48 protein-coding genes, 1 tRNA gene and 1 pseudogene (2 of these 50 only partly in view) are annotated in these 57,671 nt (G+C 30.8%); 27 read left to right on the plus strand and 23 right to left on the minus strand.

Annotation, left to right across the window (positions count from 1 at the left end; translation table 11 throughout):
* Together FHR24_RS10100 and priA are read left to right on the plus strand one after the other, a co-directional pair.
* On the plus strand, positions 1-642 hold the 3' portion of the coding sequence (locus FHR24_RS10100) for a cytochrome-c peroxidase (RefSeq protein ID WP_167187857.1). The gene continues 384 nt to the left of window position 1, outside the view; only the last 642 of its 1,026 coding nucleotides appear in the window; the start codon falls outside the window, past its left edge; the stop codon is at positions 640-642.
* 131 nt (positions 643-773) lie between these two features.
* Entirely contained in the window at positions 774-3,230 is a 2,457-nt protein-coding gene (gene priA / locus FHR24_RS10105) for a replication restart helicase PriA (protein ID WP_208412329.1), read from the plus strand.
* Between the two features lie 33 nt (positions 3,231-3,263).
* On the opposite strand, the gene FHR24_RS10110 is transcribed toward priA, so the two are convergent.
* The gene (locus FHR24_RS10110; protein ID WP_167187861.1) at positions 3,264-3,740 is read right to left on the minus strand and encodes a hypothetical protein; all 477 of its coding nucleotides are present in this window, start codon (positions 3,738-3,740) and stop codon (positions 3,264-3,266) included.
* Between the two features lie 237 nt (positions 3,741-3,977).
* Between FHR24_RS10110 and FHR24_RS10115 the strand changes: the two genes are divergently transcribed.
* Positions 3,978-4,160: a hypothetical protein gene (locus FHR24_RS10115; protein ID WP_167187864.1), complete on the plus strand. Its 183-nt coding sequence runs from the start codon at positions 3,978-3,980 to the stop codon at positions 4,158-4,160.
* Positions 4,161-4,229: 69 nt separating this feature from the next.
* Here the strand turns inward: FHR24_RS10115 and FHR24_RS10120 are convergent, their stop codons facing one another.
* Both FHR24_RS10120 and FHR24_RS10125 read right to left on the minus strand, forming a co-directional pair.
* A complete protein-coding gene (locus FHR24_RS10120; RefSeq protein ID WP_167187867.1) occupies positions 4,230-5,249 on the minus strand; it encodes an AI-2E family transporter in 1,020 nt (339 codons plus the stop codon).
* Positions 5,250-5,251: 2 nt separating this feature from the next.
* Positions 5,252-5,495, minus strand: a pseudogene (locus FHR24_RS10125) (DUF7218 family protein).
* A 230-nt stretch (positions 5,496-5,725) separates the two neighbouring features.
* Here FHR24_RS10125 and FHR24_RS10130 point away from each other — a divergent pair.
* On the plus strand, positions 5,726-7,564 hold the full coding sequence (locus tag FHR24_RS10130) for a sulfatase-like hydrolase/transferase (RefSeq protein ID WP_167187871.1): 1,839 nt from the start codon (positions 5,726-5,728) through the stop codon (positions 7,562-7,564).
* Between the two features lie 56 nt (positions 7,565-7,620).
* Here the strand turns inward: FHR24_RS10130 and FHR24_RS10135 are convergent, their stop codons facing one another.
* From FHR24_RS10135 to FHR24_RS10145, 3 genes are all read right to left on the minus strand, one after another.
* Positions 7,621-9,273, minus strand: a complete 1,653-nt coding sequence (locus FHR24_RS10135) for a T9SS type A sorting domain-containing protein (protein WP_167187875.1) — start codon at positions 9,271-9,273, stop codon at positions 7,621-7,623.
* A 167-nt stretch (positions 9,274-9,440) separates the two neighbouring features.
* Complete coding sequence (locus FHR24_RS10140; RefSeq protein ID WP_167187878.1) at positions 9,441-9,968, minus strand: KdsC family phosphatase; 528 nt, start codon at positions 9,966-9,968, stop codon at positions 9,441-9,443.
* Positions 9,952-10,704, minus strand: a complete 753-nt coding sequence (locus FHR24_RS10145) for a Rossmann-like and DUF2520 domain-containing protein (protein WP_167187880.1) — start codon at positions 10,702-10,704, stop codon at positions 9,952-9,954. Before FHR24_RS10145 ends, FHR24_RS10140 begins: the two co-directional genes overlap by 17 nt.
* A gap of 105 nt (positions 10,705-10,809) precedes the next feature.
* Here FHR24_RS10145 and FHR24_RS10150 point away from each other — a divergent pair, with 105 nt between their 5' ends.
* From FHR24_RS10150 to FHR24_RS10160, 3 genes are all read left to right on the plus strand, one after another.
* On the plus strand, positions 10,810-11,376 hold the full coding sequence (locus tag FHR24_RS10150; RefSeq protein WP_167187883.1) for a glutathione peroxidase: 567 nt from the start codon (positions 10,810-10,812) through the stop codon (positions 11,374-11,376).
* A gap of 2 nt (positions 11,377-11,378) precedes the next feature.
* Entirely contained in the window at positions 11,379-12,101 is a 723-nt protein-coding gene (gene bshB1, locus FHR24_RS10155) for a bacillithiol biosynthesis deacetylase BshB1 (protein ID WP_167187886.1), read from the plus strand.
* A gap of 66 nt (positions 12,102-12,167) precedes the next feature.
* Positions 12,168-12,243: transfer RNA gene (locus FHR24_RS10160), tRNA-His, on the plus strand.
* A 147-nt stretch (positions 12,244-12,390) separates the two neighbouring features.
* Here the strand turns inward: FHR24_RS10160 and FHR24_RS10165 are convergent.
* The 3 genes from FHR24_RS10165 to prmA are packed head-to-tail and all read right to left on the minus strand — an operon-like array spanning position 12,391 to position 13,789.
* Positions 12,391-12,663, minus strand: a complete 273-nt coding sequence (locus FHR24_RS10165; protein ID WP_167187890.1) for a hypothetical protein — start codon at positions 12,661-12,663, stop codon at positions 12,391-12,393.
* 2 nt (positions 12,664-12,665) lie between these two features.
* Positions 12,666-12,941, minus strand: coding sequence for an ATP-dependent Clp protease adaptor ClpS (locus FHR24_RS10170; protein WP_167187893.1), 276 nt, complete (start codon positions 12,939-12,941; stop codon positions 12,666-12,668).
* Positions 12,942-12,961: 20 nt separating this feature from the next.
* Complete coding sequence (gene prmA / locus FHR24_RS10175; protein WP_167187895.1) at positions 12,962-13,789, minus strand: 50S ribosomal protein L11 methyltransferase; 828 nt, start codon at positions 13,787-13,789, stop codon at positions 12,962-12,964.
* A 232-nt stretch (positions 13,790-14,021) separates the two neighbouring features.
* Between prmA and FHR24_RS10180 the strand changes: the two genes are divergently transcribed.
* Positions 14,022-14,666, plus strand: a complete 645-nt coding sequence (locus tag FHR24_RS10180; RefSeq protein WP_167187898.1) for a DsbA family oxidoreductase — start codon at positions 14,022-14,024, stop codon at positions 14,664-14,666.
* A 75-nt stretch (positions 14,667-14,741) separates the two neighbouring features.
* Here the strand turns inward: FHR24_RS10180 and tpiA are convergent, their stop codons facing one another.
* Genes tpiA through FHR24_RS10195 form a run of 3 tightly spaced genes read right to left on the minus strand, consistent with a single transcriptional unit; the run spans position 14,742 to position 17,079 of the window.
* On the minus strand, positions 14,742-15,500 hold the full coding sequence (tpiA, locus tag FHR24_RS10185) for a triose-phosphate isomerase (RefSeq protein ID WP_167187901.1): 759 nt from the start codon (positions 15,498-15,500) through the stop codon (positions 14,742-14,744).
* A gap of 8 nt (positions 15,501-15,508) precedes the next feature.
* Positions 15,509-16,003, minus strand: a complete 495-nt coding sequence (locus FHR24_RS10190; RefSeq protein ID WP_167187904.1) for a TlpA family protein disulfide reductase — start codon at positions 16,001-16,003, stop codon at positions 15,509-15,511.
* 5 nt (positions 16,004-16,008) lie between these two features.
* Complete coding sequence (locus tag FHR24_RS10195) at positions 16,009-17,079, minus strand: ABC transporter permease (protein ID WP_167187907.1); 1,071 nt, start codon at positions 17,077-17,079, stop codon at positions 16,009-16,011.
* A gap of 136 nt (positions 17,080-17,215) precedes the next feature.
* Between FHR24_RS10195 and FHR24_RS10200 the strand changes: the two genes are divergently transcribed.
* The 8 genes from FHR24_RS10200 to FHR24_RS10235 all read left to right on the plus strand — a co-directional run bounded on the left by FHR24_RS10200 (position 17,216) and on the right by FHR24_RS10235 (position 27,158).
* Positions 17,216-17,917, plus strand: coding sequence for an ABC transporter ATP-binding protein (locus FHR24_RS10200; RefSeq protein ID WP_167187910.1), 702 nt, complete (start codon positions 17,216-17,218; stop codon positions 17,915-17,917).
* The gene (locus FHR24_RS10205; protein ID WP_167187913.1) at positions 17,910-19,154 is read left to right on the plus strand and encodes an ABC transporter permease; all 1,245 of its coding nucleotides are present in this window, start codon (positions 17,910-17,912) and stop codon (positions 19,152-19,154) included. Before FHR24_RS10200 ends, FHR24_RS10205 begins: the two co-directional genes overlap by 8 nt.
* A complete protein-coding gene (locus FHR24_RS10210) occupies positions 19,147-20,406 on the plus strand; it encodes an ABC transporter permease (RefSeq protein WP_167187917.1) in 1,260 nt (419 codons plus the stop codon). The genes FHR24_RS10205 and FHR24_RS10210 overlap by 8 nt, the downstream gene beginning before the upstream one ends.
* A gap of 9 nt (positions 20,407-20,415) precedes the next feature.
* Entirely contained in the window at positions 20,416-21,531 is a 1,116-nt protein-coding gene (locus FHR24_RS10215; protein WP_167187920.1) for an efflux RND transporter periplasmic adaptor subunit, read from the plus strand.
* 4 nt (positions 21,532-21,535) lie between these two features.
* Positions 21,536-22,855 carry a TolC family protein gene (locus FHR24_RS10220; protein ID WP_243846540.1) on the plus strand — a complete coding sequence of 440 codons (1,320 nt, stop codon included), beginning with the start codon at positions 21,536-21,538 and terminating at the stop codon, positions 22,853-22,855.
* A 163-nt stretch (positions 22,856-23,018) separates the two neighbouring features.
* Complete coding sequence (locus FHR24_RS10225) at positions 23,019-24,137, plus strand: glycoside hydrolase family protein (RefSeq protein ID WP_167187927.1); 1,119 nt, start codon at positions 23,019-23,021, stop codon at positions 24,135-24,137.
* Between the two features lie 14 nt (positions 24,138-24,151).
* Positions 24,152-25,753, plus strand: a complete 1,602-nt coding sequence (locus FHR24_RS10230; RefSeq protein ID WP_208412330.1) for a sulfatase — start codon at positions 24,152-24,154, stop codon at positions 25,751-25,753.
* Between the two features lie 142 nt (positions 25,754-25,895).
* Positions 25,896-27,158 (plus strand): glycoside hydrolase family 117 protein, encoded by a 1,263-nt coding sequence (locus FHR24_RS10235; RefSeq protein ID WP_167187930.1) that lies wholly within the window; start codon positions 25,896-25,898, stop codon positions 27,156-27,158.
* 55 nt (positions 27,159-27,213) lie between these two features.
* On the opposite strand, the gene FHR24_RS10240 is transcribed toward FHR24_RS10235, so the two are convergent.
* The 5 genes from FHR24_RS10240 to FHR24_RS10260 form a co-directional block, all read right to left on the minus strand.
* Positions 27,214-28,161 carry a transglutaminase family protein gene (locus FHR24_RS10240; protein WP_167187933.1) on the minus strand — a complete coding sequence of 316 codons (948 nt, stop codon included), beginning with the start codon at positions 28,159-28,161 and terminating at the stop codon, positions 27,214-27,216.
* Positions 28,161-30,716 (minus strand): circularly permuted type 2 ATP-grasp protein, encoded by a 2,556-nt coding sequence (locus tag FHR24_RS10245; RefSeq protein ID WP_167187935.1) that lies wholly within the window; start codon positions 30,714-30,716, stop codon positions 28,161-28,163. The genes FHR24_RS10240 and FHR24_RS10245 overlap by 1 nt, the downstream gene beginning before the upstream one ends.
* An 11-nt stretch (positions 30,717-30,727) precedes the next feature.
* Positions 30,728-34,063: a transglutaminase family protein gene (locus tag FHR24_RS10250; RefSeq protein ID WP_167187937.1), complete on the minus strand. Its 3,336-nt coding sequence runs from the start codon at positions 34,061-34,063 to the stop codon at positions 30,728-30,730.
* 245 nt (positions 34,064-34,308) lie between these two features.
* Positions 34,309-34,470, minus strand: a complete 162-nt coding sequence (locus FHR24_RS10255; protein WP_167187939.1) for a DUF1328 domain-containing protein — start codon at positions 34,468-34,470, stop codon at positions 34,309-34,311.
* 136 nt (positions 34,471-34,606) lie between these two features.
* Positions 34,607-35,371, minus strand: coding sequence for a TIGR02757 family protein (locus tag FHR24_RS10260; RefSeq protein WP_167187942.1), 765 nt, complete (start codon positions 35,369-35,371; stop codon positions 34,607-34,609).
* Positions 35,372-35,640: 269 nt separating this feature from the next.
* On the opposite strand from FHR24_RS10260, the gene FHR24_RS10265 reads away from it, so the two are divergent.
* The gene (locus tag FHR24_RS10265; RefSeq protein WP_167187944.1) at positions 35,641-37,068 is read left to right on the plus strand and encodes a carbohydrate porin; all 1,428 of its coding nucleotides are present in this window, start codon (positions 35,641-35,643) and stop codon (positions 37,066-37,068) included.
* 63 nt (positions 37,069-37,131) lie between these two features.
* The gene (locus tag FHR24_RS10270; RefSeq protein ID WP_167187946.1) at positions 37,132-39,153 is read left to right on the plus strand and encodes a glycoside hydrolase family 97 protein; all 2,022 of its coding nucleotides are present in this window, start codon (positions 37,132-37,134) and stop codon (positions 39,151-39,153) included.
* A gap of 103 nt (positions 39,154-39,256) precedes the next feature.
* Here FHR24_RS10270 and FHR24_RS10275 read toward each other — a convergent pair whose 3' ends face one another.
* Positions 39,257-39,601, minus strand: a complete 345-nt coding sequence (locus FHR24_RS10275) for a winged helix-turn-helix transcriptional regulator (protein WP_167187948.1) — start codon at positions 39,599-39,601, stop codon at positions 39,257-39,259.
* Positions 39,602-39,726: 125 nt separating this feature from the next.
* On the opposite strand from FHR24_RS10275, the gene FHR24_RS10280 reads away from it, so the two are divergent.
* Both FHR24_RS10280 and FHR24_RS10285 read left to right on the plus strand, forming a co-directional pair.
* A complete protein-coding gene (locus FHR24_RS10280; protein ID WP_167187950.1) occupies positions 39,727-40,137 on the plus strand; it encodes a hypothetical protein in 411 nt (136 codons plus the stop codon).
* A 179-nt stretch (positions 40,138-40,316) separates the two neighbouring features.
* Complete coding sequence (locus FHR24_RS10285) at positions 40,317-43,220, plus strand: FAD-binding and (Fe-S)-binding domain-containing protein (RefSeq protein WP_167187952.1); 2,904 nt, start codon at positions 40,317-40,319, stop codon at positions 43,218-43,220.
* Between the two features lie 7 nt (positions 43,221-43,227).
* Here the strand turns inward: FHR24_RS10285 and FHR24_RS10290 are convergent, their stop codons facing one another.
* From FHR24_RS10290 to FHR24_RS10305, 4 genes are all read right to left on the minus strand, one after another.
* Positions 43,228-43,593 (minus strand): response regulator, encoded by a 366-nt coding sequence (locus FHR24_RS10290; protein ID WP_167187954.1) that lies wholly within the window; start codon positions 43,591-43,593, stop codon positions 43,228-43,230.
* A 2-nt stretch (positions 43,594-43,595) separates the two neighbouring features.
* Positions 43,596-45,818, minus strand: a complete 2,223-nt coding sequence (locus tag FHR24_RS10295) for an ATP-binding protein (RefSeq protein WP_167187956.1) — start codon at positions 45,816-45,818, stop codon at positions 43,596-43,598.
* Between the two features lie 296 nt (positions 45,819-46,114).
* Positions 46,115-47,203 (minus strand): ATP-binding protein, encoded by a 1,089-nt coding sequence (locus FHR24_RS10300; protein WP_167187958.1) that lies wholly within the window; start codon positions 47,201-47,203, stop codon positions 46,115-46,117.
* Complete coding sequence (locus FHR24_RS10305; protein WP_167187960.1) at positions 47,203-47,550, minus strand: hypothetical protein; 348 nt, start codon at positions 47,548-47,550, stop codon at positions 47,203-47,205. The genes FHR24_RS10300 and FHR24_RS10305 overlap by 1 nt, the downstream gene beginning before the upstream one ends.
* Positions 47,551-47,889: 339 nt before the next feature.
* Between FHR24_RS10305 and FHR24_RS10310 the strand changes: the two genes are divergently transcribed.
* The 6 genes from FHR24_RS10310 to FHR24_RS10335 all read left to right on the plus strand — a co-directional run bounded on the left by FHR24_RS10310 (position 47,890) and on the right by FHR24_RS10335 (position 54,108).
* The gene (locus FHR24_RS10310; RefSeq protein WP_167187963.1) at positions 47,890-48,546 is read left to right on the plus strand and encodes an HAD family hydrolase; all 657 of its coding nucleotides are present in this window, start codon (positions 47,890-47,892) and stop codon (positions 48,544-48,546) included.
* A 50-nt stretch (positions 48,547-48,596) separates the two neighbouring features.
* Entirely contained in the window at positions 48,597-48,821 is a 225-nt protein-coding gene (locus tag FHR24_RS10315) for a hypothetical protein (RefSeq protein ID WP_167187965.1), read from the plus strand.
* 156 nt (positions 48,822-48,977) lie between these two features.
* A complete protein-coding gene (locus tag FHR24_RS10320) occupies positions 48,978-50,189 on the plus strand; it encodes a DNA cytosine methyltransferase (protein WP_167187968.1) in 1,212 nt (403 codons plus the stop codon).
* Positions 50,182-52,740: an ATP-binding protein gene (locus FHR24_RS10325; RefSeq protein WP_167187971.1), complete on the plus strand. Its 2,559-nt coding sequence runs from the start codon at positions 50,182-50,184 to the stop codon at positions 52,738-52,740. Before FHR24_RS10320 ends, FHR24_RS10325 begins: the two co-directional genes overlap by 8 nt.
* Positions 52,740-53,450 carry a hypothetical protein gene (locus tag FHR24_RS10330; RefSeq protein WP_167187974.1) on the plus strand — a complete coding sequence of 237 codons (711 nt, stop codon included), beginning with the start codon at positions 52,740-52,742 and terminating at the stop codon, positions 53,448-53,450. The genes FHR24_RS10325 and FHR24_RS10330 overlap by 1 nt, the downstream gene beginning before the upstream one ends.
* Positions 53,443-54,108: a hypothetical protein gene (locus FHR24_RS10335; RefSeq protein WP_167187977.1), complete on the plus strand. Its 666-nt coding sequence runs from the start codon at positions 53,443-53,445 to the stop codon at positions 54,106-54,108. Before FHR24_RS10330 ends, FHR24_RS10335 begins: the two co-directional genes overlap by 8 nt.
* A gap of 4 nt (positions 54,109-54,112) precedes the next feature.
* Here the strand turns inward: FHR24_RS10335 and FHR24_RS10340 are convergent, their stop codons facing one another.
* Positions 54,113-55,246, minus strand: coding sequence for a cysteine desulfurase family protein (locus FHR24_RS10340; protein WP_167187979.1), 1,134 nt, complete (start codon positions 55,244-55,246; stop codon positions 54,113-54,115).
* Between the two features lie 188 nt (positions 55,247-55,434).
* Here FHR24_RS10340 and lon point away from each other — a divergent pair, with 188 nt between their 5' ends.
* A protein-coding gene (lon, locus tag FHR24_RS10345; RefSeq protein WP_167187982.1) for an endopeptidase La crosses the window boundary here: on the plus strand, positions 55,435-57,671 show its 5' portion. It continues 223 nt past the right edge of the window; only the first 2,237 of its 2,460 coding nucleotides appear in the window; it begins with the start codon at positions 55,435-55,437; its stop codon lies off the right edge, out of view.

A 57,671-nucleotide genomic window follows, 5' to 3' on the forward strand; every position in this document is an offset into this window, starting at 1 on the left:
GAACAACCTTTGGTGCCTATTATTACTCACGAAGAAATGGATTCGTCTATTTTAGAAGTGATAGGCAAACTTAAAACGGAAAAAGAATACCTAGATTTATTTCACCAAGCTTTTGGTGATGAGGAAATTACGGGGAATAGAATATACAATAGTATCGCTCAATATGAATATACATTGATTTCTTCCAATAGTAAATATGATCAAGTAAAAAGAAATGAAGGAACTTCTTTTACAGAGAGTGAAACAGAAGGATATCAGGTTTTTCAAGAAAAATGTATCACTTGTCACAGTACAGAATTGTTTACCGATCAGAGTTTTAGAAATATTGGTTTTCCTGTAAATCCAAATACAGATGAAGCGGGTCGTGCAAGAGTTACGGGAAATTTAGAGGATGTGATGAAGTTTAGAGTACCCACTTTACGAAATATAGAGGTAACAGCTCCATATGGTAGTTTTGGACAATTTGTTACATTAAAAGAGCTTTTAGATTATCTAGATAATGGAGTGGTAGTAGCCGATAATTTAGATCCTATTTTAAAAAATAATGAAAATAAAATTCCTCTGTCTGAAGATGAAAAACTGAATTTGATCTCATTTTTAAAAACGCTAACAGATGCTAAATTTTTAGAAATAAGTAATTAAAAAATAGTGGAAAAGGAAAGAGAATTTTAAAACCGTTTTTGATTTATTTCAAAAGCGGTTTTTTTGTGATAAAAACCTTTTGAACTCCTGTTAAAATCCTATTTCTTTGCAAGAATAAAAAATAGTAGCTTTTGTTGTTTCAACCTTACTTTGTAGATGTTTTATTGCCACTTCCTTTAGAAAGGATGTTCACGTACCGTATTACGGAAGAAGAATATCATTTTTTAAAAACAGGAATGCGAGTGGCTGTTCCTTTTGGAAAAAGTAAAATATATACAGGAATTGTTTACAAATTACATGAGCAAGAACCAGAAGCGTATGAAGCCAAAGATATTTATCAAATTTTAGATGATACACCTGTTTTAAATGCTAGCCAACTAAAACATTGGGAATGGATTGCTACTTATTATATGTGTTCTTTGGGAGAGGTATTAAGAGCTGCATTTCCTTCTGTATTTTTACTAGAGAGCGAAACTATTGTATTGGCAAATCCTAATTTTGAGGAACCCAATAGTTTAACTCCCGATGCGTATTTAATTTATGAAGCATTACAACATCAATCCCAATTAACCATTGCTCAGGTAGTAAATATTTTGTCTAAAAAGAAAGTATTTCCCATTCTTAAAAGCATGATTGATGTAGAAGCTATTCGTTTAAAAGAAGAAATATACGAACAATATCAACCTAAAATGGTTGCTTATATTCGTTTGGCTGATGCATGGGAAGATAAAGAAAAGTTACAAGAATTGTTAGATGTATTATCTCGATCGGAAAAACAAAGAACTTTGGTGATGCATTATTTTATGATCAAAGCCAAAGACCCATCTCCTATAAAAAAGAAAGAACTTTTAGAAACATCAGGAATTAGTGCTGCTGTTTGTAAAGGATTAGAAAATAAAGGAATTTTTGAAGCTTATGAAATTCAAACCGATAGAATTGTTTTTGACAAGGCAAGTCAGCAAATTCCAAATTTAAGTGACGATCAACAAAATGCATTTCATCAAATTAAAGAGTGTTTTACCTCTAAAGATGTTTGTTTGTTTTATGGTGTTACCGGAAGTGGAAAAACAGAAGTATATGCTCACTTAATCAAAGAAGTAATTGCTACGGGGAAACAAGTGTTGTTTTTAGTGCCAGAAATTGCTTTAACCACCCAGTTAATTATTCGTTTGCAAAAGTTTTTTGGAGATGATTTAAGTGTGTATCATTCTAAATATTCTCAGAATGAAAGAGCAGAAGTTTGGAATCATATTTTAACAGGATCAGACAAAGCCAAAATTATTTTAGGAACTAGATCTGCTACTTTATTGCCATTTGCCAATTTAGGAATGGTGATTGTAGATGAAGAACACGAGGCTTCTTACAAACAATTTGATCCTGCACCAAGATACAACGCTCGTGATGCTGCTATTGTATTGGCAAAAATTCATAAAGCCACTATTTTACTTGGTTCTGCTACCCCAAGTTTAGAATCTTTTTACAATACCAAACTTAATAAATATGGATTGGTAACTTTAAATAGACGATTTGGGAATGTACAAATGCCTAAAATTCAGTTGATAGACATTAAAGAAAAGCATCGAAAAAAGCAGATGACAGGACATTTTTCTGATGTTTTGTTAAAAGAAATAACAGAAGCTTTGGAATTGGGAGAGCAAGTAATTTTGTTTCAGAACAGACGTGGTTTTGCTCCGTTGTTAGAGTGTGAAACTTGTGGGGTAAGTCCACAATGCCCTAATTGCGATGTAAGTTTAACAGAGCATAAATTTAAACAAGAATTACGTTGTCATTATTGCGGATATCATAGAGCCATTCCTAGACAATGTGATGCTTGCGGAAGTACAGATTTAAATAGCAAAGGTTTTGGAACCGAACAAATAGAACAAGAATTGTTAACACTTTTCCCAAAACATAATATTGGTAGGTTAGATTTAGATACTACAAGAGGAAAATACGGATATCAAAAAATAATAGAAGCTTTTCAACACAAAGAAATTGATATTTTGGTAGGTACTCAAATGTTATCAAAAGGATTAGATTTTAAAAACGTGAGTTTGGTAGGGGTTTTAAATGCAGATAATATGCTAAATTTTCCTGATTATAGAGCGCATGAACGTAGTTATCAAATGCTAACACAAGTATCGGGTAGGGCAGGACGTAGCCAAAAACAAGGAAACGTTTTTATTCAGACTTTTAATCCTTATCACCAAATATTACAGCAAGTAACCACTAGTAGTTATGAGCAAATGTATGATGAACAAATAACAGATAGACGAAACTTTTTTTATCCTCCTTACTATAGAGTCATTCAGATTACCCTAAAACACAAAGATTTTAATTTGTTAAATGATGGGGCAGAATGGTTAGGGAAATCTCTTAAAAATAGCTTTGGAAAAAACTTACTAGGACCTACGGCACCATCGGTAGCTAGAGTAAGAAATCAATATATTAAGCAAATAATTATTAAAATACCTCCCAAACAATCGGTACCTGCTACCAAAGAATACATTAAAAAAGTAAGAACCATGTTTGAGTCTATTGGGAAATTTAGAGCCATTAGAATTAATATGGATGTAGATGCGTATTAAAAAAGCTCTACGTTTCCGTAGAGCTTTTAGTATTTAAAGTAGGTGGTTTATTTCTTTGACCCATTTTTTTGCCAATTGATATTCTCCTCTAAGTTCTGCATCTTCTTCATGATACATTTCTAATTTTAGGATAGTTTCATTTTTTTGAATAGGTGTAAGAACAAGTTCTATTTTTTCCAAAACTACATTGTCCTTTTTAGGATTTAATAAGGGTTTGTTGGTGCTAACCATTTCACATTTTTTAAATAAGGACAAGTCTATAAACTGTTCTAAGGTTTGCTCTTTTTTAGATTTTAAAAAGAACAAGAATTGTTTGTTTGTGTCTAAACCTATGGTAATATTGTTACAATGCTCGTGTATATTTATAGCACCTTTGTGTTCTAGGGCTTTGTTTTCTAGTAATTGTAATATTTCTTTTTCTTTTTTTGCGTTTTTTCGGGACATGATTACAAAAGGAGTTATACAGATAAAAAGTATAATCCCCACAGTAATGAAATTTTCTAAATCCATTATATAAGTTTTAAATTGATGTTCTACGATGTTGTAAAGTGTGTTTTTTAATCAAGATAAATTGATCAAAAACGATTTGAGAAAAACATGAAAAATCACCAAAAATATTGGAAAGGAAACATTAGGTCTAGCTTTTTGTACCGAATGAGTACATTTCTAGTAAAATAAGTGTATTGAGCAAGTTGTATGTAAAACAACTGCTTATAGTTGTAGAGTATCGCTGCTAGTTCTGTGACATTGTCTTTAAAACTAGGAACGGGAAAAGAAGTAGGATTGCTAACTATGTTTTCTAACGAAGTGGTAGGGCAAAAAAGTTTTACAGAAAATCCTAAAACAATTTCATCTTGCGAAATAGTTTTGTATGCCCTATTATTTACAGAAACAGTGGGTTTGTGCACAGCACTTATGGCAAAGCAATAAAGTACTGTGAATAGTATAATGTGTAAAACCTTATTTTTCACTACGCAAATATAGACAAGTTAGGAGATATTAAGACGTAGAAGTATCATTTCCGTATTCATTTTTATAAATAAGAATAAGAACAAAAAATAAACTCACTAGTAAAGGTCCAAAAATCAATCCAATAAAACCAAAAAGAGGAATTCCAATAATAACTCCAAACAAAGTAATTAATGGATGTACATTATCTAGCTTTTGAAGTACAAATAAGCGAATTAAATTGTCTGTAGCACCTACAAAAATAATTCCATAAGCTAAAATACCCCAAGCATTAAATACATCACCATTAGAGTAGGTAAGTAAAAATAAGGGAATGGTACCTAGCATACTTCCTATAAAAGGAATCATGGAACCAATAGTTACAATAACAGCCCAAAAGAAAGGGTTTTCTGCTTTAAAAATTAAAAATCCAACCAAAGAGACCAAGCCCTGAGCTATTGCCACCAAAGGTATTCCTAGGGCATTGGCTTTTACCATAGCAGTTGTTTCTTGTTCTAATAGCTGATAGTTTTTCTTTTTTAGAGGAATGTATTTATAAATAGCAGTGTTTAGTTTGTTGTAATTAATCAACATAAAATAGAGCAAAAAATACATGATAGCAATACTCATTACGGTGGTAAAAGTTCCTCCAATAAAGTTTTGCAAATAATCGGATAAGGATTTAGAAACTTCAGAAGTGTTTATAGTAGAGGCCAAATCAAATCCAACATATTTTTCTAATTGATTCAGATTTTGTTTTACACTTTCTATAATTTCTTCAGAATTTTCAGAAGCTTTTTTAATTTTATTTCCTAACATTAAAAAGACTCCCATAATGGGTAAAAGAATAACTAGAAAAGAAGTTCCCATTAGAAAAAAAGCTGAAATATTAACTTTCCAACCTTTGTCTACTAATTTTGTCATCAACTTTTTTAAAAGAACATACAATGTTACCGCTCCTAGTATTCCTGATAAATAAGGAGTTGTCTCACTAAAAATAAGAGTTCCAATAGTTAGTATTAAAATTAAGACAAATAGTTGTCTAATTATTTGAGATGAGATTGTTTTCATTTTTAGTTATTTCTTAATGCTTTAATTAATTCATCCTTGTTCAATTTAGATCTTCCTTCTAAATTAATTTCTTTCTTGGGCTTTGTTATACAATTCTTCTTTTGTCCATTCTTCATAAGGTTTGGCTTTTCCACCTTTTTTGCCCGAATTTGGAGTGTTGGCAATTCTGGCAGATTTTTCTTTGCTATACCCCTTGTCTTTTAAAGCTTGATATTGCTCTTCGTTTTGTATTCTTGGTTTGTCCATATTTTTTTTAGTTAAAGATATCAATAAGAATACTTAGATTATGTGATGTAATTCTAAACTTTAGTTGATTAAAATCACCTTAATGATATTGTTTAATGTTTTGATTGGTAGTTTTTTAACGAGTACTAGCACTCTATTTAAACTGAACATACTTATAATCTTTAATTAATAAGGGGGAAAAGATTTACTTTTGTGTGGGGTAAAAAGAATCAATATTTAAATAAATAATAATGAGAAGTAAATTAATGACTATTTTGTTTTGTGTTTGCTGTATAACTTTATCAAAAGCACAAAAAAAAACAAACATTTTATGGATTATTACCGATGATCATAGAGTAGATGCTTTACAGTGTTATAACAAAGCAACTACAGGAAAAAAATATAGTAAATTAGGATACGTATCTTCTCCTAATATAGATAAGCTAGCTAAAGAGGGAGTTATGTTTGTAAATGCTTACACAAACTCTCCTGTATGTGGACCTTCTAGAGGGTCTATGTTAAGTGGTCGTTATCCTTTTAGAAACGGGCATTATCAATTTGAGCAAACACATCAAGAGCCCGATTTTGTTAAACCTTCTGTGCCACAAACGTTAAGAAAAAACGGATATACAACCTCTTCTTTTGGAAAAGATGGTGCTTATATTTTTGATTGGGGACCAGGTCAAACTTTTAGAGATCCAGGACATTATGATTACAAAGTAAGTTTTAAACATGATTTGCAAAAAAATGACATAGGTGATTATTGGGGACAGCCGGCTTACGTTCCTGGTACTTGGAAATTTATTGGGAATGAAGAAAGAATAAAAACTCCTGATGGAAAGGTAGTAAGCTATTTATTGAATAAGAAAAAAGGTTTGGGAGCTGTAAGCAAAGAAGATTTGCAGAAAAGAAAAGAGATGGAAAAAAAGTACGAAATTTTACGTTCGTACACTAGAAGTGGAAATAAGGAGTTGATTATTGGTGGTGAAAACCCAATGCCAGCAGGACAAACTATTGATGGAAAAATTGTAGAAGAGTTTAAGTTGTTTTTACAAAATCAAAACACAACATTTACAAACACTTATGGTAAAACTAAAAAAGGAGTAAATAGTAATAAACCGTTAATGACTCATTTAGGGTTTCACTTACCACACACACCTGTGTTGCCACCCAAAGAATTTAGAGATAAATTTAAAAACAAAAAATACAAAGTTCCTGCATTTAGCGAAAAGGAAAAAGCAACGTTTACTCCTCAGTTAAAAAAGTTATATAACAACTTAAATATGACTAAAATGACTGATAAAGAAAAGCAACAAGCCATACAAGATTACTATGCTTTTTGTGCTTATGGAGATGCTTTAATTGGGGATGCCGTAGATACTTTTAAAGAATATTGTAAAAAGAACAATCAAGAATATTTAATATTGTTTGTAGTGGGAGATCATGGTTGGCATTTAGGTGAGCAAGGAATAGAGGCTAAATTTGGCCCTTGGGGTAAATCTACCAAAGGAGCTGTTCTTGTAGTATCATCTGACAAAAACAAAGTACCAGAGAATGTAGTAAGTACAGATTTGGTTGAATATGTAGATGCAGCTGCCACTATTTTAGAAACGGCAGGAGTTCCTATTAACAACAAAGAATATGATTATTTAGATGGTGTTAATTTGCACAAGTTGATTGATGGAACAGCTGAAAAACGTGATTATATTGTTGGAGAAACCAATGTGATTGTTGGGCATAGAGCTTATTTACGTTCTAATGATTTTGCCTTTTCTATGAAAACAAGACCTACGAATTACAAAAAACTAATTCCGAACAAAAACATTAAATGGGCTTTAAATTGTCCTGTAGAACAAGCAGAACTTGTTTTGTATGATTTAAATAAAGATCCGCTAGAACGTAACAATGTAGCTGCTGATAAAAAGTATAGAAAATTAGCAGCTTGGTTTAGAACTAAATTAGGAAATGTAGTTTTGGGAGATGGTAGAGTAGAGTGTGACTGGTCTAAAGCCAATAGTTACAGCATTACTAATTTTGCCCAAGGAGCTCATGACGGAAAACTAAACATTCCCAAAGAGTTATTACCTTAAAAAACAAAAAGCATTTACTGTAAAGTAAATGCTTTTTTTATACGCTAGTTTTAAATTTATTTTACAATAAACTTTTGGTTGTAGGTTTGCGTTTCTGTTTCCACTTTTAAAATATAAACTCCTTTTAATTGAGAAGTATTTATTGTAGTAGTAGTAGTATTTGTTTCTATATGCTTTACAAGGTTTCCATAAACATTATAAATAGCTAGTTTAGTGTTCCCGCTATTGGTTCCTAAATAGACTGTTAATTCATTCCCTTTAGTCACTGGATTTGGGCTAATATTAAAAGAGGTATTCTCTTCTGTTTTAAAATTATTAGCTGTAATAGTTTGTATTTCTTCTGATGGAGTTTGAGTAACTAAAGTACCTGTATTTACATCTATAAATTGCCATTGTGTCCAGTTTCCTCCATAAGTATTAGGTCTTTGTTGTAATTTACTGTAATCATTATCGTTTTCAGGTCTAAAATACATTCCAGTGGCTTTATTCTCTAAATAAAAATAGTTTCCAGTCGCACTTGTCGAAACCTTTTTAAATTTGGTAAAGTCTCCTGTATAACTATCAGGTACTTGAATCATTGGAGTTCCATCAGCATCTGAAGTAATAGAGGTATTATCACTTTTGGGACGGAAATATTTTCCATTATCTGTATTTACTAAGTAAAAGTAATTATTACCAGCATCTACCATTTTCCATTTTGTTGGTGCTCCAGACCAAGAATAAGGAACTTGTTCAATGTTTGTAAAATCTGTAGCTCCATTAGTACGTATTTTTTTACCCGTTTCTTTGTTTTTAATAAAAAACTCTTTGCTTTCTAATTTCCAAGTTCTAACCCAATCCACATACATGGTGTTTATGTTGTTGTTGGTTAAATCATTTTGGTTTGCTAGTCCACCAATCCAATCAGCATCAGTTGTCCATAAATCCCAAATAATATTTAAATCTCTAGTAAATTCACGTTCATAACTGTTACCGTCTAAGTGGTCACCCACATAAATACTACCCGCAGGTTCACCATCTAAATAAAATTGAACATTTTTAGAATCAGACCAGTAAGCTCCAAAAACATGAAACTCTTCATTCCATTTGGTTCCTTTAAGAGGATTGTTTGAAGATAGGTTTCTGTTGTCAAAGTTTCCGTGTTTACGAACTGTTTGAGGAGTTTTGTTTTCATCGGCTTGAAAATATTGAGAATTCATTCTCCAAGGAAAATCAGGATCACATCCACAAGTTGGTGCTGCATTGTTTTCAATAATATCAATTTCATCACGATTGTTGATGTCTCCATTGTTTAACCAATAAGTAGTATACGCAGAAATATTAGAAGAACGTATGCGACTTTCTGTATACATAGGATAGCTAATTTTTTCTTTAGACATGATTCTTGCGGATCTAAACCATCTTTCAGCACCTTGATCTAGTGTTGCTCTAATCCAAAGATATCCATCCCATTCTCCTGAATTCGCATTGTCTGCAGTCATTTCTACAGGAATATCGTAATTCCAAGTAGATTTTGTCCATTTGTTAGAGTCTAGCGAATTGTCGTTAAATTCATCTGTTAAATTATCAACCTTTATCCATTTTTTTCCAAAAGGTTTTGGGTCTGAACTAAAGGTAGGATTGTTTTGTGCATTTACAACTTGTGTAACTACAAATGCAAGGATTAGTAATAGTGTAATTTTTCTTTTAAAAAACTGACGTTTTTTCATTTTTTGTAATTTTTTATTGTTAGTAGTTTGTAATACTACTGTTTATAATAAAAAAATGACAAAACGTATTGTTTAAATATTACCTCTTATGTTTTATGAAATTTTAAAAATAGATAGAATGTTTGTCTAGTTTATGTGAGTTGAAACTTTTTAACATATATCATTTTTTAATCAAATTTAGCGTAAAACTTACCGTTCCATTTTCCCTGCACACGTAAAACTTGTTCTATAATATCACGTACACAGCCTTCACCACCTTTAATTGGAGATACATATTTAGAAATAGCTTTAATTTCTGGTACAGCATCTTGTGGAGCACAAGGCATCCCAACCAATTCCATTACAGGATAATCAGGAATATCATCACCCATATACACAATTTCACTCGGTGTTAAATTGTGTTTTTCTAAAATTTCTTGGTATTTGTTAATTTTATCATGTACTCCTAAATGAATTTCGGTAAGACCTAAACCTTGCAATCTAGTTCTTACACCTTCATTACTTCCTCCAGAAATTATGCAAACAGGAAAGCCAGCATCTACAGCTGTTTTTAAAGCATACCCATCTTTAATATTCATGTTTCTTACCAATTCTCCGTTAGGAAAAATAGTAACCATTCCGTTGGTTAAAACTCCATCAACGTCAAAAATAAATGCTTTTACATCGTTTAATAACTCTTTATAACTCAGTGCCATGTTTTTCTTGTATAGATTTTGTTAATATTTTATAGACTTCTAGGTCTGTATTTTTTAATTGACCAATGTGTTTTTCAATTGTTTTTTGATCACCTCTAACAGCAGGTCCTGTTTGTGCTGTTTTAGGAGTCATAATTTGTGTTTTTAAAAACGTTTCTTGAATTAAAGGTTGTAAAATTTTAAAATCTAATTCGTTTTTTTTACAAATATCATAAGCAATTCCCATAACTCTATTGCTAAAGTTATTCGCAAACACAGCGGCTAAATGTAATTTTTGTCTTTTTTGTTGATTTACTTGATGTACTACATTAGATATTTTATTCGCAAAATTTTCTAAAGTAGAATAGTCCGTTTTAAATTCGGTTTCTAAGCACAAAGGAATTTGTTTAAAGCTAATTTTTTTTTCTTTGGTAAAACTTTGCGGAGGGTACAAAACACCTCTGTTTGTAGCTTGTAAATCAGAAAAAGGAACCGTTCCCGATGTATGAACCACTAAACCTTGTAACTTAGTTAAGTTTAGTGTAGGTATTACAGAGTCTGGTAAAGCAACAATATAAAGATCTGCTTTTTTTAAATCGAGAATACTTTGTGTTGTAGAAAGCATTCCTTTATACAACTCTAATCCTTTGTTAGATCTGTTGTAGATTTGAACTAAATTGATAGTAGGGTGGTTGATACATTCATTAATTAAATGCACACCAACTTTACCAATACCTAAAACACAAACATTCATCATAGAAATCAAAAATAAGAACAATTCTAAACACTACCTTGAAATAAATTAGATTTGATTACGACAAAGAGGTAACTTACCTTTGATATTATAAAAACACGTTTAATTATGAAGTATATTTATGTTTTAATTCCTGTAATACTAATTGGAATTTATGCTTTTAACTTTGCCAACGTAAAGTTAACAAGTAACAAAACAAATTTATATGATTTTATAGTTACGGACTTACAAGGAAATAAGTTTGATTTTTCTACATTAAAGGGAAAAAAGATATTAATTGTAAATACAGCATCTAAATGTGGACTAACGCCACAATACAAAGAGTTGCAAGAAATATATAGCACTTATAAAGATTCTCATAATTTTGTTGTTGTTGGATTTCCTTCTAATAATTTTTTATTTCAAGAACCCGGGAATAATAAAAAAATAGAAAAATTTTGTGAGCTAAATTATGGAGTTACTTTTCCTATGATGTCTAAAATAGACGTAAAAGGAAAAGATCAAGCAGAAATTTATCAGTTTTTAACACATAAAAAATTAAATGGATTTAAAGATTCTAAAGTAAAATGGAATTTTCAAAAGTACTTAATAGGTAGAGACGGTAAACTAGAAAAAATTATAAACCCTAAAACAAAACCCAACGATGCAAGTATTGTTTCTTGGATTACAAAATAATTATGAGTTTTAAATTAGACATATTAGCCATTGGAGCACATCCAGATGATGTAGAATTAGGATGTGGAGGAACCATTGCCAAAGAAATAGCAGACGGTAAATTAGTAGGAATTTTAGATTTAACCAAAGGAGAGTTGGGAACCAGAGGAACTCCTAAAATTAGAGCGATGGAAGCAGAAGCTGCTGCTGGAGTATTAGGAGTAATGGTAAGAGAAAATTTAGGTTTGCCAGATGGTTTTTTAGAAAACACAAAAGAGTATCAGTTAAAAATAGTAGAGATTATTAGGAAATACCAACCAGATATTGTGTTATGTAACGCTATTGAAGATAGACATCCAGATCATGCTAAAGGAAGTAAATTGGCTTCTGATGCTTGTTTTTTATCAGGACTAAGAGCCATTAAAACAGATATTGGATTTGGAAATCAAGAAGCCTGGAGACCCAAAAATGTATATCACTATATTCAGTGGAAAGGAATAGAACCTGACTTTGTTGTAGATATATCTGAATTTATGGATGTAAAAGAAAATGCAATCAAAGCATTTAAGTCTCAATTCTTTGATCCGAATAGTAAAGAACCAGAATCTCCTATAACTAGTAAAAATTTCTTTGATAGTGTAGATTATAGAGCTAGAGATTTGGGAAGAATAATAGGAGTTGATTACGCAGAGGGCTTTACATCAGAACGTTATGTAGCGGTTAAAAAATTATCAAATATTTTTTGATTTTTTTCTTTGTAGAACTCAAGAAACCTTTTATATTTGCAACCGCTAACGCAAACGCGCGCAAATGGTGATTGTAGTTCAGTTGGTTAGAACGCCTGATTGTGGTTCAGGAGGTCGCCGGTTCGAATCCGGTCTTTCACCCAAGAGTTGAAAACTCTTTAAACTAAAAGCTTAAGTTAATTCTTAAGCTTTTTTTTATGTTCTTTTTTAAGATAGAAAAAAAATGTAAAGGCTTTGAGTTTTAGGAGCTTTGATATAATTAAAAAAGGGAGCTAACAAGCTCCCTTTTTTAATTATAATCTAAATATTGTTGAATCACCTTTCTGTGGTCGTTGTTGTCTAGTTTAAAATCCTCAATCAATGTATTTAATGCTTCTGGCTTTTTTTTAGCAATCTCAGATCTGTTAGGATAACTTGTAAAATGAATATTATAGACACCTTCTTTCTTTTCTAATAAAATATATAAATCTTCTTTTATCCAAGAATAGGCAATAGTATCAAAAAATAAAGACTCATCTTTTATAAAAGCACTAAAACTGTAATAATCTAAAAATTGTTCCATTGTTATTGAATTTCTGCAGATAAACCTAATTCTAATAATTTAGAACAACGTGGTTTTAAATCATCATAACTACCTGTTTTAACAGCACATTTACCTTTGTAGTGAATTAGCATAGTGCATTGTTCTGCTTGTATAGGTTCGTGTTCACACACATCTATTAGACTGTCTATTACAAAATCAAATGTATTCACATCGTCATTGTAAACAATAATTTCGTAGTCCTTTAATAACTTTTCTAGGACTTCAATACTCTCGGAAGTTTTTTCTATTGTACTCATAATCAACGCAAAAATAAGAATTATTTATCTAATTGTAAACCTACCCAGTTATTTCTATTATAAGTTTTTTGAATTGTTAAACCTAAGTCTTTGGTTCTTTCTTCTAAAAACGGAATATCTTGTGTGTAAAAACCACTTAATAACAATTGACCACCTTTGTTTAAACATTGGTTATAAAGATCCATATCATTTAACAATATGTTTCTGTTAATATTGGCTATAATAACATCGTATTTTTGAGCTACTAACATAGATGCATCTCCTTGATAAGCTGTAATATGTGTACAATTGTTTTTTTCTATATTTTCTTCGGTATTGATAAAACACCATTCGTCAATATCAATAGCATCAATAGGTTTAGCACCTTTCATTTCGGCAAAAATGGCTAAAATACCTGTTCCTGTTCCCATGTCTAATACACTTTTGTTGGTTAAATCTAACTCTAACAGGTGTTTAATCATTAAATGAGTAGTTTCATGGTGACCAGTTCCAAAACTCATTTTAGGTTCAATAATAATTTCATATTCCATTCCAGTTCTTTCATGGAAAGGAGCAATCACACTTACTTTGTTATCTACATGAATAGGTTCAAAATTCTTTTCCCATTCTGCATTCCAGTTTACTTGCTCTATTTCTTTATAAGTATAAGAAATGGTAAACTCTTCGGATTGTAAAGCAAATACATTGTCTAAAATATCTTCGTTCCAGTCTTTTGTTTGAATGTAAGCTTCTAAACCTGTTTCTGTTTCTTCAAAACTTTCAAAACCTAATTCACCTAATTCGGCAATTAAAATTTCGGTGGCGGGTTGTAATGGAGTAATGGTAAAAGTGTAACCTGTATAATTCATTATCGTAATATTTCTGAGTACAAAAATAGTTAAAAGCAAAAGCTTTTAGCTACTTTAAAATATATTTTGTGTTTATTATAATCGTAGTATTTTCTTTTGTAGAAAAAATCAATTTTATGTAATGTTTGACAATCTTTTTCGTACTAATCTTAACCTTTAGATGAGTTACATATATTGGTGAATTTTTTGAGGTGATAGCATAAATACAAACCCTTTGTAAGTTAAATAGATAATGAAAGAAAAATTAAAAATAGATATTGTTTCGGATGTAGTATGTCCTTGGTGTACTATTGGTTATAAGCGACTAGAAAAAGCGATTTTGGAACTAGATATTCAAGACCAAATAGAAATTGAATGGCAACCTTTTGAATTGAATCCAAACATGCCTGTTGAAGGACAGAATGTGATAGAACACATTACAGAAAAATATGGATCTACAGCAGAAGAGCAAAAGCAATCAAAATTACAAATGAAAGAAGCAGGAGAGGAGCTTGGTTTTACGTTTGATTATTTTGATGAAATGCGAATGGTAAATACATTTGATGCACATGTTTTATTGGAGTATGCAAGTAGTTTTGGGAAACAAACAGAGTTAAAAATGTGTTTAACAACTGCTTTTTTTAGCGAAAGGAAAGATGTGTCTAAAAGAGAAATTTTAAAACAAGCTCTATTGGATGTTGGTTTAAATGCGGAAGAAGGATTGGCTTTGCTAAATAATCAAGAGATTCGTGCTCAAGTGAGAGAAAAACAAGAGTATTGGAAAAACTTAGGTGTAAATTCTGTACCTACTATTGTTTTTAATAGAAAAAGCGCTGTAACAGGTGCACAACCGATAGGAACTTTTAAACAAATACTTTCTGAGTTGATAGCTGAGTAAGAAACGAATAATATAAAACAAAAACCCCGCTAAAAGCAAATGCTCTTAGCGGGGTTTTTAATATATTTTGTTAGACTAGATAGCCTTGATAATTGCAGTAAAGTCAGCAGCAGCTAAAGCAGCACCACCAATCAATCCACCATCAACATCAGCTTTAGAAAAAATTTCTTCAGCATTAGCTGGTTTACAAGAACCTCCGTATAAAATAGATACGTTGTCGGCAACTTCAGCACCGTATTTATCAGCAACAAATCCACGGATAAATGCGTGCATTTCTTGAGCTTGATCTGCAGAAGCAGTCAATCCTGTTCCAATAGCCCATACTGGTTCGTAAGCCAATACAATGTTAGACCATGCAGCAGCATCTAAATGAAATAAAGCTCCAGAAATTTGTTCTGCAACTACTTTTTCTTGTGTGTTAGATTCTCTTTCTTCTTTAACTTCACCAAAACAGTAAATTACTTCTAATCCATTTGCCAATGCAGCATCTGTTTTTTTAGCTAATAAAGCTTCGTTTTCACCAAAGTACTCACGTCTTTCTGAGTGACCTAAGATTACTGTTTTAAGACCAGCTCCAGTTAACATACCAGCAGAAATTTCTCCTGTGTAAGCACCGCTAGCTTCTTGGTGCATGTTTTGAGCAGCAACTTCTACAGCAGAACCTTCAGTTACAGCTAATACAGTAGTTAAGTTTATAAATGTTGGAGCTACAATTACTCTAGTGTTTTCTAAAGAAACACCTTTTAATTCACTTACTAATTCTTCTGCTAACGCTTTAGATTCGGCAACGTTTTTGTTCATTTTCCAGTTACCTGCTACAATTTTACTTCTCATTATGTTTATTATTTTTGATTTTCTAAAATTTCTATAATATCAGAATCATCTGCTTCAATGGCTCTGTAAACAACAACTTCACTATTTGGATGGATCACTATGTACCTAGGAATCCAATCTAGATCTATGTTTTTAGCAAATATACTTTTCCAACCACCTTCTACATAATAATGATCTCCTTTTATACGATAACGATTGATACCGTTTTTCCAAGCTTGTTGATTGCGGTCTAAAGATATAAATACATAGCTAGTTTTAGGATATTTTTGCTGAATAGTTTTAAGTTTTGGCAGTCCTTTTATACAGTCTACACACCAACTTGCCCAAACATCTATAACAACTGTTTTTCCTTTGTATGAAGCTATTAATTCTTTAAAACTAATGGTAGTTCCACTACTTGTAATAATGGGAGCCTGTAGTGCTTTTTGCGTAAATTGAGTATTGTTAGGTGGTTTGCAACTAAAGACTAATAGACTAAAGAAAACAAGAATACTATTTTTCATGATTTTTATTTTAATTCAACACTTGGGTCTAAAATGCTGTAAGAAATATCTACCAAAATATTTAGGAGGATAAAAAAAGCAGCAATGGTTAAAATACTTCCTGATATAACAGGTAAGTCGGAAGAATTTAAGGCGTTTACAATTTCTTTTCCCAAACCGTTCCAATTAAAAATATATTCTACAAAAACGGCACCCGCTAATAAAGAAGCAAACCAACCAGATAAAGTCGTAATTACTGGGTTTAATGCGTTTTTTAAAGCATGTTTTTTTACAATTGTGTACACAGATAATCCTTTAGATTTTGCAGTTCTTATATAGTCTTTACTCAACACATCTAACAAAGAGTTTCGAGTTAATTGTACAATAACAGCCAAAGGTCTAATTCCTAAAACCAAACTTGGTAAAATGGCATTTTTCCAAACAATATGTGTTCCTTCTCCAAAATCATCTACCTCAATAATGTTTCCGGTCATTCCTAAACCAGTATATTTATGTAGTACAAAACCAAACAACCAGGCAAATATAATGGCAGAAAAAAAAGAAGGAAGACTCATACCTAAGGTACTAATAACCATAATACATTTGTCTAAAAAAGTGTTGACTTGTAGCGCAGAAATAATTCCTAATATTAAGCCAATTATCAAAGCAATACTAATAGCTGCAACGGCTAATAGTAGAGTGTTTGGTAATGTTTCTGCTAAAATACTACTGACTTCTTTGTCGTTTTTTTGAAAAGAATTTCTAAGATTAGGAAACTTAATAACAAAATTATTGTTTTTGGTTTTTAGCCAAGTAATACTACTTTTTTTATCCGATAAATAAGAATAATCATTCTTGTTGTTACTGTGTACTGATATTGGAGACAAATCATTTAAATAGTTAAAATACCTTTTGTACATCGGTAAATTTAATCCGTATTTAATTTTAATATTTTCTAACTGTTCCTGATCTTCTCTTTGATCTAGCAACATTCTAGAAGGATCTCCTAATAAGTTAAATAAAAAGAATAAGAGTGTGGCAACTCCAAACAAGCTAACAAATCCTTTAAGTGTATTTTTAATTAAAAATGATATCAATGTAAGTAATTATTGGTTGTTTCAAATATATTACATCTATATAAATTAATTAGTACTTATTGTTGTTAATAAATCAACTAAATCATAAAAAAAGTATTAATTTGTTGCTGTTTTTAAAATTTCTCTAAAAATAGATATGATTAGAATTACAGATATTTACAAGTCTTACCAAATAGGAAAAAACACTTTGCCTGTATTAAAAGGAATTGATTTTAATGTAGATAAAGGAGAAATGGTTTCTATTATGGGCTCGTCAGGTTCTGGAAAATCTACTTTATTAAACATTATAGGGATTTTAGATGAAGCGGATCGTGGAACTTATAATTTAGATGGAATTGAAGTAAAAAATTTAAACGAAAAAATAGCGGCAAAATATCGCAATCAATTTTTAGGATTTATTTTTCAGTCGTTTAATTTAATCAACTACAAAACAGCCTTAGATAATGTTGCGTTGCCTTTATATTATCAAGGAGTTTCTAGAAAAAAAAGAGAAGAAAAAGCTTTGTTTTATTTAGACAAAGTAGGCTTATCCAATTGGGCAAAACATGTACCTAGTGAATTGTCTGGTGGTCAAAAACAGCGTGTAGCTATTGCTAGAGCGTTAGCATCGGATCCTAAAGTATTGTTGGCAGATGAACCTACGGGGGCATTAGATACCAAAACTTCTTATGGAGTTATGGAATTGCTACAGCAAATAAATGATGAAGGTAAAACAGTAATTATTGTAACTCATGAACCTGACATTGCAGCTATGACAAAACGAAATGTAGAGCTAAAAGACGGTTTGATTATTAGCGATAAAATTATAGAACCTGTAAGAGCCACCTTATATGTTTAATATAGATAGGTGGCAAGAAATTTTTGAAGCAATTTCTAAAAATAAGCTTCGTACTTTTTTAACAGGGATTTCTGTAGGTTCTGGAATTTTTATTTTAATTATTTTATTGGGTGTTGCTAATGGTTTTAAAAACGGAACTAAAGAACAATTTGCTAGAGATGCTGCTACATTAATAGAATTTTGGTCTAATAAAACCTCTAAAGAATACAAAGGATTAAACTCTGGTAGACGTATTAAAATGACGGAAGAAGATTATAACTTAATCAAACAAACTTATAAAGAAGATATAGAGTATGAATCTGTAGATTTTTGGAAAAATGGATTGGCAACCAGTTATCAATCTAAATCAGGAAATTATCAAGTAATTGGAGCGATGCCTGATAAGCAGTTTTTAGAAAGTGCAGAATTGCTTTCGGGTAGATTTGTAAATCAAAAAGATGTTGATAAAACGCTAAAAGTGGCGGTTATAGGAATTGAGGTGGCAAAAGAATTATTTACAAATTATAAAACAGCAGTAGGTAAATACATAACAACAGGTAATGTTAATTATAAAGTAATAGGTGTCTTTCTAGATCCTAACGAAAGAGAAAATACAAGATTGTATGTTCCCTATAGTACATTAACTCAACTGTATGCAAGTGTAAATTGGGGAAGTGGTTTTGTGTTTACATTAGAGCCAGAAGAAAATTATGACATTGCTTTGGCTAAATCAGAAGCTTTTGCTAATCAAGTAAAAAGCAAACTACAACAAATTCACAAAGTACACCCCGATGATGTTACAGCAATTAGACATTTTAATGCAGTAGAGGGGAGTAAAGAAATCTATCAACTAATTTTAGGAATGAAATTGTTTTTTTGGGCAGTAGGAATTTTAACTCTTATAGCAGGAGTTGTTGGTGTAGGTAATATTATGTTGATTATAGTGAAAGAAAGAACCAAAGAAATTGGAATTAGAAAAGCTTTAGGAGCCCAGCCAAAAACAATTATAGCCATGATTTTACATGAGGCTATTTTTATTACTTCTATTTCTGGAGTTATTGGCCTTTTATTTGGTTTTACTGTTTTAGAGTTTATTGGTGGACAAATAAAAACTGAATTTATTTTAAATCCTAAAGTAGATTTTAGCATTGCTATTTCTACCGTAATTTTATTAGTAATAGCTGGAGTTGTAGCGGGTTATTTTCCTGCCAAATATGCTGCGAAAATTAAACCTATAATTGCACTTAGAGATGAATAGTTTATTTCATAGAGATTTATGGGTAGAAATACTATCGTCTTTAAAATCTAATGGAGCACGTACTTTTGTAACTGCTTTTGGAGTCTTTTGGGGAATTTTTATCATGGTTCTTTTATTGTCTGCAGCAAGTGGTTTTGAAACAGGAATCAAATCAAAGTTTAAGGGAATAGCCACCAATTCTATTTTTATATGGACTCAAAAAACATCTTTAGAGTATAAAGGAATGCCCAGAAATAGATGGTATCATTTTGACATTCAGGATGCCCAAGCTATTAAAGACAATATAAAAGGCTTAAGAATAGTTTCTCCTCAAAATAATTTTACCACAGAAATTAAACACATTACAAAAGAAGGTAGTTTTAAAGTAGAAGGAAATGCTCCTGAGTTTTTAGGGCAAAAAGCATTAAAGTTAACACAAGGTCGGTTTATAAATCAGAAAGATATTGATCAAAAAAGAAAAATAGCCATTATTGGTTGGGGATTGATTGATGAGCTATATGAAAAAGGAGAGGATGTAATAGGTAGTTTTATCAAAATTAAAGGAGTTAATTTTAAAGTAGTAGGAGTTTTTAAAGACACCTCTATAAACGGACAAAAAAATATAAGAGCTCAACAAAATGTTCACATTCCGTTTAACACATTTTCTCAAGTCTTTAATTTTGGGGATCGTGTAAATTACTTTTTTATTACAGCAGATGATGATCAGTCTGCTACAGAATTAAAAAACAAAATAATAACCTTATTGCAAACAAGACATAAAATCAACCCAAAAGACAAAAGAGCCATTGGTAATTTTGATTTGAATGAACAATTTGAAAAATTTAACATGCTATTTGCTACCCTTAAAATTGTTTCTTTTTTTGTGGGAATTATGATTTTAATTTCTGGAGTTATAGGAATTAGTAATATTATGCTAATTGTTATAAAAGAAAGAACCAAAGAAATAGGGATTAGGAGAGCTTTGGGAGCAACTCCTATGGTGATAAAAAAACAAATTATTTTAGAATCGGTATTTTTAACCATATTGTCTGGTATGGCAGGAGTTAGTTTTGCAAGTCTAATATTGTTCTTTGTGAATTTAAAAATTGACAGTATGGATCCTGTAGATTTAATGATTTTAAATCCTATAATTAATTTACCAACCTTATTTACCATTTTTATAATCCTAGTCTTTTTTGGATTGCTAGCGGGGTTAATTCCTGCAAATAAAGCCGTAAAAATGAAACCTATTAATGCGATTAGAACTGAATAAAATTACATCATGAAAAAATCTAAAACTATTTTAATTTTACTATTTATTGTTATTGCTTTTGTGCTAGCATTAGGGTATTTATGGAAAAGAGATCAGCAAAAACCAGTGATTTTTAAAACTAAAAACGCTAAAATAGAAACCATAAAATCAACTACTGTAGCTTCAGGAAAAATAACTCCAAAAGAAGAAGTTATTATTAGACCCAACATACCTGGTATTATTGATGAGATTTATGTACAAGCTGGAGACACCATAAAAACAGGAGATTTAATAGCAAAAATTAAGGTAATTCCAACCATTAATAATTTGCAATCTGCGGCTAACAATGTTACAAGTGCAAAAATAAATTTAGAAGCTCAGCAGAAAATTTATGATAGACAAGTACTTCTTTTTGAAAAAGAGGTAATATCTGCCAATACGTTCGATCAAAACAAGGCAACTTATCAACAAGCTAAACAACGTTGGATTTCTGCTACAGAAAACTATCAAATTATACAAACAGGAACAACCAAAGGATTTAAAAATGTAGCCAATACATTAGTAAAATCAACCATTGGAGGTGTGGTTTTAGAAGTTCCGGTAGAAGAGGGAGTACAAGTAATACCTAGTAATAATTTTAATGCAGGTACAGAATTGGCTACTATTGCAGATGTAGGTAAAATGATTTTTAAAGGAACTATTGACGAAAGTGAAGTTGGAAAAATAAAAGAGGGAATGCCTATTTCTATTAAAATTGGTGCTTTACCAAATTTAAAGTTTAACACTATTTTAGATTATATAGCACCCAAAGGAGTTGAAAAAAATGGAGCGGTTCAGTTTGATATAGAGAGCTCTATTACAGTACCTAAAAATACAGTGGTTCGTTCAGGATTAAGTGCCAATGCATCTATTATTTTAGAAATTGCAGAAGAGGTATTATCTATTAACGAATCTTTGTTGCAATATGATAAAAAAACAAAAAAAACGTATGTAGAGGTTTTGATAGCAGATCAGGAGTTTGAAAGAAAAAATGTGGTTTTAGGGGTAAGTGATGGTATTAAAGTGGAAATAAAAGAAGGGATTACTAAAGATCATAAAATAAAAGATTGGAATGCAATTGTTCCTAATAAGAACAAGAAAAAATAAAACGATGAAAAAAAGTATCATAGCGTTTATAGGTCTATTTTTTTGGGTATCTTCTTTTTATTCTCAAACTAAAAAATGGAGCATACAAGATTGTATACAATATGCCATAGATCATAATATTGATGTAAAGCAACAATTGTTAAACTTAGAAGAAGCTAAACTAACTACTAGCAGTGCAAAAGGTGCTTATTTGCCCAATTTAAACGCAAGTGTTAGAAATACTTGGAACAATGGATTGAGTCAGAATGTGGTGTCTGGAAATTTGGTAAAATCAGTAGAAACCATAAGGAATTCTAGTTATGGAGTAAATTCTAATATTCCCATTTTTAACGGATTGATTAATTATAACAATTTACAACAAGCCAGATTGCAAGAAATTGCAGCACAATTTAACATAGAATCTATTAAAGATGATATTAAATTAAATGTGGCAAATAGTTACTTACAGGTTTTGTTACAAAAAGAAAATATAGCAATATTAAAAGCACAATATCAATTGTCTGTAGAACAATTAAATAGAGCTAAAGAATTGGTAAGTGCAGGGAATATTCCCAAAGGTGATTTGTTACAATTACAGGCAACTATAGCTAATGACGAACAAAATATAGCTCAGGCAGAAAACAGTTATGTAATTGCTAAATTAGGTTTAAAAAGATTGTTAAACTTAAATTTATCGGAAGAGATAGAGGTTAAAAAAGAAAATGTAAGTTTAATTGAAATGAAGGTTTTAGAGACTCCTATAGATTCCATTTTAAAAACAGTACTCTCCAATAGAAATGAAATAAAATTATCAAAATCAAATATAGAAGTCGCTAAAAAAGGAGTAGATATTGCCAAAGGATCTTATTTACCCACTCTGTCTGGTTTTGTGAATTTTGACACTAGAGAAATAGACAAATCTACAGATAGCTATTTTTATCAATTAGAAAATAATTATGGATTCACCTATGGTTTAAGCTTAAATATACCCATTTTTAATGGTTTTAAAATTAAAAACTCAGTAGCTAAAAACAAATTAAATGTATTAAGAAGAGAGCATCAGCTAGAACAAACAAAGCAAATGGTTATTCAAAATGTACATCAAGCATATTTAAATGCAAAAGCTAGTTACAAAACATATATCTCAAGCCAAAAAACAGTAGAAGCACAAGAATTGGCTTTTCAGTATCAACAAACAAAGTTTGATGTTGGAGAGAGTAATTTACTAGACTATACTCAAAATAAAATTTTATATCAAAATAGCCAAACAGATTTATTACGTACCAAATACGACCTATTATTTAGATTGAAAATTATTGAATTGTATTATACTCTATCATACTAAGACTTATGTCTTAAAAATAGAAATGTAAGCTATGTATTAAACCATTTGTATTACATAAATACGCATATTGGTACTCTTAATTTCTAAGTTTTTTTTTTCTTTGAAGTATCGTAATACACTTTTATGTATTGCCATAAATTAAGTAGACAAAATTAATATTTTTATGAAAATTAAAACTTTAGGAGTTTTATTGTTAGGGATAGTACTTACTATATCCTGTAAAGAAGTTCCGCAAAAAGCGGAGTTAAAAGATTACCAAAACATTTCTTTTGAACCATTATCTACACAAGTGGTTACAAAATTTTTCAATCATCAAACGGCATCACAAGTTGTTGCAGAAACAGGTTATTATGTTTGGGGATTGTCTGTGGTAAAATGGGAAGGTGAGTATCACGCTTATTATTCTAGATGGAAAAAAGAATACGAACACAAAGGTTGGATGACCAATTGTGAAATTGCTCATGCAGTTGCTAAAAATCCCGAAGGTCCTTTTGTTTTTAAAAATGTAGTATTAGAAAGTAAAAAAGTAGGAGGATGGGATGTAAACAATTCGCACAATCCTTATGCTGTAGTAGCAGACGGAAAAGTTTGTTTGTATTATATAGCCAATGATATTAAGGAGCTTTTAGCTAAAGATATTCCAGAAACACAAGAACCAACAACGCTATGGTACGATGCGCATAGAACCGAAATTAGAGACAGTCAGCGTATTGGAGTTGCAATTGCTACTAATCCAGCTGGTCCTTTTGTGCGTTCTAAACATATAGTAGTTGCTCCAGATGATGTAAAGTTTAAAAAAATAGCAGTGAATCCGGCAGTTATTTATAAAGACAAGGAGTATTTAATGATAATGAAAGGGGATGATTTACAACATAAAAAACCTTTTAGAATTCAGTTAGTAGGAAATGCTAAAAACCCAGAAGGGCCTTTTAATTTTTATGAAAAACCGGTATACGCAAAAGCACAGACTGAAGATGCTTGTATGTGGTTTGATAAAATATTGAACAAACACTTTATGGTTTGTCATGTAATGGGGAAAAGTGAATTGGCATTGTTTAGTTCTACCAATGGTTTTGATTGGCAACCCGATGAAAGAAAGATTTTTATGAAAAAAGAATTTTTACTTTCTAATGGAACTATCTGGAAACCCAAAAGAGTAGAACGACCTTTTGTATTGACCAATAATGATGGACAACCAATTATGATTTATGTGGCTGTTTATGATAAAAATGTAAATGGTAATATAGCAATTCCAATTAGTTGGAAATCAAATAAAAACTAAAATAAAAAGGAAATATGTTTAGATCAAATCGTGTTGTAATAGCTGTTTGTTTAGTATTCGCAATGTTGTTTTCGTGTAAATCAAAATCAACAAGTTCTAAAGAATTAGAGCCAGAAAAGAAAAATATCTTATTCATTTTAGCCGATGATTATGGTTATAATGATTTGAGTTTTAGAAACAATAAGTATTATGAAACTCCAAACATTGATAGAATAGCCAAAGAAGGTACTGCCTTTAATGAGGGATATGCTGCTTGTAGAGTTTGTAGCCCTTCTAGAGCTAGTATTATGACAGGTACTTTTCCGGCAAGACATGGTATTACCGATTGGATTGGTGCTAGATCTGGAGAAAAATGGAGAGAAAAAAAACGATTTAATAAATTAATGCCTGCAGAATATAATCACGAATTAAACAAAGAAGCAACCACGTTACCTGAAGCTTTAAAAGAGCAAGGATACACTACTTTTTTTGCAGGTAAATGGCATTTGGGAGAAAAAGGTTCTTGGCCAGAAGATCATGGTTTTGATATTAACAAAGGAGGTTGGGATGCAGGCGGTCCTAGAGGTGGTTATTTTGCACCTTTTAAAAACCCAAATTTAGAAGATCATCAGGATGGAGAAAATCTATCTATGCGATTGGCTAAAGAAACCGTAAACTTTATGAAAGAGCATAAAGATCAAAAGTTTTTTGCCTATTTGTCTTTTTATGCGGTACATGGAGCCATTCAAACGAGTCAAGGTAAATGGCAAAAATATAGAAACAAAGCCATTAAAAATGGTGTTGCAGATCATGGTTTTGAAATGGGACATTTTTTACCCATAAAACAAACACAAGACAATCCTGTTTATGCTGGTTTGGTAGAAAGTATGGATGATGCAGTTGGAGAAGTGTTAAAAGGATTAGAAGAACTAGGGTTGGATAAAAATACGATTGTTGTTTTTACATCGGATAACGGAGGTGTTTCTGCCGGAGATTCTTTTTCAACTTCAAATTTACCTTTAAGGGGAGGAAAAGGATATCAATATGAAGGAGGTATTAAAGAACCTTATTTTATTAAAGTTCCTTGGTTAAAAAATCAAGTAAAAGAAAATAATACACCTGTAACAGGAACTGATTTTTACCCTACTTTGCTAGATTTGGTTGGAGCAGAATTAAAACCAGAATCACATAAAGACGGAATTAGTTTAGTGCCTTTGTTACAAGGAAAACAAACCAAAGAACGTCCCTTAATTTGGCATTATCCCCATTACGGAAACCAAGGAGGAGAGCCTTCATCTATTATTAGATTGGGAGATTGGAAATTGATTCACTATTACGAAGATGATCGAAACGAATTGTACAATATTACAAATGATTTAGAAGAGCGAAATAATGTGGTAGAAAAACATCCAGAGTTGGCAACAAAACTTCATCAACAATTATTTGATTATTTAAAAGATGTTAATGCTAATTATCCTAAAAAAGATCCTTTGTATAGTGCTAAAAAGGAGCAAGAGTATTTACATAAAATAGCAACTAAAAAATTAAAGAGTTTAGAAAAACAACGTTTAAATTATTTAAAAGAGGATTTTAAACCAAATGCAGATTGGTGGGGAAGTAAGCAAACTATAGACTAAGTATAGCTTTTGTCTAGTTATATGTTGTTTTTTTAATGCCTAAAGAATCATATGGTTTATACAAATAAAGATATGTGCCTGTTAAAAATAGTTTTTTTATGTCTCTTTGTTTGTATATAATCAACAATTATAAAAATACAAAATGATAAAATCGTATTTGACAAAATTTACCAGTGTAATCGTTTTTTGTTTCTTAACAATTAATGTTACCGCTCAGAAAAAAACAGAAGCATTTCCGTTTAGTTTACCTGATGAAAAACCAGACAGACCTTTAAGTGCTTCTATGGAAAGAAGCTATGATCAATATGCTGCAACTCCTCAACACAATGAATTGTACTCGCAGTTTAAATACACCAAAATAAAAGGATTAGACTATAGCAATCACGATGGTACTATTACTCGTAGAGATCCTTCTAAAGTTATTTTTAAGAACGGAAAATATTACGTTTGGTATACCTACAGACATACCAAAACGCCACCAATAGGAGGTAGAAATGCACATTTAGCAACAGATGAAATTCCATCTGCAGATTGGGATTTGTGTGAAATTTGGTACGCAACTTCTAAAGATGGATTTACTTGGGAAGAGCAAGGCCCCGCTGTTACTAGACCTAAAAAACCTCAAGCAGGTTGGCGTTCTGTAACGACTACAGATATTTTAGAATGGAAAGGTAAATATTACTTGTACTACCAAGGATTTATGGAAGCAAGCGGAAAACGTGGGGATGATTGTCCTGTGGCGGTTTCTTATGCTGATTCACCAGACGGACCTTGGACTCATTATGATAAAGTTGTAATTCCGAACGGTAAACCAGGTGAGTGGGATCAATATTCTATTCACGACCCTTACCCATTGGTACACAATGGAAAAATTTATTTGTACTACAAATCAGATTCTAACGGACAGCCTAACTTAATTAGAATGCATGGTTTAGCAATTGCAGACAATCCATTAGGTCCTTTTAATAAGCATCCATTGAATCCTATTTCTAGTTCTGGTCACGAAACAACAATGTTTCCTTTTAAAGGAGGAATTGCTTCTATTGTAATTAGAGATGGAAACGAACACAATACCATTCAGTATGCAGAAGATGGAGTAAACTTTAAAGTGGCTGCTATTTCTGAATTTTTACCAAATGCGGCTGGACCTTTTATTCCAGATGCTTTTACAGATACCAAAGATGGTAGAGGAATTACTTGGGGAATTTGTCACTTTACAGCGGTAAACGGATGGAAAACCAATCATGCTATTTTAGCTCGTTTTGATTGTGATTTAAGTCAAGATGTAAATGATCCAGACATGAAAAAGAACCACGTATATTTAAAGCCAGAGTTCTTTTATAAGATGGGATTAAATGGAAAGCAAAGAAAACGTATTGCTGAAGAAACTGAAAATTTAAAATAATTTTTAGAAATAAAACAATAAAAAAAAGGCTCTGAATAATTTCAGAGCCTTTTTTTTATTGTTGTTGCTGAGATTGTTGCTGAGTAGTTGTTTTAGGATCCTGAACAGGATAACCATCTTCGGGTCTAATGTCTACAGATACTTTTAAAGTACTTCTTCCACTACTGTATAAAACCCCTTTTAGTGGAGCTACATCATAATAGTCTCTACCCCATGCAACTACTATGTGTTGATCTTTTGGAATTTGATCATTTGTAGGATCAAAATCTACCCACCCAAAAGTTGGAATATATACAGAAAACCATGCATGTGATGCATCAGTACCAATTAATTTTTCTTTTCCTGGAGGTGGTAATGTTTCAATATAACCACTAATATATCTTGCAGGTAAGTTTACAGAACGCAAGCAGGCAATAGCAATTTGTGCAAAATCTTGACAAACTCCTTTTTTTTCTTTCATTACCTCACTAATTGGAGTGGCTACGTTAGAAAAAGTGGTGTTGAATTCAAAATCTTTAAAAATACGCTGCATCAATTCAAAACTAGCATCAAAAACAGATCTATCTGGTTTAAAAGATTCTAAAGCATAGTTTTTAATTGTATCATTAATATTATTAATTAATATAGATTCTAGCTGATATTGTCTTGCATCTAAAATAGCATCACTTACTCCTTTTAAGAGTTCTAATGTTTTTGTTAATGTTATTTTTTTTGCCTCTTCAAATTTTTCTATGTCTTTACACTCACTTACGTTTCTGTCTACCTTACTAGTGGCAACAACTTTTAATTGTTTGTGGTGTTCTTGAATAGAAAAACGAGTAATGGTGTTTCCAAAAAAATCTTTTTTTTCTGAAAACTCTGTAGGTTTAGGAGAAATTTCTAATTGATAATCAATCAAATTTTGTCCTAAAATATGCTTAGGTTTTAAAATGGCTATGTTATGACAAAAAGTAACACCTTCTTCATAATCATATACAGTGGAATGAATGACATCGTATACCATTAGTTTTCAATTTTTTGTTGAACCATTTGTGTTTGTTGATAAGTATGATCAAAATAAGTATTAGAAATAGCCAAAGAAGTTTCGTGTAACAAATCACTTAAATCTGATAACGTTTTTTCTAAGTTTTCTCTTAAAGAATTGTCTTTGTTAGTTGTAAGTATTGTTTCAGAATTTATAGAATCCATGATATAACAAGCTTCAGCTATTTTATTCTGACATTCATTAAGTCCAATAGAATTTTCGGGTATTGGTAAACGAGCAATATCTTTTTGAATTCTATTTAATTGATAATGTAGAGATTTTGCATATGTTTTATCTAAAATAATTAGATTCACCACATTTTCTACACTTAAGTAAGATTGATAACTATATCTGTAAATATTTAAACTTTCATGACTGTTTAAGAAAGCCTCTAATATTTCGTAATTTAAATAATCTTCGTAGTTAAAAACAATTAAAGAACGAGATTTGGCTATATTCATAGTTGCCTGTTCCATTTGCAAACCAATAAAGTATAAAAGCAATCCTTGATTTACCATGATACTTTCTTCTATCAATCCCATAAAGGCAATTAACCTTGTAATAGTTCTGTCTAATAGTTTAATAAGTGAGTTTAAAGAGTATTCCTTTGTTTGATCATAGTCTTTCCAAAGTTTTTTAATACTATCAAACACTCTCCACATATCTTTAGACCACAAATTTCTAAGTGTGTAATATGAATTGTTAAAACTATTTAAAGTTTGTGCCAAACTACCACCTCTATTTTTGTCTAAAATTAAAGATTGCAATTCTTTTAAAGGGTTTTCTAATGTTTTCTCGCTCCCTTTTCCTACAAAACCAGGAAAGGTAGAGGTTATGTTGGTTACGGCTTTAAATAAATAAACTAATATTTCAGATTCTGATTTACGAGTATTGTAACGCTCGTTATTCATATTGTTTAAAACCGTTCTTATAAATCTAGAGGTGGTTAAAGCTCTCCCCAAATACCTTCCAGACCAAAATAAATTTTCGGCAGTATTACTAGGTAAATCATTCATGTCTGAGGCTCCAGAATTTTTAGATTTACTCCAAGTATATTGTTGAATGTTTTCTTGTTTTTGATCACTTACAATCCAAAAATCTTTACTAATTCCACCACGTTGATTAGAAACTCTAAGTTGTTTTCTTTCAGAAGCTACACGAACCAAACCACCAGGCATAACAGTGTAACATCCGTCTTTAGCAATACTAAAAGTTCTACAAACTACTTTGCGAGGTTCTAGTTTTCCATTTACGTAATTTGGAGCGGAAGAAAATGAAATTTTCTCTTGAGCCACAAATCTAAATGGGTTTTTAATAATTTCTTCTTTTAAAGTGTCTATTTCTTTTTCTGATAAAAACTCGCAGAAATAAAGACTTTCTCTGTTAGAACGATCGATTCTTTTCACAACAAATTTTTTGATGTTTTTAAGAACAAATGTTCTTTCTTTTTCTTGACCACACCACCAAGAAGCAATTTGTGGTAATACTAAATCTTCATCAAAAAAGTAATTACAAATGGCATTCATAAACGGCACTAATCCCGAGTTTTCTATAATACCACTTCCAATAGGGTTGATAACAGTAATGTTTTTATTTCTAACAATTTCTAACAATCCTGCAACACCTAGGTAAGAGTCTTCTCTTAACTCCAAAGGATCAACAAAACTATCGTCTACACGTCTTAAAATAACATCTACTTTTTTTAATCCTTTTAAAGATTTCATCCAAACAAATCCATTTCTAACAATTAGGTCGTTTCCTTTTACCAAAGGATATCCTAAAAGAGAAGATAAATAAGCATGTTCAAAATAAGTTTCGTTATGAGGACCTGGAGTTAAAATTACGATATTTGGATTTTCTACTCCCTCTGGAGCAGCATCCATTAACATTTTACTAAAATCGTTAAAAAAACTAGAGGGCTGCTTTACATGAATATTTTGAAATAATTCTGAAGTAATTCTACTTGTTGTAAATCGGTTTTCTAACGCATATCCCATACCTGATGGGGCTTGAGTTCTATCATTAACCACCCACATTCTTCCATCTGGACCTCTTGATAATTCCGCAGAATAAATCATTAAGTTTTTAGGAGTTGTGTATTCTATTTGATCGCATTGTCTTAAAAAACCTCTGTGTTCGTAAAAAACTTCAGGCGGAATAATACCGTCTTTAATTAGTTTACGTTCACCATATACATCTTTTAAAATTAAGTCTAAAAGTTTGGCTCTTTGCTGTATTCCTTTTTCTATTTCACTCCATTCATTTTCATGAATGATAAAAGGAATCGCGTTTAATTGCCAAGGCCTGTGTAATCCATTAGGATCATTGTACACATTGTAGGTAACACCATTTTCGGCCATTAGCCAGTCTATTTCACTTTGTAATTCGTGAAGTTCATCTGAACCAATGGCCTCTATATTATCAAATAATTGAGTCCAATTTTTATTGATTTCTTTGGTAGGCTTTAAGATTTCGTCGTAGTTCTTTAGATCGGCTACATAATCTTTAAACAATTTGTTTGAATCAATGCTCATTTACGGTTGTTCTATTTTTTACGCAAATCTAATGTATTTGGAAATTCTGGGTCAACAGGAATGGTTTTAAATCTAAACTTTTTTCTACTTCCTTGTTCCTCAACAGTTCTTTCTGGTACAGGTACTTCTCTAGCTGTAATTTCTTCAATAGTATCAACATCAGCCTGCGTTTCACCAATATCCCAAAAACGGTTGATTCTTCTAGATTCTGCCTCAAAACTATTTACAGGAAAGGTTTCATAAGACCTACCTCCTGGATGCGCAACAAAGTATTTACAACCTCCAATAGATTTACGGTTCCAAGTATCTACAATATCAAAAGCTAGGGGGGTGTCTACTCCAATAGTTGGGTGCAAAGCAGAATGTGGATCCCAAGCTTTGTAACGCACACCTGCAACAAATTCACCTTTTATAGGTGTTGGATGCAATTGCACTTTTACCCCATTACAAGTTAACACATATCTCTCGCTCACAAAGTTGGATACTTTTACTTGCAAACGTTCTAAAGATGAATCTACATAACGAGAGGTTCCTCCACCTGTCATTTCTTCTCCTAAAACATTCCAAGGTTCTATACCCGCTCTTAATTCTAAGTGAATATCGTTAATATCTACCATTCCGTGTAAAGGGAATCTAAATTCAAAGAAAGGATCAAACCATTCTTCTTCAAATTTGTAACCTGCTTTGTTTAATTGTTTTACAATGTCTTTGATGTCTTCTCTAACAAAGTGTTCAATTAAAAATTTATCATGCAATTCGGTACCCCATCTAACTAAATTGTGTTCGTATGGTTTTTTCCAGAACCAAGCAACTAAGGTTCTAACCAATAGCATTTGAGTCAAGCTCATTTGCGGATGTGGAGGCATATCAAAACCTCTTAATTCTAAGATCCCCAATCGACCAGAAGATGAGTCTGGAGAGTATAATTTATCAATACAAAACTCTGCTCTGTGTGTGTTTCCTGTTAAATCTGTTAACAAGTGTCTAAACAACCTATCTGTTAACCAAAAAGGAACTTCTTCACCTTTTGGTATTTGGCTAAAAGCGATCTCTAATTCGTATAGGTTTTCCATTCTAGCTTCGTCAATTCTAGGAGCTTGACTAGTTGCTCCCACAAAAGCACCCGAAAATAAATAAGAAAGCCCTGGATGATGTTGCCAAAAAGTTAGTAAACTTCTTAACAAACTAGGTTTTCTTAATAATGGACTGTCTGACGGAGAAATTCCACCTAAAGTTACGTGGTTACCTCCACCTGTACCGGTGTGTTTACCATCTAACATAAACTTTTCGGTTCCTAATCTAGATTTTTTAGCTTCACCGTACAAAGTCATTGTATTTTCTACCAATTCACTCCAACTTTTCATGGGATGAACATTTACTTCAATCACACCAGGATCTGGAGTAATTTTCATAGATTCTACTCTGTTGTCGTGTGGAGGATTGTATCCTTCTAAAATAACAGGAATGTTTAATTCTTTTGCTGTAGCTTCTATAGAGGCTATTAAATCTAGAAAGGCATCGGCAGATTCTAAAGGAGGTAAGAATAAATACAATTTACCTTCTCTAATTTCTGAACAGATTGCTGTTCTTACAAAATATTTAGGTTTGTCTTTGTCTAGTCCTTTGGTACAGAAATCTTTATAACGTACGTTTACCAATCTTTTAAAACTAGGTAATGCTTTTCTATCTTTAAATAAATCAGGTTCGTAAATAGGGAATACTTCATGTTCTGGTTTAGATAGTAGAGCTTTTAAAGGCAATCTTAAACCAATTGGAGAGGTTCCTGGAGTTAAAAACAGATGGTTTCTTCTAAATTGCCATTCGCTTGTAAACCATTTTTCATCAGATTTATTTAAGGGCAATACGTAACCAACGGCTTTGTTGGTTCCTTGTTTTAATATTTCTGCTAATTTTTTTCGAATTAAATCTTCACTATCATCACCAGTAATATCTATGTCTGCAGGAATATTTCCTTCTTCCCAAAGCATGTAAAAAGCATCTTCATACGTAGGGATAATATGTTCGTGTGTAACGTTTAAGTATTTACTTAAAGTACGTAAAAATCTATGATCACTTCCTTCTGGAACAATTGGGTCGGGAGAGAAGCAAGATAATAATTCTTGATTATGCCATATGTTTTTTCCATCTTTTCGCCAATACAATTGAATTTCCCAACGAGGTAAAGATTCTCCAGGATACCATTTTCCTTGAGCATGGTGTAACATTCCCCCTTTGGCTATTTTATCTAACAAGCGTTTGGTTAAATCATTGGCTAGTTTACGCTTGTGTGGACCATCTGCAGCTGTATTCCATTCTTCGGATTCCATGTCATCAATAGAGACAAACGTAGGTTCTCCACCCATGGTTAATCTTACATCTCCTTTTTGTAAATCTTTTTCTACTTTGTGTCCTAATTTCTCAATGGCATTCCATTGTTCTTCTGTATAGGGTTTGGTAACTCTAGGAGATTCTAAGATTCTTGTTACTGAATTTTCAAATTCAAATTCAGTTTCACATTTATCGGTCATTCCTGTAACGGCAGATGCACTATCATAATGAGGAGTACAAGCCAAAGGAATATGACCTTCACCGGCTAATAATCCTGAGGTAGCATCAAAACCAATCCAACCTGCACCTGGCAAATAAATTTCTACCCATGCATGTAAATCTGTAAAATCTTCCTCGGGTCCAGAGGGTCCATCTAATGATTTTTCATCAGATTTTAATTGTACAATGTAACCAGATACAAAACGAGCACCAAAACCTAAATGTCTTGCTGCTTGTACTAATAACCAAGCATAATCTCTACAAGATCCTGTTTTACGTTCTAAACTTTCTTCACAGGTTTGTACACCTGGTTCCATACGAATGTTATATTTTAAATATTCGTATATTTTTTGATTTAAATCGATTAAGAAATAAATTGTTTTTCTTGGAGTGGTGTCAACTGTTTTTAAAAAGTCAAACAATAAAGGCCCTTTGTCATTTATTTCTAAATAAGGGTGTAATTCTTTTTTGGTAACATCAGAATAATTAAAAGGATATTCCTCTGCACTTTCTTCTACAAAAAAATCAAAAGGGTTGATGGTTTTTAAATCAGCAATAATTTCTACATCAATAGAGAGCTCCTTTGTTTTTTCAGGGAACACAACTCTAGCTTGATAATTTCCAAATGGATCTTGTTGCCAGTTAAAAAAATGATCTTTAGGTTCTATTTTTAAAGAATAAGATTCTATTGGTGTTCTACTATGTGGAGCAGGTCTAAGTCTAAAAATATGAGGAGATAAATTTACAGATCTATCAAACTTATATTTTGTTTTATGTGAGATTACAACTTTTAAAGCCATGTATTACTAATATAAATAGAGGTTACTATTGTTTTAAAAACATTATTGTTTAAAACAACTAAGTTAATGAAATAATAATGTGTTAAAACTGCGGTATCACATATTTAAGAAAGAATTAACAATCTTGTTATTTAGTAATGTTTTATGCTAATTGGCAGGTGCAGTTCTGCGTTGTGTTGTAAACACAAAAAAGAGAATGATGTGTGTAAACAATCATTCTCTTTTTTGTGGGTTTAATTTATTTCTTAAACTGCTTTTCTTCCAAATAATAAGGAGATAACAAATAAAACAATAAACAAAACAAATAATATTTTGGCAATACTAGCAGCACCAGCAGCAATTCCTGTAAAGCCGAATACTCCGGCAATAATGGCTAAAACAATAAAACTTATACTTAATCGTAACATATTTTTTAATTTTTAATGGTTTATAAAATGAGTATGTAACTCTTACATCAAAAATAAAACGAATCTATAGTTTATGTGTTGACAGCGAACAAGACAAAAGTTGAGTCATATCAATTTTTAGTGAAACAACGGTTTGTTAAAAACTTTCAAAAATACCCAAGCCAAATAAAGCAAAGTCATATTTAACAGGGTCTACTGGATCTAACTTTCTTAAAGAGCGGTCTAACTCTAACAATGCTTTGGCATCGTTTTGTTTTCGGTTTATAAAACCTAGTTTTCTACCTACATTGCCTGTGTGAACATCTAAAGGACAAGATAGGTGTGCAGGAGATATGGTTTTCCAAATTCCTAAATCTACTCCTAATTTATCTTGTCTAACCATCCATCTTAAAAACATATTAATTCTTTTAGCGGCAGATCCTTTTAATGGGTCAGAAACATGTTTGGTAGTTCTAATGGGGTGGGAGATTTCAAAAAAAACTTTTTTAAATTGATGGATTGCAGGTTGCAAAGAATTGTTGTCAATACCCTTAGAAAACACATTTTCTAAGCCACCATGTTTAAGGTAAATGTTTTTTAAGGACAAAATAAAAAACTGAAAATCGATGCCATTAAAAGTTCTATGTTTAAAGTCAGATAGTTTTTCTAAATCATTCTCTGTGTGATTTATAACAAAATCGTAAGGAGTGTTTTCTAACAAATCCATCATTTGTAAACAGTTCTTTACAATCATAGGTCTTTTTCCCCAAGAAATTGTAGCTGCTAAAAAACCAGCAATTTCAATATCTTCTTTTTTGGTAAATAAATGTGGAATTTGAACAGGATCCTCATTTATAAAATCTCTGTTGTTGTATTGATCTACTTTACTATCTAAAAACTCTTTAAGTTCTGTTTGAGTCATATAAATTCCAGTTTTATATACAAATATACTATATGTAATGTTTTATTTGATCGCTATTTTTATAACATTCTGCACAAAAAGAGTTTGTTTTTAAGTTAAGAACACAAAAACAATTATTTTTTTTTGTTAAAAAAGTATAGGTTTTATTGAGGCTTTGGTAATTGTTTGATTTCGAAAACATTAATATTTTTATTTAACACGTATTTAATTAATAAATATTTATATGTTTGCGTAAACATTTTATGTTTATTTAACTAAAATTTATAGCAATGAATTGTGTATTAAATTTATTAAAAGTGAGTAGGTACTTTAATTCTGAAGTTGTGTCTAACAATGTTTCAAAACAAAATTTGATTTTGTTATTAACATGTAGTTTGTTTTTAGGAATGTTGCAACCAGTTACTTCGCAAACTATTTTTGAAAATGAAAATAGTATGTTTGGAACTTCGGGTTATATTAGAACAGGTACTGGTCGTAGTGTTGGTGGTGGAACTCAGGCACATTTTCAAATGCCAGGGGCTCAAAATAAATATAGTTTGGGAAATCAAGCAGATACTTATGGAGAGTTAGAGTTTGATTATATATACTATTTAAATACTGCTAAAGATAAATCTATTGATGCTGTTTGGATGACTTCTTATTATGAAGCTTTTGGAAGTGAAACTCAAATGGATTTTGATAAAACTGCTCAATTATATATTCGTGGAAAAAACCTTTTAGGGAAAGGAGAAACTTTGTGGATTGGTAAAAGATATTACGACAGAAAAGCCATTCATTTATTAGACAGACAATGGATGAATCCTGCACAAACTGGTTGGGGGTTTGGAGTAGAGGATTTGTTGACAAACAAAACCAATGAAGACATTAAAATTGGAGTTTGGTCTTTTAAAGATGAAGACGTGGTGTCTTATATTAACAACAATACAAGTCAGTTAAATGCTTTTACTTTAGATACTCGTTGGGTAAATGTTCCCGTAAACAATACATTGAAATTAAACTTGGCTGTAAACTATTCTTATCGACTAAAAAATGAAACTTTAGAATACAATGCAAAACAAGGATTTGGTGCTTTTGCTTGGTTAGATTACGAGAAAGATCATATTACCAATACCACAGCTGTATTGTTTAGACAAGGAGCTACGGTACCAAAACATCACTGGACAGGAATGTCTGAAAAAGAAAATCCGAACAATAATAACACAGTTTTGAATAATATCAATTCTTCTTATAGTTTAGAAATTAACAACAATTTTTTATACGATGATTTTGAAAATTTTGCCATCAATGGAATTTTATTAGCTGTAATTAGAGATTTTGGAACCAATCCATACATATACAATGGAATTAACGATGTTACTTATTTATCAGGAAAGGGAAATATGCTGTACTGGTTAACTGCAGGAGCTAGAGGAATGTATTATTTAAGTGATTATTTTAAACTGAGTTTAGAAGTTAGTCACGAGTATATTAAAAACGAACAAGTGGGAGTTGCCGGAAATTTAAATCGAATCTCCTTTACTCCAGAAATTTCTTTAAGTAAAGGGTTTTATTCTAGACCCGTTATTCGCCCCTTAATTGCCTATGCTTTTTGGAGCGATGATTTAAAGGGAAATATAGGAAATGTACCGAACAACGCACCTTTTGGAAACAATACTGATGGGTTTACCTATGGATTGCAATTCGAAATTTGGTGGTAAATACTAAAAACAGATTTTAATAAATCAACAAAAACTTTTTATAATATTTAAAAATTTTATATCATGAAAAATACAATTTCAATAACACTTTTTATTAGTATGATTTTTTTTACAGTAACTACTTTTGGAGCCAATTCAAAAAAAATAAAATTAAGCTCTCCTGACGGAAAAACAGAAACACAAATTAATATAGAAAAAGATATTAGATATAGTGTTTCTCAAGACAATGTGTTAGTGTTAGCACCATCTAAAATAGCCATGATTTTATCTGATGGGATCACATGGGGAACTGATCCTAAAATAAAAGACATTCAAGAAAAATCTGTAAATAAAATTATTGATGCCCCTTTTTACAAAACCAAAAAAGTAGCAGATCAATACAACCAAGTAACCATTCAGTTTGAAAAAAACTGGGGGTTAGAATTTAGAGTCTATAACGATGGAGTTGCTTATCGTTTTACAAGTACCAAAAAAGGAAGCTATCAGGTAGTAAACGAGATTGCTAATTATCAATTTACAAACGATGCCAATGCAACCGTTCCTTATGTGTATTCTCCAGGAGATCAAGAACACCAATTGTCGCAATCTTTTGAAAACACGTATACACGTTTAAAAATATCAGAATTAGACAAAGACCGTTTGATGTTTTTGCCTTTAAGTGTAGAAGCTCCTAAAGGAAAAAGAGTGACTATTACTGAAAGTGATTTGCGTAACTATCCTGGAATGTATTTTAAAGCAACAGAAAAAGAAAATACACTAACGGCTTTTTATGCTCCGTTGCGTAATGAAGTTGAAGAACATTCTGGTTACAACAATTTACAGGTAATTGTAAAAAGTCGTTATAAATATATTGCAGAAATTAAAAACGCACGTAACTTTCCTTGGAGAGCAGCTATTGTAACCGATAATGATGTGGATTTGGCAAATACAACCATGACTTATAAGTTGGCTGAAGAAAGCGTAATTAAAAATACAGATTGGATCAAACCAGGAAAAGTAGCTTGGGATTGGTGGAATAACTGGAACTTAGAAGGGGTTGATTTTAAAGCTGGAATTAACAATGAAACCTATAAATATTACATTGATTTTGCTTCAAAAAACGGAGTAGAGTATGTGATTTTAGACGAAGGTTGGTCGGTTAACAAAGTATACGATTTAATGCAAGTAGTTCCCGAAATTAATTTGGAAGAATTAATTGCCTATGCAAAGGAAAGAAATGTTGATATTATTTTATGGGCAGGTTATTATGCTTTTGACAAAGACATGGAAAAAGTTTGTAAGCATTACAGCCAAATGGGAGTCAAAGGTTTTAAGGTTGATTTTATGAACGGAGATGATCAAGAAATGGTTTACTTTAATGAACGTGTAGCTAAAATGTGTGCAAAATATGAATTGATTGCCGATTTACACGGAACCTATAAACCAGCAGGATTACAACGTACCTACCCAAATATTTTAAATTTTGAAGGAGTGCATGGTTTGGAACAAATGAAATGGCAACCTGCTACCTGCGATCAGGTTACGTATGATGTAACTTTACCTTTTATCAGAATGATTTCCGGTCCTGTAGATTACACACAAGGAGCTATGAATAATGCGGTTAAAGCGTTAAATACCATTACAAATGTGGTAGAAACACAATATTATCCTAATTTTTCTAAACCCATGAGTCAAGGTACACGTATGCACCAATTGGCAGAATATGTAATTTTTCTATCTCCTTTAAATATGTTGTGTGATACCCCAACCAACTACGAGAAAAATCCAGTGAGTACAGAATTTATTGCATCCATTCCTACTGTTTGGGATGAAACCAAAACGATTGAAGGTAAAATGGGAGAGTATATTGTAACGGCTCGTAGACACGGAGATACTTGGTTTATTGGAGGTTTAAATAACTGGGATGCTAGAGAAATAATCATCAATTTAAAAGAAATTACTGGAAAATCTGGAGAAGCTACTATTTTTAAAGATGGAGTAAATGCAGATATGAATGGTGTAGATTTTGTAAAAAAAACAGAAACTGTTACAGGTAACTTAACCATCCGCATGGCACCAGGTGGTGGTTTTGTAGTAAAAATTTAAAAAACAGTATAGTTGTAGTTTTGTTAATCTCCATCAATTAGTAATGTACTAAGGGATGGAGATTTTATATGTATAATTGAATCAAAAGGTGATTCAAATTTTTTTAATTGTCTTCTCTTTCTTCTATAATTTTTTTGTCAATTAAATACATTCCCCATTTAGACATAGATTGAAATATAGGAACAAGTTCTTTAGATTTTTCAGTTAATCTATATTCAACTCTTGGAGGTGTTTCAGCATAACTATGGCGAGTAATTAATTTATCTCTTGTTAATTCTTGTAATTGTGATGTTAATACTTTTCGAGAAAGTTTGGGGATTAACGTGTGAAGTTGACCAAAACGTTTGGGTGATTTTTGCAAATGCGAAATGATAAGTGGTTTCCATTTACCTCCAATTACTAAAAGGGCTTGCGTTAAAGGGCAGTTTTCATGATTCTTTTCGTTCATTATTTCGTATTTGTTACCTCAAAGTAACTACTTTTTTTATGTTTTAACCATAAAAAATGTTTAAATGTTACTTAAGGATACTTTTAATAGTAACTTTGTGTAACTAATAAATAAAAATATTTAAAATGAAAAATAAAATTCCTTTATGGATTAATATTTTACAAGGTGTATTAATTCTAATTATGCTTTCTCAAGTGTATCAATTCTATTTTGATCATAATGCGGTAACAGCTTCAGGTATCAATATAAATGGTGTTGCAGATTACAATCTAATATATGAGTTTGCTGCTAGAACTGCTACTATGGCAATTGTATCTATATTTATTATGTTTTCTCAAGACGTAAAGTTGTTTGTTGCCATGTTTTTAATGAATGTATTAAGAGAAGGTCAAGAAACAATTATAGATCCATTGTTTCCATTATTAAATGCTCCAGCTTCACCGACTATGGATTTAGTTATTCATATAATTATAGTTGGTGTTGAATTAATAGCTTTTGTAAAACTTTATAAAATTTCAAAAATTCAAGTATCCTAGTCTATTTTAAGATACCTAGTAATTATTTAATTGTATTTAAGAGACATGATTATCAAATCAAATGCCTTTATTTATAATATTGATTGCTATCATTACAAATAAAGCCTCATAAAATAAATTGCACTTATTTATGAGGCTTTAGAACTTAAAACAATAACAAATCATTATTTTTGATTGTTATGGTAAAAGCTCTACATGCACTAGCAAAACAATTAGAAGGAAGTTTAAAAACCGATGAATTGCACAAAGGAATTTATGCAACAGATGCATCTGTATACAGAAAAATTCCTCTAGGAGTTGTGTTTCCAAAATCGATTACCGATTTAAAAATATTGATAGTTTTTGCTAATAAACATAAAATTAGTTTGGTTCCAAGAACTGCAGGAACCTCTTTGGCAGGACAGTGTGTAGGAGATGGATTGATTGTAGATGTATCTAAACATTTTACTGAAATTATTGATTACAATAAACAACAACAACAAATAACAGTACAGCCGGGGGTAATTCGTGACGATTTAAACCGTTATGTACAAGCAGACGACTTGTTTTTTGGACCCAATACCTCTACGGCAAACAGATGTATGATAGGAGGAATGGTAGGGAACAATAGTTCTGGAACGACCTCTATTCGTTACGGAGTTACGCGTGATAAAATTATCCGTTTAAAAACGCTTTTATCAGACGGTAGTCAAGTGGTTTTTGAAACTATAACTGTAGATGAATTTCTGCAGAAATCAACTCTAAAAACTTTGGAAGGAAATGTATACAAAGAGATACTGACTTTGTTCTCGGAATCTGATGTACAGCAAGAAATTATAACACAATTTCCCAAACCAGATATACACAGAAGGAATACAGGCTATGCAATTGATGAATTGTTAAAATTTGAATTGTTTGGAGGAACTGAAAACACCATCAACCTAGCAAAAGTATTATGTGGAAGTGAGGGAACGCTAGCTTTTACTACAGAAATAACGTTGCAATTAGACAAGCTTCCACCTGTACATAATGTGATGATAGCATCACATTTTTATTCTATTCAGCAATGCATGGAGTCGGTAGTTGTGGCTATGAAACACAGGTTGTATAATTGTGAATTGATGGACAAAATTATTTTAGATTGTACCAAAACTATTAGATCACAACAAGAGAATAGAGATTTTTTAAACGGAGATCCAGCAGCGGTTTTAATGCTTGAAGTTGCTGGTGAGTCTCTGGAGGATGTACACAATCAAGCAGATTTGTTAATTGCAGATTTAGAAAAACATCATTTTGGATATGCACACCCAAAAGTTACGGGGATTAAAATAAACGGAATTCACGATTTACGAAAAGCAGGTTTAGGAGCTTTGGGGAATTTGGTGGGAGATAAAAAAGCAGTGGCTTGTATAGAGGATACTGCTGTAAGCTTGTCGGATTTACCCAATTTTATTGCTGATTTTTCGGTAATGATGAAAGACTATAAACAAGAAGCTGTGTATTATGCGCATGCAGGAGCAGGAGAAATTCATTTACGTCCTATTTTAAATTTAAAAGCAGGAGATGATGTGATTTTGTTTAGAAAAATTACCACAAGCGTAGCCAAATTGGTTAAAAAATACAAAGGTTCTTTAAGTGGAGAGCACGGAGATGGAATTGTACGAGCAGAGTTTATTCCGCTTATGGTGGGAGCTAAAAATTACCAGTTATTAAAACAGTTTAAAGAACTTTTTGATCCAAATTATATTTTTAACAAAGGGAAAATCATTGACCCATATAAAATGGATGAAAATCTTAGGTATAAAGTTGATAGAAAAGAACCCGTTGTAAATACATTGTTAGATTTTTCTGAAAACGAAGGGGTTTTAAAATTAGCAGAACAGTGTAATGGTTCTGGAGATTGTAGAAAATCTGTAGCAGCTGGAGGAACAATGTGTCCTAGTTATAGAGCTACTAAAAATGAAAAAGATACCACCAGAGCAAGAGCGAATACATTGCGAGAAGTATTGACAAATAATACAGCTAAAAATAAATTTAACAGTACTGCTTTAAAAGAAGTTTTTGATTTGTGTGTGGGCTGTAAAGCTTGTGCAAGTGAATGTCCTAGTAGTGTAGATGTTTCGGTTTTAAAGTCGGAGTTTTTATACCAATACCAGGAGACAAATGGGTATTCTTTTAGAAATAAAATGTTTGCTAAGGTGACAGATGTCAATCAAAAGTTAGCTGTTTTTTCGGGATTGATTAATATGTTTAGCAACACTGTTTTGGCTAAAAAAATGTTGGGAATAAGTTTAGAACGTAGTTTGCCAAGTTTACAACAAGAAACTTTAGAGCAATGGATAGAAAACAATCAGCAAAAGTTAGTAGTAGAACATCCTGTTAAGAAAATTTACTTTTTTAAAGATGAATTTACAAATTTTTACGACGTGCAAATAGGGATGGATGCTATAGAATTATTAACCAGTTTGCAATACCAATGTGTGTTTGTGGAGCATGAACAAAGTGGTAGAAGTTATTTATCTAAAGGTTTTTTAAAAGAGGCTAAGAATGTTGCCAATAAAAATATAACAACGTTTGGTAAATTAGTCTGTACAGAACATCCGTTGGTGGGGGTTGAGCCTTCTGCAATATTATCGTTTAGAGATGAATATTTAAGATTGGCTAACAATAAAGAGCAAGCTACTCAACTGGCTAAGCATACGTATACTATAGAAGAGTTTATTGCGAATGAAATTGTTTTAGGAAACATAAAAGCAAGTAATTTTACACTGGAAGAAAAGGAGGTTAAAATTCATGTGCACTGTCATCAAAAAGCATTGAGTACTAGCAAATCTACTTTTGATATGTTAAACGTAGTTTCTAACTACAAAGTAACTGTTTTAAATACAGGGTGTTGTGGTATGGCTGGTTCTTTTGGTTATGAACAAGAACACTATAAAGTAAGTATGCAAATGGGGGAGGATACGTTGTTTCCTAAAGTTAGAAACGCATCAGGAAATACACTTATTGTAGCTTCAGGAACAAGTTGCAGACATCAAATAAAAGATGGAACCCAAAGAGATAGTCTACATGCTGTTACTGTATTAAGAAGAGCATTAAACTAGAGTTGTATCAATTATTTAATGCCTCAGCAATTTTGGCATGTATTTTTTTTATTTCAAAAGGTTTTTTAAAATATTCTAGAATTAACCCAGTGTCTAGAGCCTCTCTAATTTGTTGGGTTATTTCAAAACCTGTTAGGATATAGAATTTTTTATCAGGATATTTTGCCTTGGCTTTTGTAATAAACTCTATACCTGTCATACCGGGCATTCTCATATCACTAATAATAATTAAAGTATCAGTGTTTTCATCCAAAACTTTTAAACCTTCAAAACCATCTTTAGCGACTAAAACGGTGTAGAATTTTTTAAAATTATTTTCAAAAAGGAGTAAGTTAATTTTCTCATCATCTACATATAATATCTTTTTTTTCATAGTTAATTTTTTGCTTTTATAGGCAATGTAATCTTTATTTTTGTTCCTTGGTTAATTTCCGATTCAAAATCTATATACCCTTTGTGGTCTTGTATAATTGTATAAGCTATAGATAAGCCTAATCCAATTCCTTTACCAGGGTCTTTGGTCGTAAAAAAAGGTTCTATAATTTTAGGTAGGTCTTGTTTCATAATTCCACAACCTGTATCTATTATTTCAATAAAAACAGCCTCTTTGTTTTTATGAGTTTTAATTGTGATTGTTCCTGTATTTAAAATGGATTGTATGGCATTTAATAGAATATTTATAAATACTTGATGTAGTTTGTTCGATTTTCCTTTAATCAGTAATTCTTGTGAATCATATTGCTTGTTAAATATAATTTTAGAACTAGTTTGGTTAGATAACACGGCTAAACAATTGTTAATAATAGAATGGATGTTACAATTGTTGTCTATAACATTGGTGTCGTTGCTAAACTGGTTTAGTCCTTTTACAATAGATGAAATTCTTGTAATAGCTGTTTCTGTACTTGTGAGTAGTAAATCTGTTGTATGTTTATCTTTGCTACCATATTTTTCAAAATAGTCTACAAGGCCATAGTGAATACCTGTAAGATATTGTAGAGGGTTATTAATTTCATGAGAAACTCCCGCTGTTAAGACTCCAAGAGATGCCATTTTTTCGGAGGCTACCAAGCGTGATTGTGTTTCTTTTAGTGTTGTTAAAGTAATTTCTACCTCTTCTTTTTGATTTTTTAATTCTTCGTAAAGTTTTTCAAGTTTTATATTGGCATTTTTTAAAGCTTTGGTACGTTTATTTACTAGCGATTCTAAATTTAATTTATTTTCTTCAAGTTCTTTTTCATAGTTTTTAAGTTCTGTAATGTCTAGAACTACACCACCAACAGCATTTTTATTGTTTGCTGTTTTAATTTTAAACTTTAAGTTTTTTAACCATTTTGTTTTACCATATAAAACAACAGAAAAATTAAATTCAACATTCTCTTGTTTTCCAGATAGTATTTTTAAATCTGCTTCTTTTAGTTTTTTTGTTGTTGCTTCATCAAATAATTCTTTTAATTCCTTTTGAGCTGTTACAGTGTCTATATTTTTATTTTGATAAATATAATTATGAGCACTATCTTTTATATATGCGTAAATGGGAGTATTTTCCATAAAACTATGAAAACGTTCATTGCTTTCTCTAAGTAGTTTTTCTGCTTTTTTTCTTTTGGACTCTTCTCTTAATACATTTCTGGCTTTTACCAAAGAATAAAAGTAATAGGAAATGGCAATAAATAGCAATATAAGAATTTTGATAAGCCTACTTCTAAAATTAGAAAGTGCTAAATAGACTTCACTTTCTTGATAAGATATTAAAATAGTCCAAAAGGTATTACCATGTAGTACATGATAATAAACGACATACATTTCTTCGGAATTATCATTTAAACGTAATGTATTTTGATGTGTAATTTTTCCTGTTCCACTTTTATAGTTTTTTATTTTGTCAAGCAATTTAAGAGTATGCTTGTCATTATTAGTGGTTTCAAATATAGATTTTCCTTGGTGTTCTTTATGGGTGCAATAAACCTCTGTGTAGTTTTCGGTAATTAACCAAGCCAATCCTTTTTTGTTTGATTTTATATTATCTAAGAAAAGCTCTCCCATTTTGTCTATAGGAATTAAAATAGCAAGACTCCCCATGTACTTTGTTTTATCAAAAATAGGTACGTGCATTGCAATTGCATAATATCCTTGTACACTCATAAAAACATCACTAATAACAGGTTTTTTGGTAGCTAAAGTTTCTTTTACATGTTCTTGATTAGAAATGTCTTTTCCTATTGCAGCTTTGTTTATAGGATAGGTATGTTCAATTATTCCTTTGTTATCAACTTTGGTTATTGCTTTTATTACACTTTTATGATTGTCATAAAAATATTTCATAGAGGTTTTTCCATTCTCTGTAAAATGAATAATGTCATTTTGTTTAACAATGTATGATAAGCTAGATTGGTAATTATCCCAAAAAGAGGAGATTCCTTGTGATGCTGTTTTGGCTAAAATTAACTGTTCTTTGTTAAATTCTTGAATCGTATTTTTTTTAACATCTTTGTACATTAAATAAAAACTAAGGCAAAACATTCCTAGTGTAAAAAAGATAAACACATATCTTTTAAAGAATTTAATGGTGAAAAATGTATAAAAATGTTTTTTCATTTATGCACTAAACAGTTGATTTGTTATAAATTTAACAAAAACAGTTTCAAAATTGTTGTAATATAAATAAAATTAAAGTTTTATCGTTCAACGGTTTAGTATATGCGTTTGTAGTAAAGACTTAGTAGGTGGGGATTTGTATTTTAATGTTTTTGAGGTGTAAAATAATAGTAATTATGTTTACTGTAGATTATTAAAATATATAAAGGTACTGTGTTTATGCATTTTAATAATTAAGCCATTTGCTAGTTTACTAGCAAATGGCTTAACAAATAGATATCTGAAATGTAAAAAAACTATATAGTTATTGTGGCTGTTTGTTTTAATGGCATTGTAAAGAAAAATGTAGTTTCTGTTTCTTTAGAAACCAAGTTTATTTTACCATTTAATAATTCTGAAAACCTTTTTGTTAAAGGAAGTCCAATACCAAGACCATCAACTAATTCATTATTTTTATAGTCTTGTTTTTCAAAAACTTCAAAAATCTTATTTTTCCTATCATCAGAAATTTTAGGGCCATAGTTTTTTACAAAAAATATAAGATCATTACCACTAACTTCATAGCCATATAAGACTGTTCTTTTCTCAAAAGAAAACTTAATAGCATTGTCTATTAGGTGATATAATATATGTTTTATTATTTTTATATCGGCAGAAATTACCAAAGAGGGGCTTGGATTTTTATAACTTATTTCTAGTTCTTTGTTAGATTCTTCTATCGATATTTCAAAATAACTTTTTAAACTAGATAAGACATCTTCAATTTTAAAATTATTTGTTTCTATTGTTATTTGTTCACCAGAGTTTAGCAAAGACAAATCCACAAGATCATTTAAAACAAGTAACAACCTGTCTGCACTTTTTCTAATTATTGAAGAGTATTCACTATTTGCTGATTCTTTATTGTTAATATTTAAGTCTGTTATTAGGTCTAAAAAACCTAATAAACCATTTAAAGGAGTTCTTACTTCATGAGAAAGATTATGTAAGAAGGATTCTTTTAAGTTTTCCGATATAATACTTTTGTTGTACAGCTCTTCTATCGTATTATTTAAGTTGTTTAATACGGTATGCTTCTCTACAATACCAATAAACGTATCATCTTTAAACACAGGCAATGCAGAACATTGACTGCTATTAAATTTATTTAAACTAGAAAGTAGAGTATCATTTGTATTTAATTGTTCTTTGCTGGTTAAACAATCAATAACTAATTTGTATCGTTTTTTAACTAAGTCACAAGTAGTTAAAATTCCGTGAAAATTATTTTGGTCGTCAATTACTGCTAAATATCCTTTTTCAAGAATTTTTTCTTCAGCAATACTTGTAGCACTATAAGGATTAACTTTAGTGTACGAATTTAAAATGTGTTTTGAAATTTCCATTAAAATGTCCCTTCAATTGAATCATAGAATATTTTTAACTTAAAATCAACTTTTATAATTTCACATTCGGAAACATAAGGAAACACTTTTTCAGCAAGAATATTAATGATTTTTTCAGAGTCCATTTTTTTTAAGACTCTTTTATTAATAAAAACAGACTCTATATTAGTGGTGTCTATTTCAAAAACATCAAATTCATTGGGTATTAATAATTCGAAAGATTTTGAAACTCCAATAATTCCTTGAGGACATTTTTTTCCTAGAATCAAAATATCTTCAAATGGAGGGAGTCTAATTTCTTTAAAACTCAATTGGACGGAATACTTTTGGGAGGCATTATTTTTCATAAATTTTTAATAAAATAAGGTTCAGCGATTTTTAAACTTTATTTTTGGTTTTATTGTGTTTGTATTTTTATGACGTATTTGATATAGGGTATCACAAATAGCATAATTATTTATAATAAGTTAAAATTAAGTAAATATATTTTCTAAATCTAAAATATTAACATACAATGTGTGCATAAAGAATATTTGCCACAAACTAAAGTAATAAGAGTTTGTATTTGTTGTGATATGGTAGTTTTTATTCTAAATACTACTATTTTAGTGATTAATTTTTCTTGATATTTTAGAATATTTGTTTTAAAAAATAAACGTGGTTTTGTAATTTTAAAAAAAAGTAGAATGTTAGTTAAAGCTGTAGTTTTTGATTTAGATGGTACCTTAGTAAATTCTTTAGAGGATATTGCCAATTCTATGAATATGGTGTTAGAAAGACATCATTTTCCCACACATAGTTTCGTTGCTTATCAGCAATTTATAGGTCACGGAATTAGAGATTTGGTGAGCAAGGCAATTCCAGATTCTCACAAAAATGATAATTTTATCTCGAGTTTTTTAAAAGAAATGATGGAGGTGTACAGTATGCAATGTACAAAAAACACTAAAATGTACGCGGGGATTTCGGATTTGTTAGATTCACTAACTGCCAAAGAAATACCAATGGTTGTGTTTTCTAACAAAGTAGAAGTATTGACAAAAAAAGTAGTATCAGAAGTATTGTCCGATTGGACATTTTATAAAACCATAGGTTTAACTACTGAAGCACTAAAAAAACCAAACCCAGACAAAGCTTTACAAATAGCTCAAAAATTAGGAGTTGCTAGTGATGAAATTCTTTTTATAGGAGATTCTGAAGCTGATATGCAAACAGCTAACCGTGCAAAAATGCAACCTGTAGGTGTATTGTGGGGATTTAGAACTAAAGCACAATTGTTGAATAGTGGAGCTAAGTATATTATAAAAGAACCTATGGAGTTGATGAAAATTGTAGAAGGGTAGTTTTTGTTTTAGTAATTATAATGATAAATGTTTATATTGCAATAAAAAGTATGGCTATAGTAGGAGAAATTATAAAAGAATCTCATAGTAACATCAATACAAGGGGTGGTGAGGTAATTTCGGATGTAATTTTTAATAATGAATATTTTCAAATAAGAACTTATGCTATGGGTGATTATGATAGAAAAAATGGTTCAAAACAAAATATTCAGCTAACAAAAGAAAAAGCGATAGAATTAAGAAAACTAATGGATAAATTTATAGGAGATCGTTAACTTTTTAGTGTACTAGTTAATATCTTTGTAAAATCAAATAAAAACTCATTTTTAGTTTGTTACTAATAAATAAACATATTGATGTTTTGCTCCATATAGTTTGTATAAACTATTGTAGCTTTTTTTAAAAGATTTAGAAATTTACTATATTTTATTATGAACAACTCTAATACATACATAGATTTATTCTCTGGTTGTGGAGGCCTTTCTTTGGGATTACACAATGCAGGTTGGAAAGGTGTATTTGCTATTGAAAAAAGTGAAGATGCGTTTAAGACGCTAGAACATAATTTAATAAAAGGTAAAAAACACTTTGAATGGCCAAACTGGTTAGCACAAAAACATCATGATATTAATAATGTTATAGAAAGTCATTCTGAGAATCTAAAATCATTAAGAGGGAGTATTGATCTAGTTGCTGGAGGACCACCTTGTCAGGGGTTTTCAATGGCTGGTAGAAGAATAGAAAATGATTCTAGGAATGATTTGATAAATTCTTATATTGAATTTATAGATTTAGTCCAACCAAAATTAATTTTCTTTGAGAATGTAAAAGGATTTACTCAAGGTTTTAAGCATAACAATACAAAAGGTAAAGTATATTCTAATTATGTAAAAGAAGAACTTACGAGTAAAGGATATTTAGTTCAGGGACATCTTATAAATTTTGCAGATTTTGGAATTCCTCAAAAGAGAACAAGATTTATTTTAGTAGGAATTAAAAATGAATTTTTAAACGGGAACACTGATATAGATAAAGAAACTTTTTTTAAAGAAATTTTAAAGAATAGAGAGCAGTTTTTAATTAATAAAAATTTAATAGTCAATCCAACATTAGAACATGCCATTTCAGATTTATTACAAGCAAATGGACAAGTTGAATCTGAATCTCCAAATTTTAAAGCCGGAGTTTATGGAGAGATAAAGTCTGAATATCAAAAATATGCTAGAAAGCATAAAATTCAAAATAGTAAAGTTGATAGTCATAGATTTGCAAAACACACAGATATTGTAAAGAATAGATTTCAAATAGCTTTAGATGAAAAATTGACAAGTGCTACTTATAGAGAGCGTTTTCAATTAAAAAAAAGTAGTACAAAAATATTAGAAGCTAACAAGCCAACACCAACTATAACCACTTTGCCTGACGATTATATTCATTATTGCGAACCTAGGATTATGACCGTTCGTGAGTATGCTCGTATACAGTCTTTTCCAGATAACTATCAGTTTAAAGGTAAATATACTACGGGTGGGAAAAGAAGAACACAAGAGGTTCCAAGGTATTCACAAATAGGGAATGCCATTCCACCATTATTTGGAGAACAAGCAGGTCTAGTTTTAAAACAATTGATTAATAATGGGTGATGAATTAGAGTTTAAAATCAGTACAGGTTTAAAAGATATTATTGGTAAAGATTTAATTACTGATGAATTTATAGCTGTGTTTGAATTAGTAAAAAACTCTTATGATGCTTTTGCTAAAAATGTGATAATTATCATTGAAGATGATAAATTAATTATTTCAGACGATGGTAAAGGAATGTCGCTTGATGATTTAAAAAATAAATGGTTGTTTGTTGCGTATTCAGCAAAAAAAGATAACTCAGAAGACATTAATAGTTTAGATAAGAATGAATCTTATAGAGATATAATTCAAGAAAGAAAGCACTATGCAGGTGCAAAAGGAATTGGTAGATTTTCTAGTGATAGATTAGGGAAATTACTTACCATAAAGACAAAAAATAATTATTCTACAAATCTAGAAGAATTAAAAATTGATTGGTCAAGGTTTGAGAAAAATCAAAAAAACACATTTGAAACAGTAAAAGTTAATCACAGCACGATTACTAATAACGGTGTGAAATTTCCTGAAAACTCTAATTCAGGAACTATATTAGAAATCTCCAATCTATATAATGTTTGGGATAGAACAAGGATATTAGCATTAAAACATTCTTTAGAAAAACTTATAAACCCTTTTTCTGATAATAATGATTTTAATATAGAAATTATTTGTAATAGAGAACTAGATAACGATAAGAATGGTTTTTATAAATCTGGAAGAGATAAAAAAGGAAAAAAGTATTTTGACAGAGATAAAGTTAATGGACTTATCAAAAACGCTATCCTTGATATATTAGAACTAAAGACTTCACAGATTACTTTTAAAATTTCAAAAGGAGAAATTGAAACTAAAATAATTGATAGAGGAGAATTAATCTATCATATAAAAGAGCCAGCTAAAGATTTTCAAATTATAGAAAATTTGCAAATTGATTTATACTTTTTAAATCGTTCTGCTAAACACAATTTTTCTCTTAAAATGGGAATTCAACCAATTCACTTTGGTTCTATATTTTTATTTAAGAACGGCTTTAGAATACAACCTTTTGGAGAAAAAGGAGATGATAGTTGGGGTATTGATTTTAGAGCTCAACAAGGTTATAATCGGTTTTTAGGAACTCGAAATTTATTCGGAAGAGTCTCAATTTCTACTGACAATTTAGAACAATTTAAAGAGGTTTCAAACAGAGAAGGAGGTTTAATAGAAACACCTGGTTATCATGAGTTAATTAATGCTTTTGATTTAGCTCACAGAAGATTAGAAAGGTATGTGGTTGGAGTTCTTTGGGGAGAAGGATTTAGAAAGCAAAAATATTTTGGTGATGACAGCGATAAAGCAGCTCAATATAGGCTTGAATTATCAACAGATAAAGATTCTGACAACCTTGAAATTGTTAAATCAAATTTAGGAAGCAAACTCGATTTTATTCAAATTATTAAAAGTTTATCTTCCAACAAGGATATTAAAATAATTGATTTTAATAAAGATTTTATTGATTTGGTAAATGAAAAAATTGATGATACTCAATTAAAATTTATTTCCGATTTAAAAGACATCGCTGATAAAACGGATGATTACAAGCTTCTAAATAAAGTAAATGATATAGAGAATTCTTTTGAAAGATTAAAAAAAGAAAAAGAAAATGCTCAAAAAAAGGCGATAGAAGAAGAACGAAAAAGAAAAGAAGCTGAAGCGAAAGTAATAAAAGAAGAAAAAGCACGTAAAGAAGCAGAAAACAAAGCTAAAAAAGAAGAAGAAAAAAGAATAAAAGCGGAATTAGATACTTTAAAAAAAGAAAAAGAAAGAGCATTAGCTGACTTAGCTAAATTAAAAGCAGAACAAAAAGCAAGAGAAGAAAAAGAAAAGAACAAGGATTTATCTGATAAACTAATAATTGAAACTAAAAAAACTCAGTACTTAACCGCAACTCGTAAAACACTTAGTGATGATGCTGAGCAACTTGTGCATTCAATAGATTTATATGTTGGGAATGCATCAACATATGTTAATGATTTACTTATCTCAAATATCGATGAGCAAACTAAGTCTAAAATATATTCAATTAAGAATAATATTGATAAAGCAATTAAAGTTTCTCAAATAATTATTAAATCAAATTTTGATTATAAATATACAAGTCAAAGAATTAATTTGCCTGGATATATTAAAGAATATCTTGAGGGGATTGATTTGTCTAGAGGTAATGTGAGGATTGAGACTAAGAATGTATTTGAAAAGTTTGCTCTAATAAATCCAATAGAGATTGATATTGTATTTGATAATTTAGTTTCAAATTCTATTAAGGCAAAAGCAGAAAATATTATAGTAGAGTTTATTAAATCAAAAACTAAATTAGAAATTTACTATTATGACGATGGTATTGGTGTTTCCGAAATTCTTTTAAAAAACCCTGATTCTATTTTCGAGTTAGGAGTTAGAGATTCAAAAGAAAAAGGTTCAGGTATAGGTATGTATGATGCTAAAAAAAGAATAACAAACTTAAAAGGTTCGATTAATTTTATTGGTAATAATATCAAATTAAGTGGAGCTTCATTTAAAATAGTTTTATAATGAATAAAATACCTTTGAATTATCTAGTGTTTGATGACGAAAATGAAGAGTTAAATCAAAATAAAGCCAAAGTAAAAGTAAACGGAGTTGATTTAAATTTAATATTTATTAATCCAGTAAATTTTTTGGACTTAGATACAAATGAATTTAAAATTGAAGAGTTTGTCAGCTTCCTTGATGAAGAGTTAAAAGGAAAGCCAATTAATTTAATTGCTTCGGACTGGAATATGGTTCCTAAGACTGTAAATCACGGAGCTATCAATGCTCTTGAGATTATAAAAATATTAGTTAGTAAACATGAGAAATTTAAAAAAATTCAATATTTAATATATTCTGGTAAACCCAAAGAGGTGAGTGAAGTAATTATTACTGAAATAAAGAGTGAATTGAAATCTACAGAAGAACCTATTTATTCAAAAGAGTTATTAAGTAAATTACTTGAAATGAAAATTAAATTTTGCTCTAGAAATCAAAGATTTGATGAGATTAATACTTTAATAAATAGTAGTAAAACAATATCTTTAATAGTATTGAATTCTTTAGGTCAGTTTAATAGAAGTGTTATAAGTAATACAGGAAATAAAGATTTTGATGGTAAAGAAATTGGTAATCTACTAGATCTAATTTCAGTGAATAATGATTTAGGATTAAAATTTGTTAGAGAAATTATAGAATTATCAATAGCTCATTATTCTGAAATTAATGAATAACTATAATAAAATAATACTTCTTCATGCAGTTGATAAATCAACAGTTTTCTTAAGTAAATTCGAGGAAGAATTTAGAGGTTATTATCATTCATTTAATTCCGAGAATGATTCAATTCATAAAGCGAAAGAATTAATAGCTGATTTAGAACCAAAATCTCTAATAATTTACTTAGGACATGGTAATTCTTCAAAGTTATATGAGCCGGATGAAAGAGGTGAGTATAAGAAAAATTTTCTTGATGCTACTAAGGCAAATTTTTTATTTGAAGATCATGATATTTTTTTATTAAGTTGTAGATCAAATGATTTTATAAAAAAGATTTATAATTCGAATTATTCAATTGGATTTGGAAATATTATAAGTTCTAAAGAAGAACTAGATCATGAGAATAGATACAATGATATTAAAAAAGTATTAACAGAGGAGGAAATAAGCCAATTCAATCAAATTTATGTAAATTGTTCTATAAAAATTATTAAAAAACTGGTTAAGGAAAAAATAATATTTCAAGATATACCCAAATGTTTTAGATACTATATTAATAAAGAAATTAACAAAATACTGTTAAATAAAGCTAATAATAATAGAGTTGAATTAGCAAGGTTGTTGTTTGAATTTAGAAATCAAATAGGTTTTAAATTCAACCCCAAATATTAAATAATCAATAAACCATCCCTACCAACTCTCCAACAACATAATCCACTTCTTCTTTAGTAGTTAACTTAGAAAAAGAAAAACGAACAGAGGTGTTTTGCTGTTCAGCATCGTTTAAAAAACTTTGTAGTACGTGAGAACCTTTGTGAGCACCACTTTGGCAAGCAGAGCCTCCAGATACAGCAATTCCTTTTAAATCTAGTTGAAATAGCAACATAGGTAAATCTTTATCAAACTGAACGTTTACAACCGTATGTGTACTTTGATTTAAATGAGCAGAAACTCCATTAAATTTTACGTTTGGTATTTTGGTAGTAATTTCTGTAATAAAATACTGTTTTAGTGTTTTTAGATAAGCAATATCATCATTTAAATTACGTAAACACAAAGTTAAAGCAGTTTGCATTCCTACAATAGCGGCTGTGTTTTCGGTTCCGGCACGGGTTCCTCGTTCTTGTTCTCCTCCTAAAATTTCGGGCTGTATGGCAGTTCCTTTTCTAAAAAAAGCAAAACCAATCCCTTTAGGGCCATGAAATTTATGAGCAGAAGCTGCAATAAAATCAATGTCTAAAATAGATAAATCAATATTAAAATGACCTACAGATTGTACGGTATCGCTATGGAACAAGGCCTTGTATTGGTTTTTTAATGCAATTACTTTTTCTAGATCTAAAATAGTTCCAATTTCATTGTTTACATGTAACAAAGAAATCAATGTTTTTTGGTTACTACCAGCCAAAAGTGTTTCTAAATGTTGGTAATCTAAAGTTCCATTAGCTAAAGTATTTACATAAGAAATGGTAATTCTTTTTTTAGCTAAAAATTCAACGGTATGTAAAACAGCATGGTGTTCTATGGCAGACGTAATAATATGTGTAACTCCTAAATGATGTACTGCATTTTTTAGAATTAAGTTGTCTGCTTCTGTACCGCCAGAAGTAAAAACAATTTCTGAAGTAGTGCATTGTAAATGTTTGGCAATTTGTTTACGAGCATTTTCTACAACAGCTTTGGCACTACGACCAAATGCATGGGTTGATGATGGATTTCCAAAAGTAGTGTTCATGGTTTGTACCATGGTATCAATAACCTCTGGTAATAGAGGTGTAGTGGCAGCATTGTCTAAATAAACTCGTTTCATAAGCACAAAAATAAGGTTCTAAATGCAATTAATTCCCAACATTTTACAATTTGTCAGTTTTATGGCTATGGCATTATACTTGACATATTTATTAATAGTGATTTATAAACACCTGTTTTTCTTTACATTTGCAGTCCTTTGCAGTTAAAGAATACTTACACAGTGTCATATTGACAACAATTGAACTTATGAGCAGATATAAAAATATAAAAATAGACACAATGTCTATGCACAGTATGATAGATGAAGATTCTGATTTAATTCCTTTATTAAGTCCAGAAGATGAAGAGGAAATGAATAAGGAATTGGTGCCTGATGTGTTGCCAATTTTACCATTAAGAAACACAGTTTTATTTCCAGGAGTTGTAATTCCTATTACAGCAACTAGAGATAAAGCGATTGCGTTGATAAAAGAAGTAAACAAAGGAGATAAAACTTTGGGAATTGTAGCACAAAAAGATCCTGCTAATAAAAATCCTTCCTTTGATGAAATTTACCACACAGGAGTTGTTGCTCAAATTTTAAGAGTATTAACTATGCCCGACGGAAATACTACGGTAATTATTCAAGGTAAAAAACGCATGAAACTAGAAGGTCTTGTAGAAGAAGAACCTTTTATTAGAGCTAAAGCAATAGAGGTAATTGATGATTTGTTTGTAGAAAATACAGAGGAATTTAACGAGATTATTCAGACGGTAAAAGACACAGCTTTAAATGTAATAGAAGAAAATCCAAACATTCCATCAGAAGGAACATTTGCAATTAAAAACATTCAGAGCAATTCATTTTTAATCAACTTTATATCTTCAAACATCGATTTGTCGGTAGAAGAAAAGCAAGAATTGTTAGAAATAAATAGTTTAAAAGACCGAGCTATAGCTACGTTAAAAAAACTAAATATAGAGTTACAACGTTTAGAGTTGCGTAACGATATTCAGAACAAAACTAGAGTAGATTTAGATCAACAACAAAAAGAATACTATTTACATCAGCAATTAAAAACCATTCAAGAAGAATTGGGAGGAAACTCTCACGAAGCAGAAGTTCAGGAATTGATTGTAAAGGCCAAAAAGAAAAAATGGTCTAAAGAGGTTAAGGAAACTTTTGAGAAAGAAATAGCTAGAATGAAGCGATTGAGTCCTCAAATGCCTGAATATTCTATACAGCGTAACTATTTAGAGTTGATGTTGGAATTGCCATGGAATATCTATACAAAAGACAAGTTCAACTTAAAAGAAGCCCAAGAAGTATTAGAGCGTGATCATTTTGGATTGGAAAAGGTAAAAGATAGAATCATAGAACATTTAGCGGTTTTAAAGCTAAAAGGAGATATGAAATCACCTATCATTTGTTTGTACGGACCTCCCGGAGTTGGAAAAACCTCTTTGGGTAAATCTGTGGCAGAAGCTTTAGGTAGAAAATATGTACGTATGGCCTTAGGTGGTTTGCGTGATGAGTCTGAAATTAGAGGACACCGTAAAACGTATATTGGTGCCATGCCAGGTAGATTGATTCAGAATCTTAAAAAAGTAGGAACTAGCAATCCTGTTTTTGTGTTGGATGAGATTGATAAAATGGCATCGGGAATGCAAGGAGATCCTGCATCTGCTATGTTAGAAGTATTAGATCCTGAGCAAAACTCAGCTTTTTACGACAACTTTTTAGAAATAGGATACGACTTGTCTAAAGTGATGTTTATTGCAACAGCCAATAACATAGGAGATATTCCTTGGGCTTTAAGAGACCGTATGGAAATGATTAACGTTTCTGGTTATACCATTGAAGAAAAAATGGAAATTGCCAAAAGACATTTGTTGCCTAAACAATTAAAAGAACACGGATTAAAAACGAGTCATTTAAAAATAGGAAAACAACAATTAGAATTAATTGTTACAGGATATACTAGAGAATCTGGAGTTCGTAATTTAGAAAAAGTGATAGCAAAGTTAGTGCGTTTTGCAGCCAAGTCTATCGCCATGGAAGAGGAGTATGAAGTTACGTTAACAGATGATAAAATTAAAGATATTTTAGGGTCTGCTCGAATGGAACGTAACAAATACGAAAACAACGATGTTGCGGGGGTAGTAACCGGTTTGGCTTGGACAAGTGTTGGAGGAGATATATTGTTTATAGAATCTATTTTGTCCAAAGGAAAAGGATTGTCTATTACAGGAAATTTAGGAAATGTAATGAAAGAATCTGCAACTATTGCTTTAGAATACATTAAAGCAAATGCAGAGGAGTTTGGAATTAAACAAAAAACGTTAGACGAAAATAAAGTTCATATTCACGTACCAGAAGGGGCTACTCCTAAAGATGGACCAAGTGCTGGTATTACCATGTTAACTTCTTTAGTGTCTACGTTTACACAGCGCAAAGTAAAATCTAAACTTGCCATGACAGGGGAAATTACCTTACGTGGTAA

The organism is Wenyingzhuangia heitensis (genome assembly GCF_011762155.1).
Classification (GTDB): Bacteria; Bacteroidota; Bacteroidia; order Flavobacteriales; family Flavobacteriaceae; genus Wenyingzhuangia; species Wenyingzhuangia heitensis.

Bases quoted from the DNA above. Each gene is read 5' to 3' on its own strand.
- FHR24_RS10110 (WP_167187861.1), bottom strand. From the start codon at position 3,740: ATGGATTTAGAAAATTTCATTACTGTGGGGATTATACTTTTTATCTGT.
- FHR24_RS10120 (WP_167187867.1), bottom strand. From the start codon at position 5,249: ATGAAAACAATCTCATCTCAAATAATTAGACAACTATTTGTCTTAATT.
- FHR24_RS10130 (WP_167187871.1), top strand. From the start codon at position 5,726: ATGAGAAGTAAATTAATGACTATTTTGTTTTGTGTTTGCTGTATAACT.
- FHR24_RS10135 (WP_167187875.1), bottom strand. From the start codon at position 9,273: ATGAAAAAACGTCAGTTTTTTAAAAGAAAAATTACACTATTACTAATC.
- FHR24_RS10140 (WP_167187878.1), bottom strand. From the start codon at position 9,968: ATGGCACTGAGTTATAAAGAGTTATTAAACGATGTAAAAGCATTTATT.
- FHR24_RS10145 (WP_167187880.1), bottom strand. From the start codon at position 10,704: ATGATGAATGTTTGTGTTTTAGGTATTGGTAAAGTTGGTGTGCATTTA.
- FHR24_RS10150 (WP_167187883.1), top strand. From the start codon at position 10,810: ATGAAGTATATTTATGTTTTAATTCCTGTAATACTAATTGGAATTTAT.
- bshB1 (WP_167187886.1), top strand. From the start codon at position 11,379: ATGAGTTTTAAATTAGACATATTAGCCATTGGAGCACATCCAGATGAT.
- FHR24_RS10165 (WP_167187890.1), bottom strand. From the start codon at position 12,663: ATGGAACAATTTTTAGATTATTACAGTTTTAGTGCTTTTATAAAAGAT.
- FHR24_RS10170 (WP_167187893.1), bottom strand. From the start codon at position 12,941: ATGAGTACAATAGAAAAAACTTCCGAGAGTATTGAAGTCCTAGAAAAG.
- prmA (WP_167187895.1), bottom strand. From the start codon at position 13,789: ATGAATTATACAGGTTACACTTTTACCATTACTCCATTACAACCCGCC.
- FHR24_RS10180 (WP_167187898.1), top strand. From the start codon at position 14,022: ATGAAAGAAAAATTAAAAATAGATATTGTTTCGGATGTAGTATGTCCT.
- tpiA (WP_167187901.1), bottom strand. From the start codon at position 15,500: ATGAGAAGTAAAATTGTAGCAGGTAACTGGAAAATGAACAAAAACGTT.
- FHR24_RS10190 (WP_167187904.1), bottom strand. From the start codon at position 16,003: ATGAAAAATAGTATTCTTGTTTTCTTTAGTCTATTAGTCTTTAGTTGC.
- FHR24_RS10200 (WP_167187910.1), top strand. From the start codon at position 17,216: ATGATTAGAATTACAGATATTTACAAGTCTTACCAAATAGGAAAAAAC.
- FHR24_RS10205 (WP_167187913.1), top strand. From the start codon at position 17,910: ATGTTTAATATAGATAGGTGGCAAGAAATTTTTGAAGCAATTTCTAAA.
- FHR24_RS10210 (WP_167187917.1), top strand. From the start codon at position 19,147: ATGAATAGTTTATTTCATAGAGATTTATGGGTAGAAATACTATCGTCT.
- FHR24_RS10215 (WP_167187920.1), top strand. From the start codon at position 20,416: ATGAAAAAATCTAAAACTATTTTAATTTTACTATTTATTGTTATTGCT.
- FHR24_RS10220 (WP_243846540.1), top strand. From the start codon at position 21,536: ATGAAAAAAAGTATCATAGCGTTTATAGGTCTATTTTTTTGGGTATCT.
- FHR24_RS10225 (WP_167187927.1), top strand. From the start codon at position 23,019: ATGAAAATTAAAACTTTAGGAGTTTTATTGTTAGGGATAGTACTTACT.
- FHR24_RS10230 (WP_208412330.1), top strand. From the start codon at position 24,152: ATGTTTAGATCAAATCGTGTTGTAATAGCTGTTTGTTTAGTATTCGCA.
- FHR24_RS10235 (WP_167187930.1), top strand. From the start codon at position 25,896: ATGATAAAATCGTATTTGACAAAATTTACCAGTGTAATCGTTTTTTGT.
- FHR24_RS10240 (WP_167187933.1), bottom strand. From the start codon at position 28,161: ATGGTATACGATGTCATTCATTCCACTGTATATGATTATGAAGAAGGT.
- FHR24_RS10245 (WP_167187935.1), bottom strand. From the start codon at position 30,716: ATGAGCATTGATTCAAACAAATTGTTTAAAGATTATGTAGCCGATCTA.
- FHR24_RS10250 (WP_167187937.1), bottom strand. From the start codon at position 34,063: ATGGCTTTAAAAGTTGTAATCTCACATAAAACAAAATATAAGTTTGAT.
- FHR24_RS10255 (WP_167187939.1), bottom strand. From the start codon at position 34,470: ATGTTACGATTAAGTATAAGTTTTATTGTTTTAGCCATTATTGCCGGA.
- FHR24_RS10260 (WP_167187942.1), bottom strand. From the start codon at position 35,371: ATGACTCAAACAGAACTTAAAGAGTTTTTAGATAGTAAAGTAGATCAA.
- FHR24_RS10265 (WP_167187944.1), top strand. From the start codon at position 35,641: ATGAATTGTGTATTAAATTTATTAAAAGTGAGTAGGTACTTTAATTCT.
- FHR24_RS10270 (WP_167187946.1), top strand. From the start codon at position 37,132: ATGAAAAATACAATTTCAATAACACTTTTTATTAGTATGATTTTTTTT.
- FHR24_RS10275 (WP_167187948.1), bottom strand. From the start codon at position 39,601: ATGAACGAAAAGAATCATGAAAACTGCCCTTTAACGCAAGCCCTTTTA.
- FHR24_RS10280 (WP_167187950.1), top strand. From the start codon at position 39,727: ATGAAAAATAAAATTCCTTTATGGATTAATATTTTACAAGGTGTATTA.
- FHR24_RS10285 (WP_167187952.1), top strand. From the start codon at position 40,317: ATGGTAAAAGCTCTACATGCACTAGCAAAACAATTAGAAGGAAGTTTA.
- FHR24_RS10290 (WP_167187954.1), bottom strand. From the start codon at position 43,593: ATGAAAAAAAAGATATTATATGTAGATGATGAGAAAATTAACTTACTC.
- FHR24_RS10295 (WP_167187956.1), bottom strand. From the start codon at position 45,818: ATGAAAAAACATTTTTATACATTTTTCACCATTAAATTCTTTAAAAGA.
- FHR24_RS10300 (WP_167187958.1), bottom strand. From the start codon at position 47,203: ATGGAAATTTCAAAACACATTTTAAATTCGTACACTAAAGTTAATCCT.
- FHR24_RS10305 (WP_167187960.1), bottom strand. From the start codon at position 47,550: ATGAAAAATAATGCCTCCCAAAAGTATTCCGTCCAATTGAGTTTTAAA.
- FHR24_RS10310 (WP_167187963.1), top strand. From the start codon at position 47,890: ATGTTAGTTAAAGCTGTAGTTTTTGATTTAGATGGTACCTTAGTAAAT.
- FHR24_RS10315 (WP_167187965.1), top strand. From the start codon at position 48,597: ATGGCTATAGTAGGAGAAATTATAAAAGAATCTCATAGTAACATCAAT.
- FHR24_RS10320 (WP_167187968.1), top strand. From the start codon at position 48,978: ATGAACAACTCTAATACATACATAGATTTATTCTCTGGTTGTGGAGGC.
- FHR24_RS10325 (WP_167187971.1), top strand. From the start codon at position 50,182: ATGGGTGATGAATTAGAGTTTAAAATCAGTACAGGTTTAAAAGATATT.
- FHR24_RS10330 (WP_167187974.1), top strand. From the start codon at position 52,740: ATGAATAAAATACCTTTGAATTATCTAGTGTTTGATGACGAAAATGAA.
- FHR24_RS10335 (WP_167187977.1), top strand. From the start codon at position 53,443: ATGAATAACTATAATAAAATAATACTTCTTCATGCAGTTGATAAATCA.
- FHR24_RS10340 (WP_167187979.1), bottom strand. From the start codon at position 55,246: ATGAAACGAGTTTATTTAGACAATGCTGCCACTACACCTCTATTACCA.